This window comes from Acidiphilium sp. 34-64-41 (assembly GCF_002282635.1).
Lineage (GTDB): Bacteria > Pseudomonadota > Alphaproteobacteria > Acetobacterales > Acetobacteraceae > Acidiphilium > Acidiphilium rubrum.
The window spans coordinates 1-54,769 of the sequence record NZ_NCJX01000021.1; the positions used below are offsets into that span (position 1 = coordinate 1).

Consider the following 54,769-nt stretch of genomic DNA (forward strand, 5'->3'; position numbering starts at 1 on the left):
CGGGCATGAAGGGCGCGTTCGAGATCATGGGGGGAGATAAACATAGAGGGTGGGGGGTGAGAAAGGGGTTTGTTAGGGGTGCGTTAGAATTTTTGGTTTGGGGGTGCGGCGGGGCTGGATTGCCGCGCTGCGCTCGCAATGACGTGGTGGGGTTGGGGGCTGGGGTGATGGGTATCGGGGGATGCGAATCCTGCACGCGCTGCGCTTGCGGGGGCGGGGTGGTTGGATTGGGGATATGAGATTGGATGTTTGGGTGTTGAGACGTTGTAATTTCCGGGACAGGACTGTGTGGTTGTAATAGAGCGGCGGCCGTCCGAATTTTGTATTCCTGACAGTTGCCTGTGAGTGCAACGGTTTTTTGGAAAACGCAGTTTTTATACGGAGAGTAGAATGAACAGGATTGTCAAAACCGGAATTCTGGCCGGTGCCTTAGTTTTGGGTAGTTATGGCGCTGCGATGGCTGACAGCGGAACTGCCAACAACAAGCTTGGTGGCATGCTGACGATGACGCACGGGATGTTGCGGACATCGGGGCTCGATGGCGCCACGATTTACAACGACAAAGGCAAGGATCTTGCGACGTTGAAGAACATTCTGGTCAGCGACAGCGGTGGACCGACGACGGTGGTGGCTTCGGCGGATGGGCGGATGGTTTCGTTTCCGCTGAGCAAGCTGAAATTCCAGAAGAGTGACCCGAGCTCGACCGCCAAACAGCCGGATTACAGCGTGGTTTATCCGGGTGCATCGGAATCGACGTTCAAGACGATGCCGAAGTTCCATTACGATAGCGGCAACCAGGGCTGAGTTTGGCCTCGGCCGGTGGGTATGCCACCGGCCGATGGTTTGTTGTGCTGAGATAATTTGTTCGATTGTGCTTTGCTTTTGCGGTCGCTGGTTTATTCGAGGGTATCGATTGAACGGGAGCGGGCAGGGCGATGGACGAGGCGATGGGCGGTGCGGATGAGGCCGGGCATTCAATTGGGGATGCGCGGCGGTTGTTGTTTGGTGCGGTCGATGGGTTGATCCTGGCGCAGATGGTTGGGGCGGCTTGTGAGGTCGGGCTGGCGGATGCGCTGGGGGCTGATGAACTGGCGCCGGTCGGGGCGCTCGCGCCGCGGCTTGGGTGTGACGAGTGGGTTTTGTTCCGGCTGGTGCGCGCGCTGGCGGCGCAGGGTATTTTCACGATCGATGCGGGGCGGATGGTGGGGCATTCCGAGGCGTCGCGCTTGTTGCGGCGGGATGATGCGCGCTCGCTCGCCTGGTTCATGCGGTATTGGACGATGCCTTCGATCTGGGGGGCGTGGGGTGGGTTGAGCCATTGCGTGCGGACGGGGGCGGCGAGTTTTCCGGTGGCGAACGGGCGCGGGTTTTTTGAGCATATGGATGCGCATGCTGAGGATCATCGGGTGTTTTCGTCGCTGATGAGCGTCGGGTTCGCGGGGCGGCATGCGGCGCTGGCGGCGGGGCTTTCGTTTGCGGATGGGGAGGTCGTTGTCGATGTCGGCGGTGGCGCGGGGTCGCTGCTGCGGGAGATTTTGCTGCGGAACCCGGGCGTGCGCGGCGTGTTGTATGATCTGCCGAGTGTGGTGGCGGGGGCGGGGCAGTATATCGATACGGAGGATTTGCGGGCGCGGTGCGTGATCGAGGGGGGCAGTTTTCTTGAGCGCGTGCCGCAGGGCGGGACGAGTTATGTTTTGTCGTGGATTTTGCACGATTGGCCGGATGCGGGAGCGATTGCGATTTTAAAGGCGGTGCGGGCGGCGATGGCGCCGGGGGCGCGGTTGATCGTGATCGAGGAGGTGCTGGCGGCCGAGATCGGCGCGGGGGATGCCGGCACCTATGTCAATGATTTGAATATGCTTGTGCTGTTCGGGGGGAGCGAGCGGACGATGGCGGGGTTCAATGCGCTGATGGCGGCGGCGGGGTTTGGGGATGTGACGCGGATTGGGAATGCGGGGGGGATGGCGGTGCTTGAGGCGCGGGGCGGTGATCGGGTTGGGTGATGGCGTTGGGGGCGATGGGCGGGGGAAGAGAAGAATGATGACATGGTTGCGGTGCCGCCCTTCGCTTGTTAATCTTTTAAGATTACATTCAACAAGGCGACATCGATATGCGCACAGTCGTCAAGGCCTCTGCGGTTGAGTTGCTGCGCAAGGTTGCGCAACAGGCTTATTTGCACAATCCGGGTAATTGCTCGGGCGCCGTGCATGACGTTATTCGAAAGTTGGTAAATCCGGCGGCACCATATCGGCTTGCCAACGCGCTGATGGGATATCTTGCCAATCCGGCCAATGGATGGAGCAAAGTCCGGGATTACGCTGAGGCCTCGGCTCTGGCTGATCGTGGCGTGGTGGTGGTAGGCGGTTTGGCGGAACCCGGCGGGCATGGCCATGTTATTGTTGTTTTGCCGGGGCGTTGGAGGCCGAGCGGTGGATATAAAGTGGATGGCAGGATGATGCCGTCGCACGGGATGTTTCCGCCGGCGATGTCGACATCGCTCGGGCCATGGCCTGGGGCGGTTAGCGATGGCGACAAGACGGTGTTTGACCCTTGGGATAATGTGCAGGTGTTTAAGCATGTTACCTTCTGGGCGTGGCAGAAAAAATCATGATTTCGCGGATCGTTTTGTTCGGTGTTGCATGGCTTGGTTTGAGCGGTTGGGCGGTGGCGTCTCCGCCGGTTAAGTTAGCGCTGGCCGATTGCGGTGCGGTTTCTGGGGGGGTGAGCGCGAAAGCGGAGGTTTGGTTTGGTGCTCATGCGGGGGCGTATAGGCCTTATTTGACCGAGTGCCGGGTGCGTGATGGGCGGGGGCGGGTTGTTTTGAAAATTGTGGCGTTGCGCCAGGATGCGGCGGCGCGGCATCACCGTCTCTATTTTTATCACGGCAAGCCTTGGGATGGGCGGGATAGCATGGCGCTGATGAACGCGGACCCGGTTCCGTTGCCGGTTATTCTGACGCCGGGTGATCGGGCTGTTGGGCATCTTCAGGAAGGATTGTTTGGCGAGGGGCCTGGGACCAAGGCGGTCTTGTTCGAGGATTGGCGGGATGACTGGCCGCGGCGGATTGTGATGCGGGTGGCGGGTGCGGCGGTGCTGGGCACGTATTGTACGCCGCCGTTGATTTGGAACGCTGGTCAGGATGAATTCGTGAAGTCGAAGGGGCCGGCTTACGCGGGATGTAAGTGATGATGGGACGGGTGCCAGGATGAGGCGAAACTGAGTGGCCTCTTTTGGTCGGGTGCGTGGGGCAGAATTGTTGGAGGGATGGCATGGTTTCTTTGACGGACGGTGATTTGAACATTCGGGTGCGCAGCGTTGCGGTGACGGATGATGAATTGGGATGGACGGGCGCAGGATTGCGGTGCCGTTGGCGTGGTATCCGCGATTGCTCGGAGCGATGCCGGATCAACGGGCGCGGTGGGAAATTGCCGGGGCCGGGTATGGGATTCATTGGCCCGATCTGGATGAGGATTTGAGTACCGAGGGGTTGTTGCGTGGGGCGCGGGCGCCGGGTGGGTCGGGACGGTGGGTTGGTGCGCGATCCGTGGGGTGATCGCCGCGCGGATGGCCGATGTGCGGTTTGTGGCATCTGGGCGGTATTTCGGGGTTGTGGCTCAGGAGGCTATGCGCTGGGCAGCTGTGCTGATGGTCGATGCCGGCGGTGGCGCGGGATCGGGCGGGGTGGGTCCGTTGGCGTCGCGTTGATGTGATCATCGCGGGGGGCGGCGGTTGGGGTACGGAAAGATGGCGGATGGCGCTTTGTTTATCCGCCCTTCGCTTGGTGATACGACGACGAGCACGAACATGCTTTGGCCAGCGGGCCAACGCACCTTTGTTCACACGAAGTTGATGGGCTTCGCAAAGGCTCTGCCCATTCTACGCCTGCTAAACTGTTTCCACGATTTAAATAAAAATGAGAGGTTTAAATGTCGCAAGTACAGGAAATAAGTATACAGCTCGACGGAATAAGCAATATTTTGAAAACACGAAGGTTCAGCGTTCCAGCGTATCAAAGGTCATATGCGTGGGAAATCGAACACGTTGAATCGCTTCTTAATGACATCAACGACGCTATTAACGGAAAAGAAAAAGAATATTTTCTTGGTTCGATAGTAGTAACGGGACCTATTGATCGCAGATACGAAGTTGTAGACGGGCAACAGCGGCTAACGACTGTTAGTTTATTAATATCAGCTATCCGTGACAAATTTAGAGATCAGCGAGACGTTGAAGCTGAGACATCGATTCGAAATGATTTTCTTGCGAATGTCGATCGAAAAACCAAAGAACGTGAGCCAAAACTTGTATTAAACGAGGTTGACAATGAATTTTATCAAGAAATTATCGAAAATAAAACAAATATAGATGTTGGTCGATTTCAGAGGCAGTCGCATAAAAGACTAATTGAAGCATCTAATCGCATACGGAAATACATTGATGATATAACTGCTGTCGCTTCCGATGCGGATGAAAAGCTTCATAGTTGGCTTGATTATCTGGAGTCAAATCTGAAGGTGATATTAGTGACTGCTCCAGATGCCAGTAATGCGTTTGTTATATTTGAAACACTGAACGACCGTGGATTGGAGTTAGCGATCTCGGACCTACTAAAGAACTATCTTTTTCATAAATCGGGTGACAAAATGGAGGAGGTAAAAATAGATGGCTAACAATGGTTGCCACTTTGGAAAGTGCAACAGATGATCCGCTAATAGTAACTTATCTTCGACATTTTTCTATGTCGAGATATGGTCTTGTTCGAGAGAAAGAGTTATTCGGAGTGATAAAGAGAAAAATAACGAATAAAAAATTAGCAGTTCAGTTTTCGACTGACTTGAGTAATACATCAAAAATATACGCGTCATTAATAAATGCAGATCACGAATTGTGGTCTAAGTACGACACGACTACGCGAAATTCCGTAGTTGCCCTGAATCTACTCGGCATGGTTCAGGTTCGCCCTCTTTTAATTGCAATTTTAGATAGGCTAGACCCTCGATCAGTCTCAGCAGCGTTCCGCAAGCTTGTTGCGGCAGCAGTAAGATTTCAGATTGTTGGTGGCGCTGGCGGTGGCACCCTTGAGCGAATATACAGCGAGGCTGCGCGAGGGGTGACGGACGGCACCCTAAAAACGATAGCTGATATACTTAAGGTTTTTACCACCCTCCCGACTGATTCTGCGTTCATTGCTGCTTTTTCGGTTGCATCGATCTCGAAGCAAGCACTTGCGAGATACTACTTGCGTACTCTGGAGTCGGAGTCGCCCGAGACAACCGGTGAACTGGTGCCTAATGCAGACCCGAAAAGCGTCAACCTTGAGCATATTTTACCGATAACACCCTCTCCTTACTGGACACAGCTTTGGTCAACGGATGATACGAGGGCATTCCAGAGACGTTTGGGGAATATGGCGATCCTCTCTGCGAAGGTAAACAGTACTGTGGGAAACGATACCTTCGAAACCAAGAGACGTCTATTTGAGGCTTCACCATTCAAATTCACGGCGATGATTGCAGATTTCCCCGTTTGGAATAAGGCGTCGATCGATCAGCGACAGATCGAAATGGCCAAAGTAGCTGCAAAGATTTGGTCGGTCCGCCCATAACTCAGTGACGACTGGCAGCGCCAGACTCGAAAAAGTTTTTTGGTTCTTTTTTCCAAAAAAGAACGGCTTGCTTACCTTCGGCTCCCCGACTCGACAATTCGGTCCGGGGGCGATATAGGCGGCGCACACAGAACGCGGGAGGCTGGGGCGTGGTGCTCTGGCCGGTTGGACCGCGGTCTATTGGCGTTTTGCGTCAGCGGATGGGAGTGCGCCTTATGGCGAAGAAGATTGTTGGCTATATTAAGTTACAGATACCGGCGGGCAAGGCTAATCCGTCGCCGCCGGTTGGGCCTGCTTTGGGGCAGCGCGGGTTGAATATCATGCAGTTTTGCAAGGATTTCAATGCGGCGACGCAGGGTATGGAAGTGGGCATGCCGGTGCCGGTGGTGATTACCGCGTTTGGCGATCGGACCTTTACCTTTATCACCAAGACGCCGCCGAACACGTATTTTCTGAAGAAGGCGGCGGGGATTACCAAGGGGTCCACGACGACCGGCAAGGGTGCGACCGTGGGCAAGGTTACCATGGCGCAGTTGCGGGAAATTGCGGCGACGAAGATGGTTCATATGAACGCCAATGATGTCGATGGTGCGGTGCGCATGTTGATCGGGTCGGCGCGGTCGATGGGTCTTTCGGTGGTGGAGGGCTGATCATGGCGAAGAACAAGCGTTTGGTTAAGGCGACCGCGGCGGTCGAGGCGAACAAGGCCTATGCGTTGGATGAGGCGATGGCGTTGGTGAAGACCAATGCGACGGCGAAGTTCGATGAGACTGTGGAGTTGTCGTTGAATCTCGGCATCGATCCGCGTCATGCCGATCAGATGGTGCGCGGGCTGATTTCGTTGCCGAACGGCACGGGCAAGACGCTGCGGGTAGGCGTGTTTGCGCGCGGGCCGAAGGCGGATGAGGCGCGGGCGGCGGGTGCGGATGTGGTGGGTGCCGATGATCTGGCCGAGCAGGTGCAGGCGGGCAACATTGCGTTCGATCGTTGCATCGCGACGCCGGACATGATGGCGCTGGTTGGGCGGCTGGGTAAGATTCTCGGGCCGCGCGGGCTGATGCCTAATCCGAAGCTGGGGACCGTTACCATGGACGTTAAGGGTGCGGTTACGGCGGCGAAGTCGGGCCAGGTGGAGTTTCGGGCGGAGAAGGCCGGGATTATTCATGCGGGGATCGGCAAGGCGAGTTTTGATGCCGGGTTGTTGATCGAGAACGCGAAGGCGTTGGTCGATGCGATTCAGAAGGCGAAGCCGGCCGGGGCGAAGGGGACTTATTTGCAGAAGGCGGCGTTGTCTTCGACGATGGGACCTGGGGTTCGGGTTGATGTGAGTACGCTTTCGGCTTGAGGGCGTTAGGGTAGGGAAGGCTTCTTTTTTGTAAAAAAGAAGCAAAAAACTTTTTTGAATTTGGTGCACGGGCGTTTCGACGGTACGGGCTAGAGTCATAAAGTTTTTTTGCTTCTTTTTGTTCACAAAAAGAAGGCTTCGCTTACTTCGCCTTACTTTGGATGCGGGTTTGGGACGGGGCTGGATTGCTTCGCAAGGGCTCGCAATGACGGGGTGGGGTTGTATTGAGAATGTGCCGGGCTTTGGCTCGGCCATGACGGGATTGCCGGCTATGCTGGTGGTTCCGGACCTGTCCAAGACGGTTTGTAGTCCTTTCGGACTTTAATGGGTGTGAGCCCGCAGGCCGTAGATGGGGTGTCGGAGGTGTTGAGGCACCGATGGTTCCAATCACGGACAGGCGAACATGCGGCTGGGATGGTCCTTGCCGCTTTGGGCAAACCGGTGTTGCGCGGTCCAAACGCGTGATGCCTGACGAGTGGAGACCGAATTGGATCGCGCACAGAAGCGTGAGTTCGTGGACTCGCTTGCGACCGTGTTCGCTGAGACGTCGATGATCGTGGTGACCCGCAATGACGGGTTGACGGTTGCCGATGTGACGGCGTTGCGCGTGCGGATGCGGGCGGCGGGCGCACAATATAAAGTGGCGAAGAACCGTTTGGCCCATATCGCCTTGGAAGGCACCAAGTTCGACGGGCTGGTGCCGCTGATGAAGGGTCCGACCGCGCTGGCGTGGTCGCATGATCCGGTAGCGGTGGCAAAGGCTGCGGTCGAGTTCGCCAAGACCAACGAGAAGTTCGTGCTGGTCGGTGGCGCGTTGGGGACTCAGATGCTCGATGCATCGGGTGTTCGCGCGCTGGCCGAGCTGCCGTCGCTCGATCAACTGCGTGGCAAGCTGCTGGGTCTGATCCAGGCGCCGGCGACGCGGATTGCGGGTGTGCTGCAGGCGCCGGCGGGGCAACTTGCGCGGGTCTTTGGGGCGTATGCCAAGGCAAATGGGGCTGAGGAGACCGCTGAGGCGGCGTGAGGGGAGGAAGAAGGCTTCTTTTTTGTAAAAAAGAAGCAAAAAACTTTCTGACTCTGGTCCGCGCTGGTTTCACCGGTAAGGGCTAGATTAACAAAGTTTTTTTGCTTCTTTTTGTTCAGAAAAAGAAGACTTCTGATACCCCTTCAGCGTCGCCGTGAGCGAGCCCGAACGGTTCGGGCTTGCATGGAACCATCACAACGAGTATTATAGGAACTGACGAAATGGCTGATCTCGCAAATTTAGTTGACCAACTCTCTTCCCTCACTGTCCTCGAAGCAGCGGAGCTTTCTAAGCTGCTCGAAGAGAAGTGGGGTGTTTCGGCTGCGGCACCGGTTGCGGTTGCTGCTGCGGCGGCGCCAGGCGCTGCTGCGGCTCCGGTTGAGGAGCAGACCGAATTCACCGTCGTGCTGAAGGCCGCCGGGGACAAGAAGATCAACGTGATTAAGGAAATCCGGACGATCACCGGTCTTGGGCTGAAGGAAGCCAAGGACCTCGTTGAAGGCGCGCCGAAGACCGTGAAGGAAGGCGTGAACAAGGACGAGGCCGAGAAGATCAAGAAGGTTCTGGAAGAGCAGGGCGCATCTGTCGGCATCGAATGATTTACCGCGACGCCGCGTGAGGCAACTCACCGCGGCGTTTTCGACCTGACTTCGGCGGAGTGCCCTCGGGCACTCCGCCCGTTTGCTGTTGCGCCTGATGGGCGAGATTTGGACTGATACGATACGGCATCGCTGTCGGGCGATGGTTCGTTACTGAATTATTGATTGGGGTATGGGCATGAATGCGATTTCGGGTGGCATGAACAAGATTTCCTTTACCAATCGCAAGCGCATCCGCAAGAGCTTCGGGAGAATTCCCGAAACCACGCCGATGCCCAACCTGATCGATGTGCAGCGCGCGAGCTATGACGCGTTTCTACAGATGAACGTGTCGCCGGATTCGCGTTCGGTGTCGGGTTTGCAGGAAGTGTTCAAATCGGTGTTCCCGATCGATGATTTCGCCGGGCGGGGCCGGTTGGAGTTCGTTTATTACGAGCTCGAAGACCCGAAATATGATGTGGAAGAGTGCATTCAGCGCGGGATGACCTATGCGGCGCCGCTGAAGGTGGTGCTGCGGTTGATCGTGTGGGATCTGGATGAGGATACCGGGGCGCGTTCGATCCGCGACATCAAGGAGCAGCCCGTTTATATGGGCGATATGCCGCTGATGACGGATAACGGCACGTTCGTGGTCAATGGGACCGAGCGGGTCATTGTCAGTCAGATGCATCGCAGCCCGGGCGTGTTTTTCGATCACGACAAGGGCAAGACCCATGCTTCGGGTAAGTTTTTGTTCGCGGCGCGGGTGATTCCGTATCGCGGATCGTGGCTGGATTTCGAGTTCGATGCCAAGGATCTGGCGTATGTGCGGATCGATCGGAAGCGCAAGCTGCCGATCACGACGTTGCTGTATGCGCTGGAGAGCAAGGCGACCGAGGCGCTGCGGGCAGCGCGGACGGCCAAGGGCGAGACGCTGGAAATCGGTGAAATCAAGGGCATGGATGCCGAGGAGATCCTCAGCACGTTCTATGGCCAGGTGCCGTTTACCCGGACCAAGGATGGGAACGGCGAGAGCGCGTGGGCGCGGCCGTTCGAGCCGGAATTGTTCCGTGGCGCGAAGCTGGTTGAAGATCTGGTCGATGCCGAGACGGGCCAGGTGGTGGCCAAGGCCGAGGAGAAGCTGACGGCGCGGGCGGCCCGCAAGATTGGCGAGACGACCAAGCATGTGCTGGTCAGCCGGGCCGATCTGGTCGGGCGGTATGTTGCCGAGGATTTGTATGATCCGAACACCGGTGAGATTTTCGCCGATGCCGGCGAGGAGATCGCCGAGGCGAAGCTTGCGGTGTTCGAGGCGGCCGGGCTGGATGTGATTCCGACGCTGGCGGTGGATCAGACCAAGGGGCCGTGGATTCGCAATACGCTGGCGGTGGACAAGAATTCGAACCGCGAGGATGCGCTGGTCGATATCTATCGGGTGATCCGGCCGGGCGAGCCGCCGACCAGCGAGACCGCCGAGGCGTTGTTCCGCGGGTTGTTCTTTGATTCCGAGCGCTATGATCTGTCCGCCGTGGGGCGGGTGAAGATGAACATGCGCCTGGGGATCGAGTGCGACGACCAGATGCGGGTGCTGCGGAAAGAGGATATTCTGCGCACGATTCAGATCATGTGCGATCTGAAGGATGGGCGCGGGCAGATCGACGATATCGATAATCTCGGCAATCGGCGGGTGCGGTCGGTTGGTGAGCTGATGGAGAATCAGTATCGGGTCGGGCTGCTGCGGATGGAGCGTGCCATTCGCGAGAGGATGGGCTCGGTCGATATCGACGGGGTGATGCCGCATGATCTGATCAATGCGAAGCCGGCGGCGGCGGCGGTGCGGGAGTTTTTCGGCAGCTCGCAGCTGAGCCAGTTCATGGATCAGACCAATCCGCTGTCGGAAGTGACGCATAAGCGGCGCCTGTCCGCGTTGGGACCGGGCGGGTTGACGCGCGAGCGGGCCGGGTTCGAGGTGCGCGACGTGCATCCGACGCATTATGGCCGCATCTGCCCGATCGAGACGCCGGAAGGGCCGAACATCGGGTTGATCAACTCGCTGGCGACGTTTGCCAAGGTGAATAAGTACGGATTTATCGAGACGCCGTACCGGATGGTAACCAACGGTAAAGTTTCCGATGACTATAAGTATTTGTCGGCGATGGAAGAGGAGCGGTTGACGGTGGCTCAGGCGGATGCGCCGAAGCTGGAAGACGGCACGCTGACCGAGGATTTGGTTTCGGTGCGGCGGAACGGCGATTTCCGGCTGGTGCGGCCGGAGGAAGTGACGGCGATCGACGTGTCGCCACGCCAGCTGGTTTCTGTTGCTGCGGCGTTGATTCCGTTTTTGGAGAACGATGACGCCAACCGCGCGCTGATGGGCTCGAACATGCAGCGTCAGGCGGTGCCGTTGATCCGTTCGGACGCGCCGCTGGTCGGCACCGGGATGGAAGCGGCGGTGGCGCAGGATTCGGGTGCGACCATCGTGGCGCGGCGGGCCGGCATCATCGACCAGATCGATGGCGCGCGGATTGTGGTGCGGGCGACCAACGATGATGGCACGACGATGGGTGTCGATATCTATCGGTTGCGCAAGTTCATGCGCTCGAACCAGTCGACCTGCATCAACCAGCGGCCGCTGGTGCGGGTGGGCGACCGGGTTGGGGCGGGCGATATCATTGCCGATGGACCGTCGACCGAGTTGGGCGAATTGGCGCTGGGGCGGAACATTCTGTGCGCGTTCATGCCCTGGAACGGGTATAATTTCGAGGATTCGATCCTGATTTCGGAGCGGATTGCGCGCGAGGACATGTTCACTTCGATCCATATCGAGGAATTCGAGGTGATGGCGCGCGACACCAAGCTGGGGCAGGAGGAAATCACGCGTGATATTCCGAATGTCGGCGAGGAGGCGTTGCGCAATCTGGATGAGGCTGGGATTGTGATATTCTGGTGGGCAAGGTGACGCCGAAGGGCGAAAGCCCGATGACGCCGGAAGAGAAGCTGTTGCGTGCGATTTTCGGTGAGAAGGCATCCGACGTGCGGGATACCTCGCTCAAGCTGCCGCCTGGGGTTTCGGGCACGATTGTCGATGTGCGGGTGTTCAACCGGCGTGGTGTGGATAAGGACGAGCGCGCTCTGGCGATCGAGCGGTCGGAGATCGAGCGGCTTGCCAAGGATCGGGATGACGAGCGGGCGATTCAGGAGCGCGCGTTCCTGAACCGGTTGCGCGAGAAGCTGCTCGGGCAGCTTGCCGGGTCGGGCTACAAGGGCGTGCGCTCGGGCAGCGAGATCAATGCCGAACTGCTCGCCGAAGTGCCGCGCAATGCCTGGCGGAATCTGACCGTGCAGGACGATCATGTGATGGCCGAGATCGAGACGCTGAAGCGCGAATTCGATGCGGCGGTGCATAAATTGCAGGCGCGGTTCGAGAGCAAGGTCGAGAAATTGCAGCGCGGCGACGAGATGCCGCCGGGCGTGATGAAGATGGTTAAGGTCTTCATCGCGGTGAAGCGCAAGCTGCAGCCGGGCGACAAGATGGCCGGACGCCATGGCAACAAGGGTGTGGTCTCGAAGGTCGTGCCGATCGAGGACATGCCGTTCCTGGAGGACGGCACCGCGGTCGATATCGTGCTCAACCCGTTGGGTGTGCCCTCGCGCATGAATGTCGGGCAGATTCTCGAGACGCATCTGGGATGGGCATGCGCCAATCTCGGGCGGCAGATCGGTGAGCTGGTCGATAACTACCGGCGCACCGGGCAGGAGCGCGAGCGGCTGCATGCCATGCTCAAGGATGTGTATGGTGAGGAGATCTACACCAAGCAGATCGAGATCATGGACGATGCCGATGTTGCCGAATTGTGCGGCAATATCCGCAAGGGCGTGCCGATCGCGACGCCGGTGTTCGATGGCGCGCGCATCACCGATATCGAGGATATGCTGGCGAAGGCCGGGGTCGATATTTCGGGTCAGATGACCCTTGCGGATGGGCGGACCGGCGAGCAGTTCGAGCGCAAGGTGACCGTGGGCTATATGTATATGCTCAAGCTCGGGCACATGGTGGATGACAAGATCCATGCGCGCTCGATCGGGCCGTATTCGCTGGTGACCCAGCAGCCGCTGGGGGGCAAGGCGCAGTTCGGTGGGCAGCGGTTCGGCGAAATGGAAGTGTGGGCGCTCGAGGCTTATGGTGCCGCCTATACCTTGCAGGAAATGCTGACCGTGAAATCGGACGACGTTTCGGGCCGCACCAAGGTTTATGAGGCGATCGTGCGCGAGCAGGATAATTTCGAGGCGGGTGTGCCGGAGAGCTTCAACGTGCTGACCAAGGAATTGAAATCGCTTGGTCTCAACGTCGATCTGACGCTTTCGGCTGAGTGAGTTTTGGCGGTTTGATCATGGCGCGGGGTGGGGTTGCCACGCCGCGTCGATGAAAGGGATTGTTGCATGAACGACTTGATGAAGATTCTGGGCCAGACCGGCCAGGCCGCGACTTTCGACCAGATCCGCATTCAGATCGCCTCGCCCGAGCAGATCCGCTCGTGGTCGTTCGGTGAGATCAAGAAGCCCGAAACCATCAACTACCGTACCTTCAAGCCGGAGCGGGACGGGTTGTTCTGTGCCCGTATTTTCGGGCCAATCAAGGATTACGAGTGCCTGTGCGGCAAGTACAAGCGGATGAAGTTCCGTGGCATCATCTGCGAGAAATGCGGCGTCGAGGTGACCTTGGCCAAGGTGCGGCGCGAGCGGATGGGGCATATCGAGCTCGCCTCGCCGGTTGCGCATATCTGGTTTTTGAAGTCGCTGCCGAGCCGGATTGCCACCATGGTCGAGATGACCCTGAAGGATCTGGAGAAGGTTCTGTATTTCGAGAGCTATATCGTGCTCGATCCGTACACCACGGATCTGAAGCGCTATCAGCTGCTGTCGGAAGATGATCTGTACGCCAAGCAGGACGAATTCGGCGATGACGGGTTCAAGGCCGGCATCGGTGCGGAGGCGATCAAGTCGATTCTGGCACAGGTCGATCTGGAGACCGAGCAGGTCACCATGCGGGCTGATTTGAAGGAAGCGACGTCCGAGGCGAAGCGCAAGAAGCTGGTCAAGCGGTTGAAGCTGGTCGAGGCGTTCATTGAATCCGGCACGCGGCCGGAGTGGATGATTTTGGACGTGGTGCCGGTGATTCCGCCGGAACTGCGGCCGCTGGTGCCGTTGGACGGCGGGCGTTTTGCGACGTCTGATTTGAACGATCTGTATCGCCGCGTGATCAACCGCAATAATCGTTTGAAGCGGCTGATCGAGCTGCGCGCGCCGGATATTATTGTCCGCAACGAGAAGCGCATGTTGCAGGAGAGCGTGGATGCGCTGTTCGACAACGGGCGGCGCGGCCGGGCGATTACCGGGACCAACAAGCGGCCGTTGAAGTCGCTGTCGGACATGCTGAAGGGCAAGCAGGGGCGGTTCCGCCAGAACCTGCTGGGCAAGCGCGTCGATTACTCGGGCCGTTCGGTCATCGTGGTCGGGCCGGAGCTCAAGCTGCACCAGTGCGGCCTGCCGAAGAAGATGGCGCTCGAATTGTTCAAGCCGTTCATCTACGCCAAGCTCGAGAAATACGGTCTTGCCACCACCATCAAGGCGGCGAAGCGCATGGTCGAGAAGGAGCGTCCCGAAGTGTGGGACATTCTCGAAGAGGTGATCCGCGAGCATCCGGTGATGCTGAACCGCGCGCCGACCTTGCATCGCCTGGGTATTCAGGCGTTCGAGCCGATTTTGATCGAAGGCAAGGCGATTCAGCTGCATCCGCTGGTCTGCACCGCGTTCAACGCCGATTTCGACGGCGATCAGATGGCGGTGCACGTGCCGCTGTCGATCGAGGCGCAGTTGGAAGCGCGCGTGCTGATGATGAGCACGAACAACATTCTGAACCCGGCCAACGGCAAGCCGATTATTGTGCCGAGCCAGGACATTGTGCTCGGGCTGTATTATCTGTCGCTGGAGACGCCGGAGTTTTCGGGCGTTGCCGACAAGGATGCGCCGGCGTTCGGCAATGCCGGCGAGATCGAGCACGCGCTGAGCGCCAAGCGGATCAAGCTGCACGACCGCATCCGCGCGCGCGTGGCGGTGACCGCGGCGGATGGCACGGTTTCGTATCAGGTGGTGGCGACCACGGCGGGGCGCACGATGATCGGCAATTTGCTGCCGAAGCATCATGAAGTGCCGTATGCGCTGGTGAACCGCCAGTTGACCAAGAAGACCGTGTCGGACGTGATCGATGCGGTGTATCGCCATACCGGCCAGAAAGAGGCGGTGATTTTCTGTGACCGGCTGATGGCGCTCGGGTTCACCCATGCGGCCAAGGCGGGCATTTCGTTCGGCAAGGACGACATGGTGATCCCGGCCGAGAAGCAGGATCTGCTCGAGAAGACGCAGGCCGAGGTCAAGGAATTCGAGGCGCAGTACCACGATGGTCTGATCACGGCGGGCGAGCGCTACAACAAGGTGATCGATGCGTGGTCGCGTTGTAACGACACGGTTGCGGCCGCGATGATGCGCGAGATTTCCAAGCAGGAGCCGGGCAAGCAGACCAATTCGGTGTGGATGATGAGCCATTCCGGCGCGCGTGGGTCGCCGACCCAGATGCGTCAGCTGGCGGGTATGCGCGGGTTGATGGCCAAGCCTTCGGGCGAGATCATCGAGCAGCCGATTTTGTCCAACTTTAAGGAAGGCTTAACTGTTGCCGAGTATTTTAACTCGACACATGGAGCGCGTAAGGGGTTGGCGGATACTGCGTTGAAGACGGCGAACTCGGGCTATCTGACCCGGCGACTGGTCGATGTGGCGCAGGATTGCATCATCATCGCGCATGATTGCGGCACCGAGCGCGGCTTGACCGTGCGGGCCGTGATGGATGGCGGTGAGGTGATTTCCGGCCTCGCCGAGCGGACCCTGGGGCGGACCACGGCCGAGGACGTGTTCGATCCGACTGACGGTTCGCTGATCATTGCGGCGAATACGCTGATCGAGGAGATCGAGGCGGACCGGATCGACAAGACCGGCGTCGAGCAGGTGAAAATCCGCTCGGTGCTGACCTGCGAGTCGAAAGTGGGCGTCTGCGCGATGTGCTACGGGCGTGATCTGGCACGCGGCACGCCGGTGAATGCCGGCGAGGCGGTGGGTGTGATCGCGGCGCAGTCGATCGGTGAGCCGGGCACGCAGCTGACGATGCGCACCTTCCATATCGGTGGTGCGGCGCAGCGTGGGGCCGAGCAATCGAACGTCGAGGCGAGCCATGACGGTACGGTGACGGTGAAGAACCGCAACGTGGTGGCGAATTCGGCCGGCGTGCCGGTGGTGATGAGCCGCAACTGCGAACTTGCGATTACCGATGCGGCCGGGCGTGAACGCGCGAAGTTCCGGGTGCCGTACGGTGCGCGGTTGCTGACCGAGGAAGGCCAGAGCGTGACGCGCGGCGAGAAACTGGCCGAGTGGGATCCCTATACCCTGCCGATCATCACCGAGCGGGGCGGCGTGGTCGAATTCGCCGATCTGCTCGAAGGTGTGACCTTGGTCGAACGGGTCGATGACGTGACCGGGCTGACCTCGAAAGTGGTGGTCGATTACAAGCAATCGGCCAAGGGCGCGGATTTGCGGCCACGCCTGCTGCTGAAGGACGAGAAGGGCGAGATCGTGCGCCTGGCCAACGGCGCCGAAGCGCGTTCGTTCCTGCCGCCGGATTCGATCCTGTCGGTTGAGAACGGTGCGACGGTGCAGGCGGGTGACGTGCTGGCACGGATGCCGCGCGAAGGTTCGAAAACCCGTGACATCACCGGCGGTCTGCCGCGTGTGGCGGAATTGTTCGAGGCGCGGCGGCCGAAGGATCACGCGATCATCGCGGAAATCGATGGTCGGGTGGAAATTGGCAAGGATTACAAGGCGAAGCGCCGCATTCTGGTCAAGAACGACGAGACCGGCGAGGAGACCGAGTATTTGTTGCCGAAGGGCAAGCACATGTCGGTGCAGGAAGGCGATTACGTCCATCGGGGTGACCCGCTGGTCGATGGTCCGCGCGTGCCGCATGATATTCTGCGGGTGCTCGGCGTCGAGGCGTTGTCGGATTATTTGGTCAATGAAATCCAGGATGTCTATCGACTGCAGGGCGTGAAGATCAACGACAAGCATATCGAAGTCGTGGTGCGCCAGATGCTGCAGAAGATCGAAATCACCGAGCCGGGGGATACCACGTATCTGATCGGCGAGCTGGTCGACCGGATCGAGTTCGAGACGGAGAACGAGCGGCGGGTGAAGCTGGACGAACGGGCGGCGAGCGGGCTGCCGGTGCTGCAGGGTATTACCAAGGCGAGCCTGCAGACGCTGAGCTTTATCTCGGCGGCCTCGTTCCAGGAAACCACGCGGGTGCTGACCGAAGCGGCGACCGCGGGCAAGACCGATCATCTGCTCGGGTTGAAGGAGAACGTCATCGTCGGGCGGTTGATCCCGGCGGGCACCGGCAGCGTGATGAGCCGGTTGCGCGCGATTGCCGCGGGGCGGGACAAGACGACGCTGGCGCAGACGCGCACGGCGCTGCCGTCACGCCGCGAGGTTGCGGCGGAGTAACGGCGGCGTTTGGTGGAACGAAGAAGCCGGCATCCTTCGGGGTGCCGGTTTTTTTTTGGGTTCAGGGAGGCAGGCTTCTTTTTCGTAAAAAAGAAGCAAAAAACTTTTGGGAGTCTCAGATTGGTGCGGCTGCTGCGCTATCGTCTGCGGCCCGGCTCCAAGGTTTGCGGTAGGTGATGAATCGGTCGAACGTATCCGCGAAACCGCTCGATCGATGGAGTTTTATGGAGGGGTCGTTGATCAGATCGACCATGGCTTTGAATTGCAGTCCTGGGACGTCGTGATCGGCGAGACAGCGTTCAATCAGCGCCGTGCCGACACGTTTGCCCCTATGGGATTTGGTCACACCCACGTAGGCGATCCATCCTGACCGTGTTTCACGATCAATCTGGGGGATGAGGAGCCCGATGGGCTTGTCGCCCTCGGTTGCGACCAGCCAGATGGTACGATCGGCGCTGGGCTCGGCAGGATCGAGAAATTCCGCCATATCAGCTCGCACGTCGATCAGGGGGTCGTTATCGGCTCGGTCCATCGTATCGGTTTGGCATGCGAGGTAAAGATCAAGCAGATCGGTTTCTGTGAAATGACCCCCGCCAGTGATGCTGCGGGCGATTGAACTCTTTCGCGTCGTTGCTGAGCGTCGATGGGTCAGGATAGCGGCTGCCGCAGTGAATTCAAAGCGGTCAGCGACCACGGCACCCCGCCAGACTGACGCAGCAGGGTGACTCTCGAGAAAGCGAGTCTCACTATATTTGATTTCAATTTCGGAAAATAGTTCCAGTGTTCGGTTCAGTATCAAACCGGCGAGATTTTTTTTGTGGCACATCGATAACGTATCAGCGAAGACAGGCGGCCAAACCTGCAACCGACCCCGGGAATCGATTTCGGTTGCAATTCTCGCGTATGTCTCAAATCCCTGATGTGCGACGAGGCGGACTACGTTGTGAGGTGTGTTTGAGGAGATGTTAGCCAACACTCGGTCCCGTGCTGCTTGAGCTTTTGCAGGCTTCGGGCCGATTTGGAACCATAAGTCGATATTTCGACGGTCGATCACGCTGATTTCGAGCGATGGTGGAAATGCGTGGGTCACCGGCCATACTCTTCCATGCCCCCCGGCATCGGCGCAACAAAATCATTCTCTTTCTAGTTGGGTCTGGGGCCTAAGGCCCCAGCGGGTCCAGGGCAGAGCCCTGGCCTTTTTCGAGGGAATCGACTTGACTCTGGGGAGCCTGGCTCTTAAGGGTGGCGCCTCAGCGAGACGCGGGGAATTCCCGGTCGCGCCGTTCATTACTCTCACGCTTGCGGCGCCGTCGTCCCTTGGGGTTGACTTAGGTTGCGGGTCTGGGTTGCCGCAGGTGGAGTGTTCTCCGCCCTGCGGTGTTTGTATGAGCGCGTGACGGGTGATCCCGGCTAGACGGATTTAGGCCAGAAGGACGACGAGTGCATGCCGACTATCAATCAGTTGATCGCCAAGGGGCGTGAAGTTCGGGCCAAGCGCAACAAGGTGCCGGCGCTGCAGAACTGCCCGCAGAAGCGTGGTGTTTGCACCCGCGTTTATACCACGACCCCGAAGAAGCCGAACTCGGCGTTGCGTAAGGTTGCCAAGGTGCGCCTGACCAACGGCTACGAGGTGGTGAGCTACATTCCGGGTGAGGGGCATAATTTGCAGGAGCACTCGGTGGTGTTGATCCGTGGTGGCCGCGTGAAGGATTTGCCGGGCGTGCGGTATCATATTCTGCGTGGCGTGCTCGACACGCAGGGCATTGCCAAGCGTCGTCAGCGTCGTTCGCTGTATGGCGCGAAGCGGCCGAAGTAAGGAGATCAGATTGTGAGCAGACGTCATTCCGCGACCAAGCGCGAAGTTTTGCCCGATCCGAAATTCGGTGATGTGGTGATCAGCCGTTTCATGAACGTGCTGATGTACGACGGAAAGAAATCGGCCGCTGAGACCATTGTTTATGGTGCGCTGGACAGTTTGAAGAAACGGGGCGGCAACAATGCCGATCCGGTTCGGATGTTTCATGAGGCGCTTGATAATGTGAAGCCGGCGATTGAGGTGCGGTCGCGCCGGGTTGGTGGTGCGACGTATCAGGTTCCGGTCGAAGTGCGGACCGAGCGGCGCCAGGCTTTGGCGATTCGCTGGATCATCGAGAGTGCGCGCAAGCGGGGCGAGCACACGATGGAGGACCGGTTGTCGAACGAGCTGTTGGACGCGGTGAACAACCGTGGTGCGGCAGTGAAGAAGCGTGAAGACACGCATCGCATGGCCGAAGCCAACAAGGCGTTCAGCCATTATCGCTGGTAGACGGAAACTCATCTGACGCCGGTTTTGAGTGCGGCGCTGAACCAAATACGAGACGGAGATACCTATGGCCAAGGCTAAATTCGAGCGGAACAAACCGCACTGCAACATTGGCACGATCGGCCACGTCGATCATGGCAAGACGTCGCTGACCGCGGCCATCACCAAGGTGCTGGCAAAGTCGGGCGGTGCGACGTTCCGCGCCTATGACAGCATCGATGCGGCGCCGGAAGAACGCGCTCGTGGCATCACGATCGCGACCGCGCATGTCGAGTACGAGACGGCGAACCGGCATTACGCCCATGTCGATTGCCCCGGCCATGCTGACTATGTGAAGAACATGATCACCGGTGCGGCGCAGATGGACGGTGCCATTCTAGTGGTTTCGGCCGCTGATGGCCCGATGCCGCAGACCCGCGAGCATATCTTGCTCGCCCGTCAGGTTGGCGTGCCGGCACTCGTCGTGTTCCTGAACAAGATGGACATGGCCGATCCCGACCTGGTTGAGCTGGTCGAGATGGAAGTGCGCGATCTGCTGAACAAATATGAATATCCCGGCGATGATATCCCCATCATCAAGGGTTCGGCGCTGTGCGCGCTGGAAGACAAGCAGCAGGAAATCGGCGAGCAGGCCGTGATCGAGCTAATGGCGGCGGTCGATGCGTATATTCCGCAGCCGGAACGCCCGATCGACAAGCCGTTCCTGATGCCGGTTGAAGACGTGTTCTCGATCTCGGGTCGTGGCACCGTGGTGACCGGCCGCGTCGAGCGCGGCATTGTCAAGGTTGGCGACGAAGTCGAGATCGTGGGTTTGAAGGCCACGGTGAAGACGATCGTCACCGGCGTTGAAATGTTCCGCAAGCTGCTCGATCAGGGCCAGGCAGGCGATAACATTGGTGCGCTGCTGCGCGGCACGAAGCGTGAAGATGTCGAGCGTGGCCAGGTTCTGGCGGCGCCGGGTTCGATCACGCCGCACACCAATTTCTCGGGTTCGGTGTATATTCTGAATAAGGAAGAGGGTGGCCGTCATACGCCGTTCTTTACCAACTACCGCCCGCAGTTTTACTTCCGCACCACCGATGTGACCGGTGTGGTGACCTTGCCGGATGGCGTCGAGATGGTGATGCCGGGCGACAACGTGACCGTGGATGTCGAGCTGATCGCGCCGATCGCGATGGATGAGGGCTTGCGTTTCGCCATTCGTGAAGGCGGCCGGACCGTTGGTTCGGGCGTTGTTGCGAAAGTCACGAAGTAGGCTTTGGTTTGAGATGACTCCGCCTTCCGGTTTCGGCCGGTGGGCGGGGTGGTTTTTTGGTTAGGCTACCCCCGCTCTTTGTAACGACTATAGGTTTTGACGATGGACAATCAGAATATCCGTATTCGCCTCAAGGCGTATGATCACCGGGTGCTCGACAACAGCACCAAGGAGATCGTGAACACCGCACGGCGGACGGGCGCGCAGGTCCGGGGACCGATTCCTCTGCCGACGCATATCGAGCGTTTCACCGTCAACCGTTCGCCGCATGTCGATAAGAAGAGCCGTGAGCAATTCGAAATCCGCACTCATCTGCGGCTGCTCGACATTGTCGATCCGACCCCGCAGACGGTTGACGCGCTGATGAAGCTCGACCTTGCGGCCGGCGTCGATGTCGAAATCAAGATCTGATATCTGGAAGTAGTGTGATGCGCACCGGTATTATTGCAAAGAAGCTGGGGATGACCCGGTTGTTCAGGGATGACGGCACCCATGTGCCGGTCACCGTTCTGCACATGGACGACGTGCGGGTGGTGATGGCGAAGACTGTGGAATCCGACGGCTATGCGGCGGTTCAGCTGGGGTTTGGCCATGCCAAGACCAAGAACGTGTCCAAGCCGATGAAGGGTCATTATGCGAACGCGAAGGTCGAGCCGGCGATGAAGCTGGTTGAGTTCCGCGTGGCGGATGATGCCGTGTTGGAAACCGGTGCGGTGCTGTCGCCCACGCATTTCGCGGCGGGCCAGAAGGTGGATGTCGCGGGCATCAGCAAGGGCAAGGGGTTCGCCGGCGGCATGAAGCGCTGGAACTTTGCTGGTCTTGAAGCCTCGCATGGCGTTTCGATCAGCCATCGTTCGCTGGGCTCGACCGGTAATCGTCAGGATCCGGGCAAGACCTTCAAGAACAAGAAGATGGCGGGTCATCTGGGTGACAAGCGGATCACCACGATGAATCTCGAGATCGCGGCGGTCGATGAGGCGCGCGGCCTGATCATGATCAAGGGCGGCATTCCCGGTGCGAAGAACGGCTATGTGTTTGTGCGTGACGCGGTGAAGAAAGCCCGTCCGGCCGATGCGGCCTATCCTGCCGCGTTGAAAGGCTGAGACGATGGAATACGATATTTATAATCTGCAAGCCGAGACCGCCGGCAAGATCGAACTGCCGGAAGAGTATTTCGGCATGGCGCCGCGGCCGGATATCATGGCGCGTGTGGTGCATTGGCAGTTGGCGAAGCGCCGCGCCGGCACGCACAAGACCAAGGGCATGGGCGAGGTGCAGGGCACCACGAAGAAGCCGTTTCGCCAGAAGGGTACGGGTAATGCGCGCCAGGGTTCGTTGCGCGCGCCGCAGTTCCGTACCGGTGGTGTGGTGCATGGTCCGGTCGTGCGGGATCATGGGTATTCGCTGAACAAGAAGGTACGCCGGCTTGGGTTGATTTTTGCGCTGTCGCAGAAGGCGCTCGAGGGCAAGCTGGTCGTGTTGGATACGGTTGCGGGTGTTGCCAAGACGTCCGAGCTGAGCCTCAAGATCAAGAAGCTTGGCTGGGGCCGGACTTTGATCGTTGATTCTGTGGTTGACGATGGGTTTGCGCGGGCGAGCCGTAATCTGATCGGGATCGATGTGCTGCCGGTGGTGGGGGCGAATGTGTATGACATTTTGCACCATGATATTCTGGCGATCACGACGGCCGGTCTTGAGGGTTTGAAGCTGCGCCTGGCGGGGAAAGTTCCGCACAGCGAAGCGTCGCATGAGGAGATCGCGGCATGAGCACCAGTGTGAGCAAGGCACCGGCGGCAAAGAAGCCCGTGTTGTCGCGCGAGGCGATGTTCGATGTGATCCGCGGACCGCTGATCACCGAGAAGGCGACCGCGCTGTCCGAGCGGAATCAGGTCGGGTTCAAGGTTGCGATCGATGCGACCAAGCCGATGATCAAGGCCTCGGTCGAGGGGTTGTTCGGCGTGAAGGTGACTGGCGTGAACACGCTGATCCAGAAGGGCAAGGCGAAGCGCTTCAAGGGTCGGCCGGGCAAGCGGTCTGATCTGAAAAAAGCGTTCGTGACGTTGGCCGAAGGCCAGTCGATCGATTTCACGACGCGTCTGGCGTAAGGCGAAACCGATGGCATTGAAACATTTCAAACCGGTCACGGCGAGCCTGCGCGGCACCGTCCTGATCGATCGCTCGGAATTGTGGAAGGGCAAGCCGGTCAAGGGTTTGACCGAAGGCAAGCACTCTACCGGCGGGCGCAACAATCATGGTCGCACCACCAGCTATTTCCGGGGTGGTGGACATAAGCGGACTTACCGGTTGGTCGATTTCAAGCGTCGCAAATTCGATGTGGCGGCGATTGTCGAGCGGTTGGAATATGATCCGAATCGGTCGGCGTTCCTGGCGCTGGTGAAATATGCCGATGGCGAGCTTTCGTACATTCTGGCACCGCAGCGGCTCAAGGTTGGCGATCAGGTGGTTTCTGGCCTGAAGGTCGACATCAAGCCGGGTAATGCGATGCCGCTGTCTGCCATTCCGGTCGGCACGATCATTTGCAACATCGAGCTGAAGGCGGGCGCCGGCGGCAAGATGGCGCGGTCGGCGGGGACGTTTGCGCAGCTGGTCGGCAAGGATCAGGGCTATGCCCAGGTCAAGCTGATGTCGGGTGAGCTGCGGTTGATCCGTGGCGAGTGCATGGCGACGATCGGTGCGGTGTCGAACCCGGATCATTCGAACCAGGAACTCGGCAAGGCCGGGCGTAATCGCTGGCTGGGCCGGCGGCCGCATAACCGTGGCGTGTCGATGAACCCGGTCGATCACCCGTTGGGTGGTGGTGAAGGCCGGACCTCTGGCGGCCGTCATCCGGTGACGCCGTGGGGCAAGCCGACCAAGGGTTACAAGACACGTTCGAACAAGCGGACGGATGATCTGATCATCCGGCGCCGTAAGGTCGGGAAGGGCTGATCGATGACACGCTCCGTATGGAAAGGCCCGTTCGTTGACGGGTATATGCTGGCCAAGGCCGAGACCTCGCGCGCTTCGGGCCGCAACGAGATCATCAAGATCTGGTCGCGCCGCTCGACCATTCTGCCGCAGTTCGTCGGTTTGACGTTCGGCGTTTACAATGGCCGGAAGTTTCTGCCGGTTCAGGTCAACGAGAACATGGTCGGCCACAAGTTCGGCGAATTCTCGCCGACCCGCAGTTTCACCGGCCATTCGGCCGACAAGAAGGCGAAACGAGGCTGATATGAGCAAGCCCAATCATCCCCGCATGCTGGCGGAAACCGAAGCCGAGGCGGTGTTGCGCAATATTCGCGTCAGCCCGCGCAAGCTCAACATCGTTGCGACCTCGATTCGCAACCTGCCGGCCGGCCGCGCGATTGCCGAACTCACGTTCAGCAAGAAGCGGATCGCCCAGGACGTGAAGAAGCTGTTGCAGTCGGCGGTGGCGAATGCCGAGAATAATCATCAGCTCGATGTCGATCGTTTGGTCGTCACCACGGCGGAAGTCGGCCGCGGCATCGTGATGCGCCGGTTTCAGGCGCGTGGTCGTGGCAAGGCGGCGCGGGTCGAGAAATGGTTCAGCCATTTGCGCATCGTGGTCGCTGAACGCGATATTATCACGAAGGCGGAAAAGCGTGCGAGCAGCGCGCGGGGCGTGAGTGCGGCGGGTCGTAACCGGCCGGTCGGCGCAGAAGGTCCGGTCATTGAAGGGGCGCAGGCGTAATGGGTCACAAGGTCAATCCGATCGGGCTGCGGCTCGGCATCAACCGCACCTGGGACAGCCGGTGGTTTGCGGGCACCGATTATGCCAAGCTGCTGCATGATGATTTGAAGCTGCGCGAGCATTTGATGACGCGGCTGTCGGGCGCCGGCATTTCCAAGGTGCTGATCGAGCGCCCGGCGAAGAAGCCGCGCGTGACGATTTATGCGGCGCGCCCTGGCGTGGTGATCGGCAAGAAGGGCCAGGATATCGACGTTCTGAAGAAGGAATTGTCGGTGATGGCGAAGGCCGAGGTGTCGCTGAACATCGTCGAAATCCGCAAGCCGGAAATCGATGCTGTGCTGGTCGCACAGAACATCGCCCAGCAGCTCGAGCGCCGCGTGGCGTTCCGCCGGGCGATGAAGCGGGCGGTGCAGTCCGCGATGCGGCTGGGTGCGCAGGGCATTCGGATCAATTGCGGTGGCCGCCTAGGCGGTGCCGAGATTGCGCGGATGGAATGGTATCGTGAGGGCCGGGTGCCGTTGCACACGTTGCGCGCCGATATCGATTTCGGCACTGCGACGGCCAAGACGACTTATGGCACCTGCGGCGTGAAGGTGTGGATCTTCAAGGGCGAGATCATGGGTCATGATCCGCTTGCGCAGGACCGCCGGGCCGCCGAACAAGCGCCGCAGCGTTAAGCGAGGATTGAGACTATGCTGTCACCAAAGCGAACCAAGTTCCGCAAGGCGCACAAGGGCCGTATCCACGGCCTGGCCAAGGGGAATACTCAGTTGAACTTCGGCACGTTCGGGCTGAAGGCGATGGAGCCGGAGCGGATTACCGCGCGGCAGATCGAGTCGGCGCGTCGTGCGATCACCCGTCAGATGAAGCGTGCGGGCCGCGTGTGGATCCGGATTTTTCCGGATCTGCCGGTTTCGACAAAGCCGGCCGAAGTGCGTATGGGCTCGGGCAAGGGTAGCCCGGAGTTCTGGGTGGCGCGGGTGCATCCGGGTCGCATCATGTTCGAGATCGACGGCGTGGCCGAAGGTATCGCGCGTGAGGCGTTGACGCTGGGTGCGGCGAAACTGCCGATCAAGACGAAGATTGTTACCCGCATCGGGGAGGCGTGAGATGACCAAGGCAGCTGATATCCGGGTCAAGACGCCGGATGAGACGAATGATTTTCTGCTCGATCTGAAGCGTGAACAGCTCAATCTGCGGTTCCAGCGGGCCACCGGCCAGCAGGAGAATACCAGCCAGATGCGCAAGACGCGCCGTGACGTGGCACGGGTGAAGACGATTATGGCTGAGCGCCTTCGCGCTTCGGCCAAGGTTTGAGGGGTTACGAGTTATGCCGAAGCGCGTCCTGACCGGGCGGGTCGTGAGTGACAAGATGGACAAGACCGTGACGGTTCTTGTCGAGCGTCGCATCATGCATCCGCTGTACAAGAAATTCATCCGCCGTTCGAAGAAATACGCGGCGCATGACGAGGCAAACATCTGCGCCACCGGTGATCTGGTGCGTATCGAGGAATGCCCGCCGATCAGCAAGCGCAAGGCGTGGCTGGTGACAGCACGAAATGGCGAGTCCCTGACCCCGGCCTCAGCCGAAGCACAGGTGGCCTGATATGATTATTGTTGAATCCAATCTGGATGTTGCTGACAATTCCGGCGCACGCCGGGTGCAGTGCATCAAGGTGCTGGGCGGTTCCAAGCGCCGGATCGCCTCGGTCGGCGATGTCATTGTCGTGTCGATCAAGGACGCGATCCCGCGCGGCAAGGTCAAGAAGGGCGATGTGCATCAGGCCGTGGTGGTGCGAACCGCTTATCCGGTGCGCCGGGCCGATGGCAGCGTGATCCGGTTCGATCGCAATGCTGCCGTGCTGATCAACAAGCAGATGGAGCCGATCGGCACGCGTATTTTTGGGCCGGTGACCCGTGAGCTGCGCGCGCGCAAGTTCATGAAGATCATTTCTCTGGCTCCGGAGGTGCTGTAATATGGCTGCACGTATCCGCAAGGGCGACCAGGTGGTCGTGATTTCCGGCGCCAGCAAGGGCCGCCAGGGTGAAGTGCTGCGCGTGTTGCCGACCGTGAACAAGGCTGTGGTTCAGGGTGTGGCGGTTGCGAAGAAGCATACCAAGGCGCGCGGCATGGGCGAGCCGGGCGGCATTATCAGCAAGGAAATGCCGATCCATTTGTCGAATATCGCATTGATCGATCCTGAGACGAAGAAGGCCACGCGTATCGGCTTTCGCACGCTCGAGGACGGTCGCAAGGTCCGGGTCGCGCGCAAGAGCGATTCCGTGATCGACGGTTGAGGGTAGTATCATGAGCGAGGCCAGTGCCAAGACGAGGCTGCACCAGCATTACCACGATGTGGTGCGCGAGGCGTTGCAGAAGGAATTCGGCTACACGAATGTGATGCAGGTTCCGAAATTGGAAAAGATCGTCATCAACATGGGTGTTGGCGAGGCGGCTGCCGATCAGAAGAAGCTCGACCAGGCGGTGGCGGAGTTGACGCTGATTGCCGGGCAGAAGCCGGTCAAGACCGTGGCGAAAAAGGCGATCGCCGGGTTCAAGATCCGCAAGGGTCTGCCGATCGGGTGCAAGGTGACGCTGCGCCGGGCGCGGATGTATGAGTTTCTGGATCGTCTGGTCACGATCGCTCTGCCGCGCGTGCGCGATTTCCGCGGGATTTCCGGTAAGGGTTTCGATGGCCGTGGCAATTTCGCCATGGGCATGAAGGAACAGATCGTGTTTCCGGAAATCGAATACGACAAGGTCGATACCGTGCGCGGTATGGACATTGTGTTTGTCACCACGGCGAAGAACGACGCCGAGGCGAAGGCACTGCTCAAGGGGTTCAGCATTCCCTTCGTTTGAGCGGATCGCCCGGGTTGGTGCCCGGGGGAGATGTTTCGGCGAGGTGGGTTGGACGCGTACACAGTTTTTAGGGAAAACCGTCGGCAGGTGCTGACAGGTTCCGGAGGATAGAAGACGATGGCGAAGACCTCTCAGGTCAATCGGAATAAGCGGCGGGAAAAGATGGCGGCGCGCGACAAGGGCAAGCGCGCGGTGCTGAAGGCGATCGTGATGGATCGCACCCTGCCGGTTGAGGACCGTTTCGATGCGACGATGAAACTGGCGCAGCTGCCGCGCAATGGTGCGGCGGTGCGGGTTCGTCTGCGTTGCGAGCTGACCGGCCGTTCGCGCGGCAACTATCGTAAATTCAAGCTTTGCCGCATCGCGTTGCGCGACTTGGCCAGTGCCGGGCAGATCCCCGGCATGGTCAAGGCCAGCTGGTAAGGAGGGCAAGCCATGTCGATGTCTGATCCGTTGGGTGACATGCTCACCCGTATCCGTAATGCGCAGCGCGCGCGCCACACGATGTGTGTCGCCCCGGCCTCGCATCTGCGGGCCAATGTGCTCGAAGTGTTGAAGCGCGAGGGGTTCATTCGCGGATTCTCGAAAGAGGATCTGCGCCCTGGTGTGGCGCAGCTGCGCATCGAGCTGAAGTATAACGAGGGTGAACCGGTGATCAAGGAGATTACCAGGATCTCCCGCCCGGGCCGCCGGGTGTATTCGAAGATCAAGGAACTGCCGCGGGTTTATGCCGGGTTGGGGATCTCCATCCTGTCGACGCCGCGCGGCGTGATGAGCGATGTCGAAGCGCGCACTGCCAATGTTGGTGGTGAAGTGCTCTGCCGCGTATTCTGAGGAGGCAGCATCATGTCACGTGTAGGTAAATATCCGGTTCCGCTGCCGCAGGGCGTTTCGATCACCGTGGTCGATGGCATTCTGACCGCCAAGGGCAAGCTGGGCGAGTTGACCATGCCGGTGTCCGAGCGGGTCGAGGCGAAGATCGAGGACGGCAAGCTGGCGGTGATTCCGCGCAACAAGGAAGCCGCATCACGCATGATGTGGGGCACCACGCGCGCGAATGTGGCCAACATGGTCGAGGGCGTTTCGAAGGGTTATGCGAAGGTTCTGGAAATCACCGGGACGGGTTTCCGCGCTTCGGTGCAGGGCTCGAATTTGGTGATGAATCTGGGGTTTTCGCATGATGTGGTGTTTGCGGTGCCCCCCGGCATCAAGATATCCTGCGAGAAGCCGACCTTGATCAAGGTCGAGGGGATCGACAAGCGGCTGGTGGGTCAGGTTTGTGCCGAGATCCGCGCCTTCCGTCCGCCGGAGCCCTACAAGGGCAAGGGCGTGAAGTTCGAGGGCGAGGCGATCCGGCGTAAGGAAGGCAAGAAGAAGTAATGACCGCGACATATGACAATGAAGTGCGGCGCCGGCAGCGCCTGCGCTACCAGCTGAAGCAGAAATCGGGCGGGAGGCTGCGGCTTTCGGTGTTCCGGTCGGGCAAGCATATTTATGCCCAGGTGATCGATGATGCGGCCGGGCGTACGCTCGCCGCGGCATCGTCGCTCGATGCCGGGTTGAAGGCCGATCTGAAGACCGGTGCTGACCGGGCTGCTGCGGCGGCGGTGGGTAAGCTGGTTGCCGAGCGCGCCAAAGAGGCCGGGATCACCAAGGTCGCGTTCGATCGTGGTGCATATAAATATCATGGCCGGGTGAAAGCCTTGGCCGATGCCGCTCGCGAGAGCGGTTTGGACTTCTGAGGAGCATAGCGCATGGCACGTGAAGCACGAGACGGCGGTCGTGGCCGCGAGCGCGAGCGGGACCGGGACGGCGATGAGCTGATCGACAAGCTCGTCACCATCAACCGTGTCGCCAAGGTGGTGAAGGGTGGACGCCGGTTTGCGTTCGCTGCCCTGGTGGTGGTTGGTGACCAGAAGGGTCGCGTTGGTTTCGGCGCCGGCAAGGCGAAGGAAGTGCCCGAGGCGATCCGGAAGGCGACCGAGCGTGCCAAGCGCGGCATGATCCGGGTGCCGATGAAGGAAGGCCGCACGCTGCATCATGACATCGAGGGCCATTACGGCGCGGGTCATGTGGTGTTGCGTTCGGCGCCGGCGGGTACCGGGATTATTGCCGGTGGGCCAATGCGCGCGGTGTTCGAGACGCTGGGGATTGGCGACGTGGTTGCCAAATCGCTCGGCAGCCGGAACCCGCACAACATGGTGAAGGCCACGGTCGCGGCGCTGGCGAATTGCGCGAGCCCGCGCACGGTTGCGGCGCGGCGCGGCAAGAAGGTGGCGGATCTGTTCGGCACCAAGCGTGAGAAAGAGGTGGCGGCCGATGTCTGATCCGATCAAACGCGTTCGCATCACCCAGACCGGGTCGGCGATCGGGCGCAAGCCGGGCCAGAAGGAAACTCTGGTCGGGCTCGGGCTGCGCCACATGCATTCCACGCGCGAACTGGCGACGACGCCCGAGAACATGGGGCGGATCAAGAAGGTCGCGCATCTTTTGAAGGTCGAGGAATTGACCCCAGGGACTGAGCCATGAATCTGAATGAACTGCGCGACAACCAGGGTGCGCGCCTGAAATCGAAGCGGCTCGGCCGTGGCATCGGCTCGGGCAAGGGCAAGACCTCCGGCAAGGGTGTCAAGGGTCAGAAGGCGCGTGAAGGCGTCTCGCTGAACGGGTTCGAGGGTGGTCAGCTGCCGATCTATCGGCGTATGCCGAAGCGCGGCTTCACCAATGTGAACCGCAAGGATTATGCGCCGTTGAACGTGGGCACGCTGGCGATGTTGATCGCGGCCGGCAAGCTCGACGCTTCGGCGCCGATCACCGAGGAAAACCTGCGGGCGGCGGGCGTGTATGCCGGTTCGAAGCTGTCGGGCGTGCGGCTGCTCGGGCGCGGCGAGATTTCGACCAAGGTCGAGATCGAAGTGTCCGGTGCATCGGCCACGGCGATCGCGGCGATCGAGCAGGCTGGCGGCACGGTAAAAACGCTGGTGGCGAAAGCCGAAGCGGTAGCTGCCTAAATTATCGAGAGTTTTTTGGTTCTTTTTTACAAAAAAGAACGGCTCTTTCTCGCAAAGGGCAGCGAAAGGCGGCGAGCGCATTTGGTTCTTGCCGTCTCTAGTGCAACGCATATAAGCAACGGCGTCTCATCCGCATGAGGCGCCGTTGTTATTTGGGGATCATTCATGGCTTCCGCTGCTGAACAGCTTGCATCGAGTTTCAATCTCGAAACCCTGTCGAAGGCGACCGATCTCAAACGGCGGATCTGGTTTACGCTGGGTGCGCTGATCGTGTTCCGGCTGGGGACTTATATTCCGATCCCCGGCGTCGATCCGACGGTGATGGAGCACATGCTCGCGCAGAACGGGGGCGGCGTGCTGGGCATGTTCAACATGTTCACCGGCGGCGCGCTGGGGCGGATGACGGTGTTCGCGCTGAACATCATGCCGTATATTTCGGCCTCGATCATCATGCAGTTGTTGCAGGCGGCGGTGCCGACGCTGGAGACGCTGAAAAAAGAGGGCGCTTCGGGGCAGCAGAAGCTCAATCAATATACGCGGTATCTGACGGTGTTCATCGCACTCGCGCAATCCTATGGCATTGCGCTCGGGCTTGAGCATATCACCAGCGCGGTCGGGCCGGCGGTGATCGAGCCGGGCGGGTTCTTTTTGGTGACGACGATCATCACGCTGACCGGCGGCACGGTGTTTTTGATGTGGATCGGTGAGCAGATCACCTCGCGCGGGATCGGCAACGGGTCGAGCCTGATCATTTTTTCGGGGATTGTCTCGGCGTTTCCGGGCGCGATTGCCAGCGTGTTGCAGTTGGGTGCGACGGGCGGGCTTTCGACCGGGTTCGTGATCGGGTTTTTCATCATGGCGCTGGTTGTCGTGGCGTTCGTGGTGTTCATGGAGCGCGCGCAGCGGCGGGTGCTGATCCAGTATCCGAAACGCCAGGTGGGCAACCGGATGTTTGGTGGCGATGCCTCGCATCTGCCGATGAAGGTGAACACCTCGGGCGTGATTCCGCCGATTTTTGCCAGCTCGCTGTTGTTGATTCCGGCGACGATCGTGGGGTTCAGCCATGGCACCGGGCCGGCGTGGTTGCAGTTTCTGGCGCGGCAGCTGTCGAACGGGCAGCCGGGTTATATGATTCTGTACGCCGGGCTGATCATCTTTTTCTCGTATTTCTACACCGCCGTGGTGTTCAACCCTGAGGAGACCGCGGATAATCTGAAGAAATACGGCGGGTTCGTGCCGGGGATCAGGCCGGGGGCGAATACCGCGAAGTATTTCGATACCGTGCTGACCCGGCTGACCACGATCGGGGCGGGGTATCTGGTGATCGTGTGTCTGATTCCACAATTTTTGATCGGGCAGTTCGATCTGGCCGCGGGCTATTATTTTGGTGGCACATCGCTGCTGATTGTGGTTTCAGTGACGATGGATACGGTCGCACAGATCCAGTCACATTTGCTTGCACATCAATATGAAGGCCTGATCAGAAAAGGCCGCGGAAGGACACGAACCAGATGAACATCATTCTCCTCGGCCCGCCTGGCGCCGGCAAAGGGACCCAGGCGAAGATTTTGCAGGAGCGCTATCACGTCGGGCAGATTGCCACGGGTGACATGCTGCGCGGCGAGGTCAAGGCCGGGACCGAACTGGGCAAGATCGCGAAGTCGGTGATGGAGGCTGGCGAGCTTGTTTCGGATGATCTGATCATCAACATGCTGCGCAACCGGTTGGCGCTGGCTGATTGCCGGCATGGTTTTATCCTCGATGGGTTTCCGCGCACGGTGCCGCAGGCCGAGGCGCTCGACGCGATGCTCGCGGCGGAGAAGCAGGATCTGCGGGCTGTGATTCTGCTCAAGGTCGATGAGGACGTGCTGGTTGAGCGGATTGCCGGGCGGTTTACGTGTGCGCAATGCGGCACCGGGTATCACGACTCGATGCACCCGACCGCGAAGGCCGGCGTATGCGACAAATGTGGCTCGACCGAGTTCATCAGGCGGCCGGATGACAACCCGGTGACGGTGAAGCAGCGGTTCACCGCGTATAACCGCCAGACAGCGCCGATCGTGCCGTATTACCAGGGTCGTCACATCTATTATGAGGTGGATGGCATGGCGGATATGGATGATGTGACGGCTGCGATCGAGGCGGCATTGCGCGCGGCGGGGATTCCGGCGCCGGTTGCGATGTCTGCGGACTGATCGGAACAGCTATCGCGGGGACATCACGAAAAATTGATGTCATTTGATTGACTCCCATCGCCCTCGGCGATAGAGACAGCCATCTGCGGCGCTCCCTGGCGGAGTGCCGCACTTTGTTCAGATGATGATTTTCGGAATTGGGTTCTGCCCATCGGGTGGGCCGGGTTTCGTGATTGTCATTATCCATTCGACGATTTCAATCCGCATCTGCGGAGACCAAGGAGCAGCTTCGTGGCGCGTATTGCCGGCGTAAACATCCCATCGAACAAGCGCGTGCTGATCAGCTTGCGTTACATCTACGGTATCGGGCCGACCAAGGCTCGTGACATTTGCACGACGCTGAATATCGGCGACGACAAGCGGGTCAACCAGCTGTCGGACGACGAGATCGGCAAGATCCGTGAATTGATCGACAAGGATTTCCGCGTCGAGGGTGATCTGCGCCGTGAAGTGGCGATGAACATCAAGCGGCTGGTCGATCTGGGTTGCTACCGCGGCCTGCGCCACCGCAAGGGTCTGCCGGTGCGTGGCCAGCGGACGCATACCAACGCGCGTACCCGCAAGGGCAAGGCCGTGGCGATCGCCGGTAAAAAGAAGGTCACGAAGTAACCCTTCGGTTCTTCGCATCGATGCAGTGATCCGCGCTGGGCTTTGCCTGGCGGCGGGTCGAGAGAAAGACAGGATTTTCCATGGCCAAACCAGCCGCCGCGCGTCCCCGCCGCAAGGAACGCAAAAATATCAGTTCAGGCGTCGCGCATGTGCTCGCCAGCTTCAACAACACGATGGTCACGATCACCGACGCACAGGGCAATGCGATTTCGTGGTCTTCCGCCGGGAGCCAGGGTTTCAAGGGCAGCCGCAAGTCCACCCCGTACGCCGCGCAGGTTGCCGCCGAGGACGCCGGCCGCAAGGCGCGCGAGCACGGCATGGAGACGCTGGAGATCGAAGTGAGCGGTCCGGGTTCGGGCCGTGAGAGTGCGCTGCGTGCGTTGCAGACCGTCGGGTTCTCGATCACGGCGATTCGCGATCTGACGCCGATTCCGCACAACGGTTGCCGCGCCCGCAAGCGCCGCCGGGTGTAATCTGCCGGGTGTTACGGGCTTGCTTCGCGTGCCTGGCGGACGATGCGTTTTTGGAAGGTGAGGGCGGATTTTTCGCCTGACCGGAGGATTTGATGCTGAAAGATACCAATTTGGCGATGCAGCGGAACTGGCAGTCGCTTCGCAAGCCGGAGAAGCTCGATATCGAGCCTGGCGCCGATGACATGCGGATGGCGACGATCATTGCCGAGCCGCTGGAGCGTGGCTTTGGCGTGACGTTGGGCAATGCGCTGCGGCGGATTTTGTTGTCCTCGCTGCATGGCGCGGCGGTGACCGCGGTGCGGATCGATGGCGTGTTGCATGAGTTTTCCTCGATCGCCGGTGTGCGCGAGGACGTGACCGACATCGTGCTGAACATCAAGCAGATCGCGGTGCGGATGCATGGTGACGGCCCGAAGCGGATGACGCTGAGCGCCAAGGGTCCGTGCGAAGTGACCGCCGCGATGATCCAGTCCGGCCATGATATCGAGGTGATGAACCCCGAGCTGGTGCTGTGCACGCTGGATGACGGCGCGACGCTGGGCATGGAATTCACCGTCGATTCCGGCCGTGGCTACGTGGCGGCTTCGGCCAACCGGCCGGAAGACGCGCCGATCGGGTTGATCCCGGTCGATTCGATCTATTCGCCGGTGCGCAAGGTTTCGTATCGCGTCGAGCCGACCCGCGTTGGGCAGGTGACCGATTACGATCGGTTGATCATCGCGATCGAGACCAACGGTGCGGTGACGCCCGAGGATGCGGTGGCTTTGGCCGCGCGCATTCTGCAAGACCAGCTGGGCATGTTCGTCAATTTCGAGGAGCCGCAGCGGTTGCGCTCGGAAGAGCCGCGCCCGGAACTGCCGTTCAACCCGAATCTGCTGCGCAAGGTGGACGAGTTGGAATTGTCGGTCCGTTCGGCGAACTGCCTGAAGAACGACAATATCGTCTATATCGGCGATCTGGTGCAGAAATCCGAACAGGAAATGCTGCGCACGCCGAACTTCGGCCGCAAATCGCTCAACGAAATCAAGGAAGTGCTAACCGCCATGGGTCTCGGCCTGGGTATGTTGGTGCCGGACTGGCCGCCTGAGAATATCGAAGATCTGGTCAAGCGTTCCGACCAGCCGTTCTAGAGCATGATGGTTTAAAGTTGATCATGCTCTAGCATTTGTTTTACGAGCAAGTTCATCGCTTTCGGCTGACGCAAGCGCGTCAACCTCAAGCGATCTTGCTCTCGTTCGTCATTTTTTTCTGATCTGGAGTAACCCCTATGCGTCACGGAATTGCTGGACGTAAACTCGGCGTCACCACGTCCCACCGTGCGGCCATGTTCCGCAACATGGCGGTGGCCCTGCTCAAGCATGAGCAGATCACCACGACGTTGCCGAAGGCCAAGGAACTGGCACCGGTGGCTGACCGGTTGATCACGCTGGGCAAGCGCGGCGGGCTGCATGCACGGCGCCAGGCTCATGCGGTGCTGCGCGATGAGGTGATCGTGTCCAAGCTGTTCGCGGCGCTGGCCGACCGGTACAAGGAGCGCCAGGGTGGTTACACCCGCGTGCTGAAGGCCGGCATGCGCTATGGCGATGCGGCGGATATGGCGGTGATCGAACTGGTCGATCGTGATCTGGCGGCAAAGGGGCTCGATAGCGGTCCGAAGCCCGAGGTCAAGGATGATGAGGACGATACGGCTGAGGCGGCTTGAGGTCGCGTTAGATAAGAGATGCCCTTCTTTTTTGTAAAAAAGAAGCAAAAAACTTTTTGAATCTGGGCTCTGGGCGATTCTCCTTGCTTAGGTAAGTTTGCTCACTTTTGCTTGAGACGAATGTAAGGCGCTGCTTCGGCAGCGCCTTTTTTGTTGCAATTCACGGAATCGGCGTTATCGTCGGGGGTATGAATCGTAGCATCCTGTTAGCGTTTCCGATCGTATTTCTGGCATCCTGTTCGGGGGGTATGGGGTCCGGCCCGCTGACGCCTGCTCAGGCGAAGGCCGACAATTCATCGTTCCTGGCGAGCCTGTCGAAAGCGTCGCAGAAGATGGTGCTGTTCTGCCAGGGGCAGTTTCAGAGTCAGTTGGGCGGGACGGTCTATATCGTAGCCGCACCGTCGCTGCAGAGCGGCGACATCCAGGCCAATTCGACCAGCACCATGATCAATTCGCATGTCGATATGGTGTATGACAGGGTCGATGGCGCGGCAGTGACGTCCGCAGCGCGCTCGTGCAGCCTGCATTCGCAAAATCTGGTGGTCCACCCGTCCCACGCCGAATGAGTGAGGCACCAGCCTCAACCCAAGTCCGATCCCAGACGAATAAAAGTTTTTTGCTTCTTTTTTACAAAAAAGAAGCCTTCCCTTCCTTGGCGTGCTGCCCCCATCCCGAGACGCAAGCAATTTATGCTGGACATAGCCGACCGGCTCCGGTAACCATGGGTCTAGGTCAACACTCTTGAAGGGGGCTACGATGTATTTTGATGCAGTTGCCTCCTTTGGCGGATTCCCGTTCGGGCCAACGCGCGCCGCGAACTAGGTTTTCCGCCCGGCACTTTCTGGTGCCTGTTCGATCGTTTTCACTATTGATATATCAGAGGTGATCTCGCGTCAGCGGGGTCGGTCAATTCATGTCCTCCTTGGATCTTAAGATCGCATCGCCGTTTCGCGCGGTGTTTGGTTTTGTTTTTCGGCGGTGGCGGGCTCATCCGGGGCTGTTTGCTGGGACGGTGATTGCCATGCTGCTGGCAACGCTGACCGATGTGTTCATGCCGCTCTATGCCGGTGATCTGATCAATGCGGTCGCGACGCGCAGCGGCACTTCGCTGCACGCGGCGTTGATGGCGCTGGCGATGATTGCCGCGCTCGGCGCGGCCCAGACGATGCTGCGCTATATCGGGTTTCGCTCGATTGTGGGTCTGACCCTGGTGATCATGGGGGAGATGGCCAGCGATTCCTTTTATCGGGTGCAGCGGTTTGCCTCGGACTGGCATGCCAATAATTTTGCCGGGGCGATCGTTCGGAAGATTACCCGTGGCATCTGGGCGCTGGATTTGCTGAACGATACCGTGCTGATCGCGATGCTGCCGGCGCTTGCCGTGCTGATCGGCACATCGATCATGCTGGGGCTGCAATCGCCGTCGATCGGGGCGCTGATCGCCGTGGGTGCGACGGTGTATGTCGGGGCGACGGTGTGGCTGCAGACGCGTTACGTGTCGCCGGCGTCGCAACTGTCGAACCGCTGCGATACCGCAATGGGCGGGGCCTTGGCCGATGCCGTTTCGTGCAATGCGGTGGTGAAGGGGTTTGCCGCCGAGGCGCGCGAGGATGCGATTCTGGCCCGGGTGATCGACAAATGGCAGCGCCGGACCCGGCGCTCGTGGTTCCGGGGCAACTGGGTCGGCACCGGGCAGGGCGGCGCGCTGATGGTGCTGCGGGTCGCGATCATTGGCCTTGCGCTGTATTTGTGGTGGATCAGGCGCGCGACACCCGGTGAAGTGGCGACCGTGATCACCGCCTATCTGATCGTGCTCGGCTACCTGCGCGACGTGGGTTATCACATCGCGATGCTGCAACGCGCGGTGAACGAGATGGAGGACATGGTGCGGATGGAGGCGCAGCCCTTCGCGATCGCTGATCGGCCCGGGGCGATGCCGGCGCAGATACTGCGCGGCGAGATCGTGTTCGATCACGTCGATTTTGCCTATGGCAAGCATGTCGAGCCGCTGTTCCGGGATTTGTCGGTGACGATCGCCTCGGGTGAGCGGGTCGGGCTGGTCGGGCATTCGGGCTCGGGCAAGACCAGCTTCATCAAGCTGATCCAGCGGTTGCATGACGTGACGGGCGGCGACATTCGGATCGATGGGCAGAGCATCGGGCAGGTGACGCAGGAATCGCTGCGGGGTTCGATCGCGATCGTGGCGCAGGAGCCGATCTTGTTTCATCGCTCGCTGGCCGAGAACATCGCCTATGGCAGGCCCGATGCGACGATGGCGGAGATCGAGAACGCGGCGATGCAGGCGAATGCGCATGATTTCATCATGAACCTGCCGAACGGGTATCGCACGCTGGTCGGTGAGCGGGGGGTGAAGCTCTCGGGTGGCGAGCGGCAGCGGGTGGCGATCGCGCGGGCGTTTCTGGCCGATGCGCCGATCCTCATTCTCGATGAGGCGACGGCGAGCCTCGATTCGGAATCCGAGGCGCTGATCCAGCAGGCGGTCGAGCGGTTGATGACCGGACGTACCGTGATCGTGGTTGCTCACCGACTCTCGACCGTGCGGGCGCTGGACCGCATCCTGGTTTTCGATCAGGGTTCGATCGTGGAGCAAGGCACGCATGAGGCGCTGACTTCGTGGCAGGGTGGCATTTATCGCCGGCTGTTCGAGCGGCAGGCGCTTGGATTGATGACGCAACAATAAAGAGGGATCTGGCAATGAAGTTCGATGATATCGAAGCGGTGACGCCGACGCGCGACAGCCTGGCGGCGGCGTATGCCTCGCTCAACGGATTGCTCGACCGCGATGCGGTGCGCGAGGCGCTGGCCGAGTGGGAAGGGCTGCGCCGCGCGACCGGGACCTGGTCGGCGCTGGTGCATCTGCGGTTTTCGCAGGATACGGCGAACGAGGATTATAAGACGGCGCGGGAGTATGCCGATGCGTTGGGCCCGGTGATCGCCGATCATGAGACCAGTTTCAAGAACCGGTTGCTCGCACTCGATCCCGCGCTGATCGAGGCGCAGTACGGCAAACACGCGGTGGATATCTGGCGCAACGACGTGACGACGTTCTCCCCGGTGATCGCCGATGATTTGGAGGAGGAGTCGAAGCTGGAGGCGCGCCATACCGCGCTGCTGGCCTCGGCGACATTCGAGTTCGACGGCGAGACGGTCAATCTGGCGGGGCTGACGCCGTATACCGAAAGCCTGGATCGGGACACGCGGCATCGGGCCGCCGCGGCGCGCTGGGGGTTTTTCGCGGAGCATGGCACCGAGCTCGATGAGATTTACGACAAATTGGTCAAGCTGCGGCACAAGATGGCGCGGGCGTTGGGCGATGAGAGCTTCACGGCGCTGGGATATCGGCGGATGGGGCGGCTGGATTACGGGCCGGCGCAGGTCGCGACCTATCGGGCCGAGGTGCTCAAGCATGTGACGCCGCTGGTGGCAAAACTGATCGAGCAGCGGCGGATCGCGAACGGGTTGGACACGCTCTATGCGTGGGATGAGCCGTTGACCGACCCCAAGGGCAATCCGAAGCCGCAGGGCGATCATGATGAGTTGGTCGCCAAGGCCAACGCGATGTTCGAGGCGATGGACCCGCGGCTGGCCGGGTTCTACCGGCAGATGAACGAAGGCGGCTTCATGGATTTGAAGAACCGGCCGACCAAGGCGGGCGGCGGGTTCTGCACCTCGTTTCCGGCGGTCGGGATGCCGTATATTTTCGCCAATTTCAACGGCACGCATCACGACGTCGATGTGTTCACCCATGAGATGGGCCATGCGTTTCAGAACTATCAGAGCCGCAATCAGCCTTCGGTCGATTATCTGTGGCCGACGTCGGAATCGGCGGAAATCCATTCGATGAGCCTGGAGTTTCTGGCCTATCCGCATATTGCGCCGATGTTTGGTGACCAGGCGGCGCGGTATCAGCGGATGCATCTGATCGGCGCGCTGGAGTTTCTGCCGTATGGGGTGTGCGTCGATCATTTCCAGCATGAGGTCTATGCGAGGCCCGAGGCGACGCCGGCCGAGCGGCATGAGATGTGGCGGCGGCTGGAGGCGATGTATTTGCCGTGGCGCAACTGGGGCGATCTGGCGTATCCGGCCATGGGCGGGCGGTGGCAGGCGCAGCTGCATATTTATCGCGCGCCGTTCTATTACATCGATTACACGCTGGCGCAGTGCTGAGGCGAGTTTCGACACCTATGTCGATCTCTGCGGCATGGGCGGCTCGGCGCCGTTCGGCAAGCTGGTGGAAGCCGCCGAGCTGAAATCGCCGTTCGAGGCGGGTGCGTTGCAGGCGGTGGTGGAGACCGCCGAGGCGATGCTGGCGCTGTGAGGTGAGGCGTTTTTTGCAGGTGTCCGGTGGTACGGGCTGCCGATGATTTTCCCGCACATCACGGCGATCTATGCTGCGATCCTGCGGGGTGGGTGAGGGTAGGAAGGCTTCTTTTTTGGAAAAAAGAAGCAAAAAACTTTCTGACTCTGGGGCACGGGCCGTTTCACCAGCACGGGCCTAGATTAACAAAGTTTTTTTTGCTTCTTTTTTGTTCACAAAAAAGAAGACTCTTCCTGCCGCGCCTTGTACTCGCGTAACGGGATTGACCTTCCCATCATGGGAATCACCATATCCACGGTGATGGCAAGGATTTTCCCATGAATATGCTCACGCAGATGCCCAACCGGGCCGCAGCCGACGAAATCAGTGTGGATCTGGCGATCGAGGGGATGACTTGCGCCTCGTGCTCCGGGCGGGTCGAGCGGGCGTTGCGAAAGCTGGACGGTGTTGGGCTTGCCGAGGTCAATCTGGCCAGTGAAACCGCGCGCGTGGTTGCGCGAGGGGTGGATGCGGCGGCGATGATCGCGGCGGTGGAGCGGGCGGGGTATGGCGCGCGTGTGATCGATCCGGCGGGCGATGCCGATGAGGCGGCGCTGCGCGATCGGGCGGCGCGGCGGGATTATGCGGTGCTGGCGGTCTCGGCAGTGCTGACGGCGCCGCTGGTAATTGGGATGATCGCGGATCTGGCCGGGGCGCGGTTCATGCTGCCGGGATGGCTCGCGCTGGCGTTGGCGACGCCGGTGCAGTTCTGGATCGGCGCGCGGTTCTATCGGGCCGGGTACAAGGCGCTGCGTGCGGGCAGCGCGAATATGGATGTGCTGGTCGCTCTCGGCACCTCTGCCGCTTATGGCATGAGCCTGTATTTGCTGGTGCGGTCCTGGATGATCGGCGGGCAGCCGGTGCTGTATTTCGATTCATCGACCGTGGTGATCACGCTGATCCTGTTCGGCAAATTGCTGGAGCAGCGCGGCAAGCGCCAGACCGGGGCGGCGCTGCAGGCACTGACCGCGCTGCGGCCGGAGCGGGCGACGCTGCGGGCGGCGGATGGCACGGAACGGCAGGTGGCGGTAAGCGCGATCCGGCTGGGTGATCTCGTTGTGGTCAAGCCGGGTGAGCGGATCGCGGTGGATGGCACGATCCGCGCGGGGGACAGCGCAATCGATCTGTCGATGCTGACCGGCGAGAGCGTGCCCGTGAGCAAAAGCGTCGGCGATCCGGTGACGGGCGGGGCGATCAACGGCGATGGGGTGCTGGTGGTCGAGACCACGGCGGTCGGCGGCGAGACGACGCTGGCGCGGATCATTCGGCTGGTGGAAAGCGCACAGGCCGGCAAGGCGCCGATTCAGGCGCTGGTCGATCGGGTGGCGGCGGTGTTTGTGCCTGCGGTGCTGGTGGTGGCGCTGATCACGTTGGTCGGTTGGCTGATTGTGGGCGGGACGGTGGAGCACGCGGTGCTGACCGCCGTCGCGGTGCTGGTGATCGCCTGCCCGTGCTCGCTCGGCCTTGCGACACCGACGGCGGTGATGGCGGGAACCGGTGTGGCGGCGACGCATGGTATTCTGATCAAGGATGCGGAAACCCTGGAGCGCGCAAGGTCGATCGATACCGTCGCGTTCGACAAGACCGGCACGTTGACCGAAGGCCAACCGGCCGTCGTGGCGCTGGAAGCGGCGCCGGGGGCTGATCCGGTTGCGCTGTTGCGAATCGCCGCTGCATTGCAGCAGGGTAGCGAACACCCGCTGGCGCGTGCCGTGCTGGCGCGCGCGACGGCGGATGGTGTTCAGGCGCCGCATGCGCAGGCCGTGAAGGCGTTGCCCGGCCGGGGGATCGAGGGGCAGGTCGAGGGCCGGCGCGTCGTGCTCGGCAGCAGTCGGTTGCTCACTGAAGGCGATCTCGATGCCGGGGCGCTGGCCGATCGCGCCGCCGCTTTGGAAGCCGAAGGCCGCACGATCGCGTGGTTGATCGATCGTGGCGGGGTCGATGTGGCCGATGCTGCCAAAATTATCGGCCTCATCGCGTTCGGCGATGCGGTAAAACCGACAGCGCGGGCGGCCGTCGCGGCGTTGCGGGCCCAGAATATTCGAGTCGTGCTGCTGACCGGCGACAATCAGGGGGCCGCTGCAGTTGCGGCGGCGGCGCTCGGAATCGATGAAGTCATGGCCAATATCCTGCCGGAGCAGAAGGCGGCCCACATCAAGCGTCTGCGCGGCGACGGGCGGCTGGTCGCGATGGTCGGCGATGGTGTGAACGATGCGCCGGCACTGGCCGCGGCCGATCTTGGTATCGCAATGGCGACCGGGTCCGACATCGCGATGCACACCGCCGGCATCACGTTGATGCGCGGCGATCCTGCTTTGGTCGCCGCAGCACTGGATGTGGCGCGCAAGACCTTCGCCAAGATCCGCCAGGGGCTGGTCTGGGCGTTTGCGTTCAACGTCATCGGCATCCCGCTGGCCGCGTTCGGCCTGCTCAACCCGATGATCGCGGGGGCGGCGATGGCGGCTTCGAGCGTGATCGTGGTGACCAACTCGTTGCTGCTGCGGCGATGGCGACCGGCGGCGGTGCGATCATGATCGCGCCGTGGTTGACCTGGCTTTCCATAGTGTCGCTGGTGGTCGCCGCCGTTACGGCCGTCGTCATCGCGCTCGATCTGCGCCGGCATCCCCAATCGATGGCGGTGATGAACCCGGTGTGGCCGATCACGGCGCTGTATTTCGGGCCGTTGGCGCTATGGGCGTATTGGACGATGGGGCGGCAGGCCAGCCCTGCCATGTCAGGTCATGACCACGCGCATCATCATGAGCGTGAAGACGCCAAGCCGTTCTGGATGCAGACCTTCGTGGGATCCACCCATTGCGGCGCCGGCTGCACGCTGGGTGATATTTTCGCGGAATTTCTGGTGTTTTTCGCGGGCATCACCATCGCCGGCTCGACGTTCGGGGCGCAACTGGTGCTCGATTACGCGTTTGCGTTCCTCCTTGGCGTCGGGTTTCAATACGCCTCGATCGTACCGATGCGCGGGCTGAAACCGGTGGCCGGCGTGATCGCGGCATTCAAGGCCGACGCGCTCTCGCTGACCGCATTCGAGATCGGGTTGTTCGGTTGGATGGCGCTGATGCAGTTCGGGTTTTTCACGACGCCGCCGAAACCAGACACGCCGGTGTTCTGGTTCATGATGCAGATCGGCATGATCATCGGGTTTGCCACGGCGTATCCGATGAACTGGGTGCTGGTTAAAACCGGTATCAAGGACGCGATGTAGCCGCTCCCACGGTTCAGACCCGCAGCAATCCGGCCATGGGGGCCGCGTCGCTGCTGTTGGGAAACACGCGGGCGAGTGCGGCCGGGGTGAGGTGGAACTGGGCCTGGATCACGCCTTTGGCGAGGCTGCGGATATCGGCGGTGGGGGCGAGGTCGCGGTTTTGGAAGAGTTGGGTGGGGTTGAGGCCGGGCCAGGTGGTGCGGATTTTGCCGCCGGCGACGCAGCCGCCGGCGAGAAAGGCGACGGTTGCGGTGCCGTGATCGGTGCCGTGGGTGCCGTTGATGCGGGCGGTGCGGCCGAATTCGGTGATGACCAGGATTGTGGTGTTGGCCCAGGCCGGGCCCATGGCGGTGCGCAGGGTTGCGATACCGGCATCGAGATCGGCGAGCGGGGCGTGGAGCAGGTTGATCTGGTTGCCGTGGGTGTCCCAGCCTTCGAGTTGGAAGGCGGCGATGCGGGGGCCGCCGGGGGCTGCGAGCAGGGTGCCGGCGGCGCGGGCGAGGGCGGGGAAACCGTAGGCCTGGGGTGGTGCTGCCATGGTGTGGTCGGCGGCGTCGTCCATCGAGGGGGCATCGAGAGTCGCGCGGTCGAAGCGGGCGGCGCGCAGGCCTTCGGCGATGGCGGGGCCGAACACGGGGTCGGCCCGGTTGAGGGCGGCGATGTTGGCGTAGAGTGCGGGTGAGGGTTTGGCGAACCCGGCCGGGGCGTAGGAGGCGACGGGGGTGGGGCCGCGCAGCAACAGCGGCATGCCCATGCCGACCGCGAGGCCCTGGCCGGTGACGCCGCCGGACGGGAGTTCCGCGATCAGGCGATTGAGCCAGCCGGAGGTGATGCCGACTTGATCGATCCCGGTTTGCAGGAAATCCTGCGCTTCGAAATGGCTGCGGGTGCGATAGGGGCCGGCGATGGCGTGGACCGGCAGGACCTCGTTTTGCTGATAGAGCGCGTGCAGGTTTTTCAGCGCGGGGTGGAAGGCGAAGAAGCCGCCGAGGTCGAGCAGGGTGGATTGCGGCGGTACCAGGGCGGCGCGCAGGGATTGCAGGTTGGGATCGCCGTAGGGCACGACGGCGGCCATGCCATCGAGCGCGCCGCGCAGGAGGACGACGACGAGGCGTTGCGCGGTGGGGGCGCTGGCGAGGGCGAGTTTGGCGCGGCCGGCGACGGCGATGGTGGCGAGGCCGAGCAGGCTGGCGCGGCGGGTGAGGGCGATGTTCATGGAATCCTGGGCGATCTTCATCGCGGCCTATCTCCTTTGGAATTCGGGGGCGGCGAACAGCATGGCGAGGGCTTCGCGCGGCGAACCGGCGGTGGCGATGGCGGTTGCGGTCGCCGGGTGCAGCAGGGGGCCGAGCGATGAGCGGGCGACATCCATCGGCGTGGTGCTTTGCGCGCGGGCGGCGGCGGTGAAGCCGAAATCGACCCTTGCGAGCACCGCGTCCGATCCGGTCCAGTCCGCACCGTGATCGGACCAGCCGTTCGGCAGCGGGGCGGCCCAGAGCGGTTGGCCGAGTTTGCGGAGCGTGCCGAGGTGAAAGCCGACCGGGGCGTTGGTGATGCCGGCGGCGCGGGCGAGCGAGATCGTGTAGTCGAACGGGGTTTTGATTTTGGTCAGCGGTTGCCAGGCGGCGGGCAGGTCGATCAAGGCGGCGGCAGCGGCACCGAGGTTGCCTTTGGTGTCGGTGAGGATGGCGGTGAGGTGGTCGACCGCGGCTTGGGGTGGATGATCGCCGCAGAAATGCCAGGCGAGTTTGCTGGCGAGGGATTGGTAGGTGGTGGGGTGGGTGGCGAGGAAGCGCAGGGCGGCGATGCCGCCGGCCTCGCCGGGCGGGAATTGACGACCGAGCACGGTTTGCGGGCCGGGTTCGTGCGCGAAGGGGCGAAACATGAAGCCGGTGGGTTGGTTTTGCGGATTGACCGACCAGCCGGTGAGCAGCTTGGCCATGTTGGTCACATCGGTCTGGGTGTAGCCGGCGCGCAGGCTGACGGTGTGGAGTTCCATGCATTCGCGGCCGAGGTTTTCGTTCAAGCCACGATGAAAGCGCCGGCCGGCGGGGCTGTTCGGGCCGACCGAGAAAGCGTTGGCGAGGTAGAGCAGCATGGCGGGGTGGCGTTCGGCGGCGAGCACCATATCGGTGAAATTGCCGGTCACGTGCGGGCGGATCGCTTCACGCATGAAGGGGCCAACCAGGGCTTCGATGCCGCCCTGGCGGATCGAGGTGGTGAAGTGATTGGCCCAGAACCAGACCAGGCGCTCGCGGAACGGGGAAGGGGTGTTGATCGTCCAGTCGAGCTGGGCTTTGGCGTCGCCGAGGAACATCGCGCGGCTGAGCGGTTTGAAATTGCCCTTGAGGGGCTGGCCGGCGGCGAGGATGCGTTTGCGTTGCATCGCGTCCGTGCGGTGCGCTTGCAGCGCATCCGCCCCGCTGGGCAGGTTGGCGAAGGAGGGATCGGCGAGGGTCGGGTCTGGTCCCTTGAGCTGGGCGTGCAGCCAGTCGCGCGCATTGGTGGCGGCCGGTGCGGTGCCGCCGGCACCGAAACCGAAGCGGATCATGGCGTGGGTGATGTCGCTGTCCATGAACTGGGTATTAACAGGGTGGCGCGTAGCGAAGTGTTGCAAACTGCGACCGGGCGGTATCGGCCTTGTCGGCTGATTGGACGCAGGGGAATTTTTTGGTCCTGTTTTTGAAAAAAGAAGGCCTTTCTTAACCTTTTCGTGTCTTTATCAGGGAGCAGCAGCAATGATACGAGCTTGCGCATGACGATTGCCCTGGTTTTCCTGCTTCTGACCGCCACACTCGGTGGTTATCTGTCGATTGGCTATCTGCGCGGCACACCGCCGCCGGCCGCGGGGTGGATGTTGGGGCTGGTGCATGGCGTGGTGGGCGCGGCCGGGCTGCTGGAGCTGGTGATCGGGCTCGAACGGCATCCGCCGCCGGCGTCCGCCGGGGTGGCGGGGTTTGGCGTCGGGGCGGAAGCGTTGCTCGGGCTTGCGATTTTGCTGGGGCTGCTGGTGATCATGGCGGCGTGGCGGGGCAAGCGTTTGTCGGGCGTGGTGATCGGCGCGCACGCAAGCGTGGCGATCACGGCGATCGCGCTGGTGTCAGCGATCGTGGCGCTGGGATGAGGTTTACCAGGCGGATTTGCGGTTGGCGCCTGGCGGCTTAGCCGCGCAACGCCCGGACGGTGTGGGCGATGCCGGACCACTGCTGGGCCAGATAGGTGCCGGTGGCCATGGCTTCGGGGGCGGTGGGATCGCCGGTCGGGGTTGGGGTTCGGGCGAAGTCGGCGGTTTGGAAGATGATATCCCAGAGCGGGAAGACGGCGCCGTAGTTGCAGGATTTCTGGCCGGCGGCGAGGATGCCGTGGTGGGTGCGGTGGAAGCGCGGCGAGACGAGCAGGCGGTCGCCGATTTTACCGAAAGAGAGTGTGGTGTTGGCGTGGCTGAGGCTTTCGACGAAGCGCAGCATCAGGATCAGGATGGGAAATTGCAGGGGTGGGATGCCGATGAGCAGACCGATCAGCATGAACCAGAGGAAGCTCAGTCATCTGGCGCTGGGCGTGATGGACGGCGTGGAGCGCGTACCAGATCGAAAACCGGTGCGACAGGCGGTGGCGCCAGTAATCGGTGAAGTCGAGGATGAGGGCGTAGATGGCAAAGGTGATGATCGGGTGGCCGAACAGGGCGGGGATGATGGTTTCGAGCATCGGCGGGACGTAGCCGCGGTCGGCGAGGAAGCCATCGAGTTGAACCTGGGCGGCGTAGAACAGCACGAAGGTCATGATCGGCAGCACGCCGACGCGCGCGAGGAAGGTGTAGAACACGTCGACCAGGATGGGTTTGCTTGTGGTCCAGCGTTCGAGCGGGCGGAGGCGTTCAAGCGGGACGCAGACGGCGTAGGCGAGGATCATCTGCGTGATGCCGTAGACCGCAACGAGGGTCCAACCGAAGGACAGCTCGCTCCATTGCATGAGGCCGGCGCGGTAAAGGATGGGCAGGACGGCGATCTGCTCGATCCACCCGGCGATGTCGTTGAACGGGTGGGTGGGTATGTGCGAGAGCACATGTACCATGATTTGCATCAGGCGAGGCGCATGGCGGCGAGGGCTGGCCGGTCGGTCAGCAGGGTGGAGATGAAGATGCCGTGGGGCGAGCGGCCGACGGTGATGTGGTCGGTGGCGCCGGTGACGGGGTCGTGGATGGCGACGCGCGAGGCGAAGCGCAGCGCGATCCAGAGTTTGCCGTCGGGCGCGAAGCAGAGATCATCCGGGCCGCCGGGCATGGCGATGCGTTTGACGAAGCCGAGGGTTTTGGCATCGAGCACGGTGAGGGAGCCGGCGACGCGGTTGGTGACGTAGAGCTGGGTGCGATCGGGGGTGAGGAAGATGTTGTGGGCACCCTTGTCGGTCAGGATGGTGCGGGTGATGCGGCCGGTTGCGGGGTCGAGCACGGCGACATGGTCGCTGCCCATGATGGCGGTGAGGACGACGCCGTCGTGCCACATGACGCCGGCGGGGGTTTTGCCGACTTTGGTGGTCCAGCGCGGGGTCATGCTCGCGAGGTCGATCGCGACCAGGGTGCCGCTGTCCTGCATCGAGACGAAGACGGTTTTGGAATCGGGCGTGTAGCTGAGGTGCGAGGGCATCGAGCCGAGTTTGAAGCGGTGCGCCAGGGTGAGGCTGGCGGCGTGGTAGACATCGACGTGGTTGAGGCGGAGGCAGGTGATGGTGAGGTAGGTGCCATCCGGGCTGAACCAGAGCTGGTAGGGGTCGGGGATGAGTTTATGGCCGAGTTCGGTGCCGGTTGCGGGGTCGAGGAAGAAGATGGCGTTGCCGGCGGAATCGGCGATCAGGAGTTTTTTGGCGTCCGGCGTGAGGGCCCAGTGGCTCGGTTCGCGGAAAGTGGGTTCGTCGCGCAGGATTTTGCGGGTGGCCATGTCGATGATCGAGACGGTCGCACCGCCGGAATTCAGGACGATCGCGATGGGCGGCTTTGCCGCGGGCGCGGTGGACGGTTTGGCGGCGGAGCGCGCGAGCGCGGGCAGGGCGAGCAGGGACGGTGCGGCGAGCAGGGTGCGGCGGGGGAGCGAGGCTGAACCGGTCATGCGGGTGGTGGGCTTTCATCGGGGTTCACGAAGACCGCGCGCGCCCAGGTGAAGAACACGAGGCTAGTCGTTGCGATCAAAGTATTGTCGGTGCAGGATTGCACGGCAAAGGCGAGGAAGACAAGCCGGATGATGCGGCGCTGGGCGGTGGGCAGCGCAGCGCTGCCCCGCCATAGCCACAGGGTGAGCATGGCGAACAAGAGGAGCGCGCCGATCACGCCGCCTTCGACGGTGATGCGCAGATATTCGTTATGGGCGGCGTTGGTGCCGAGCAGGCGGCCGATGTGGGATTTCATCGAGACGACGGCCTTGCCGGCGCCGACGCCCCAGCCGAGCCAGGGGGATTGGCGGGCGGCGGCTTCGAAGAAGGGCCAGATGAGCTGGCGGTTGGACAGGCTGCCGGCGTCGCCGAGGTTGATCAGATCGACCACGCGGATGACCCTCAGGGCGGAGGCGGCCATCAGCACGATGCCGAGGCTGGCGCTGCCGAGGGCGAGAATTGCGAAGCGGCGGGCGGGGGTGAGGAAGGGCGATGGTGTGATCATTAGGGTGGCGAGGGTGATGAAGCCGGCCATGGCGAGCGGGGAGCGCGCGCCGGTGGCGATGAGGATGATATAGTTCAGGCCGATCCAGGCCAGGTTGCGCGGCCGGCCGGTGCGCAGATATTCGAGCAGGCCGGCGAAGATGGCGATCATCGCGAAGCCGCCGAGAAAGGCCGGGGCGCTGGATGCGGCGAGGCGGATGGCGCCGAGTTGGGTACTGTAGAGTGGGCGGATGCCGGGGGCTGCGAGGGCGATGCCGAAGCCGACCGTGATGGCGGGGCCGATGATGGTGCAGCGGATGATGGTGGCGCGCATCGCCGGACTGAGGCGGAGGTAGCCGGCGGCGAAGGGGGCGGCCGAGCCGATCAGCGAGCGGAGCGAGGCCATCGGGGTCAGGCCGGGCCAGAGGCCGTGGATCGCGCCATCGATGAACATGACGATGAAGGCGTAGGAGGGGTTGAAACGGTCGGCGCGCGGGGCGGTGCGCAGGGCGGCGAGGGCGATGATCAGCAGGCCGGCGGATTTGAGCAGGGCGATGATGAGTTCGTGCGCGCCGATCAGGTCCGACAGCCACATTTCCGGCGTGGTTTCGACTAGGATGAGCCAGAGCGCCATGGCGGCGACTGGGCGGGCGTAGGCGATGGTGGCGGCGACGGCGAGGGCGAGGGCGAACAGGAGCGGGATGATCAGCGGCGGCATCAGCCAGGCGATGGCGCCGACGCCGAGCAGGGCGGTGATGGCGGCCGTGGCGATCGGGTCGCGCCGGGCGATGGCGATCATGGTGGGGCGATCATGTGGGGCGATCATGGGATGGCGGTGATGGTGTAATGCTCGTCGGGCGCCGCAGTCTGGGCGTGGATGGTGAAGCCGGCGGCGGCGAGCAACGCGGTGACGGTGGCGGGGGCGGTGCGGCGGCTCAGTTTCGCACCCATGGCACCGGCGCCGGCGGGATCGTATTCCGCGATGAACAGGATGGCGTGGGGCGGCATGATGGCGTGCAGGCGGCGCAGGGCGGTGGTCGGGTCGTTCATGTGGTGCAGCGCGTCGGTCAGCATGACGCGATCGGGCGGTGCGGGGAGGGGCGGCAGGGCTTCGGCGGTGCCGGTGATGGCGTGCAGTGGCAGCGCGCGGTTGGTGGCTTGTTCGTTGATGTGGGCGATGCATTCGGCATCGGGGTCGATCGCGATGATCCGGCCGCCGGGGGCGACCAGGGCAGCGTATTCGAACGAGAGCGCGCCGGAGCCGGCGCCGATGTCGAGCACGATCATGCCCGGGGCGATGCCGGCAGCTGCGGCCCAGAGGGCGGCGAGGTGACGCTTCTGAGCCTGGCGGGTGATCAGGCGGGCGAGGCGGGTGTCGTCGGCTTGCATTGCGGGGTTCATGGGGTGACTCTAGCTTGGTGGGGATTAGATTCAAGAGAATTCAACTTTAAGGCGAGGTTAAGGATGAGGAAGGATCGGGGTAGACTTCTTTTTTTGAAAAAAAAGAAGCAAAAAAACTTTATTCATCGGGGCCCCTGCCGGTGAAACCGCCCATGCCCCCGAGTCAAAAAGTTTTTTGCTTCTTTTTTCCAAAAAAGAAGTCTTTCGCTTGCCTTTCTTGCCGCTGGACGCGCGGCTGATGCGCCTCCAGGCAACCATCACCGGCACCGGCCCGGATGTGGTGTTGTTGCACGGGCTGTTCGGTTCGGGCCGCAATCTGGGTGTGATCGCGCGCGGTTTGGCGGGGCGGTTCCGGGTGATTGCGCTCGATGCGCGCAATCATGGTGCGAGCGGTCATGCCGCGGACATGCGGTATGCCACGATGGCGGCGGATGTGGCGGAGACGATGGCGGCGCTGGGGGTGGGGCGGGCGCGGGTGGTCGGGCATTCGATGGGCGGCAAGATCGCGATGATGCTGGCCTTGGTGGATCCGGCGCTGGTCGAGCGGTTGGCGGTGCTGGATATTGCGCCGGTCGCGTATGGACATGAGCATGATTTGTTTGTCGCTTCGATGCGGGGCTTGGCGTTATCGCCGGATTTGACCCGGCAGCAGGCCGATGCGGCGTTGGCGGGGGCGATCCCTGATCCGGCGTTGCGGGGGTTTCTGCTGCATAATCTGGTGTTGGGTGCCGCGCCGCGCTGGCGGTTGGGGCTGGATGAGATTGCCGGGGCCATGGGCGATCTGGTTTCGTGGCCTGAGGGGTTGTCGGGGTCGTATCCGGGGGGTGTGCTGTTCTTGCGGGGGGCGCTGTCGTCTTATGTGCCGGAGTCGGCGTATGGCGCGATTCGGCGATATTTTCCGGCGGCGGTGATCGAGACGATCGAGGAGACCGGGCATTGGCTGCATGCCGAGAAGCCGCAGGCGGTGGTGGCGGCGTTGGAGGGGTTTTTGGGGTAGGTGCGCGCGATTCCAGCCAAGGCATGGTATCGTGCGCACCGCCTGGGCAGCTTGCGTGTTGTTCCTGCCTGTTGATGGCAAGGCTGCCACGGCGCCGGCGCCAAATGCGGTTGAGTGGGTAGTGCGGCTTGCGAGTGGTGGATGCGACGAGGCGGCGTTCGCCGGCTGGCTGGGTCAGGCGCGGTAGCCGCCCAGTGTGCAGATATGCGCCCAGTGTTCGGGGCTGATCGGGCAGACCGACAGGCGGGACAGGCGGATCAGGGCGATGCCGGCGAGGGCGGGGTCGGATTTGATGGTGGCCAGGGTGACCGGGTGGGGCAGCGGGGCGCGGGCCTGCATATCGACGGCGACCCAATCCTGGGGTTTGGCGGTGGGCTCCATGCTGGGGTCGGGGTAGGCTTCGCGCACGATTTTGACCACGCCGACGATCTCGCGGCCGATGTTGGAGTGGTAGAAGAACGCGAGATCGCCCAACCGCATGGATTTGAGGTTGTTTTTCGCCATGTGGTTGCGCACGCCGGTCCAGGGCTCGATGCGGTTGGCGACCTGCTGGTCCCACGAGAAGGCGTCGGGCTCTGATTTGACCAGCCAGTAGTTGGGCATCGGGCGGCTCAGGGTGTGATGGCGCCGTCGCGCACGACGGTGCGGAACGCGCGGATTTCGACGCGATCGAACAGGCCGGCGCGGGAATAGGGGTCGTTGGCGACCAGGGTTTCGGCCATCGCGCGGTCGGGCACTTCGTAGATGATGGTCGAGCCACAGGGATTGCCGCCGTCATCGAGCAGAGGACCGCCGAAGACGATGTTGCCGGCGATTTCGGTGAGGTAGGCGATGTGGTCCGGCCTGGTCTGTTTGCGGATGGGCAGACCATCGGCGCGGTCGTGGGCGATCAGGATGAATTGCATGGCGATCTCCTTTTATTTTCGGTCGCGCCGTGTTTGCCACGATTGTATGATATATAACAACGCCAAGATGTGATCGGCGTGGCCGGCGCAAACGCGGCAAAGGGGATGGCAAAGCGTCGATTTCGTATTAGACCTTGTGCATGGGACGGACAGGAATGCCGGATTACACCGGGGATATCGATGCCAGAGCGATCGGTGCACCGCAGTCGAAAGCGGGGGCGTGGCTGCATCGCTTTGCCAATCCCGGGCGGTTCCAGCGCCTGGTGCAACCGATTTTGCCGTGGCTGACAATGGTGGCGTTCGTGACCACCGTGGTCGGGCTGGTGTGGGGGTTTTTCTACGCGCCGGCGGACTGGCAGCAGGGCATCGCTTCACGGATTATGTATGTGCACATCCCGGCCGCCTGGGTGGCGATGAACGGGTATGCGGCGCTGGCGATCTGTTCGCTGCTGTCGATCGTGTGGCGGCATCCGTTGGCGGATATCGCGGCCAAGGAGATCGGGCCGGTGGGTGCGGGATTTACCGCGCTCTGCCTGATTTCCGGCTCGCTGTGGGGGCGGCCTGAATGGGGCACGTACTGGGTTTGGGATGCGCGGCTGACCTCGGTTCTGATTTTATTGTTTTTGTATCTTGGGCATATGGCGCTGATCCGCGCGTTCGATAATCCGCAGCATGGCTATCGGGCGGCGGCGATTCTCGGGCTGGTGGGTGCGGTCAATCTGCCGATCATCGTGTTCAGTGTTTACTGGTGGAACACGCTGCATCAGGGCAATTCGATTTCGGTAACCGGGCCATCGAAGATTTATGTGACCATGCTGTATCCGCTGATCATCTGCACGGTCGGGTTTTATCTGGCGTTTGCGGCGATGTGTCTGGGGCGGATTTCGAGCGGGATCATGGAGAACCGGGCGCGCGCGCTGCTGCTGGCGCGGGCCGAGCGGGGTGGGGCGTGATAAAACATGTTATGCCCTATGTGCTGGGCAGCTATGGGGCCACGATCGTGATTCTGGGGGTTTTGTCGCTGACGTCGCTGCTGCGTTATCGCGCGGCGCGGCGGCGGTTGGCTGCGGTGGAGCCACGCGGGCGGCGGGGGCGGGATGCGATGCAGGGTGAACAATCATGATGAGTCGCAAGACGCGCCGGTTGTGGCTGGTGGTGGCGTGCGGCGCGGGGGTTTCGTGCGCGACGGCGCTGATGCTGGTCGCGTTTCGGTCCAGCCTGTCGTTTTTTCTCTCACCGCAGGAGGTGATCGCCAAGCATCCCGCGCCGGGCATGGTATTCCGGCTGGGCGGGGTGGTGCAGGCCAATACCGTGGTGATGGGCACGCGCGATAGCCGTCCGTACACGACGTTCCGGATTACCGATGGCCAGGCCTCGATCCCGGTGGTGTTTACCGGCGTGCTGCCCGGGCTGTTCCGCCAGGGGCAGGGGGTGGTGACGGTGGGGACGATGGCCAAGGGCGATCGGGAGTTCATGGCCGATACCGTGCTGGCGAAGCATGGCGCGAGCTATATGCCGGCACCGGTCGAGCAGGCGTTGCGCAAGGCGGGCAAGTGGAACCCGAAATTCGGGCCGGCGCCCAATGCGGCGACGTGGGATGATAAATCACCGCGCACCATCGAGGCTGATAACAATGGATGATCGATCGATCGTAGTGACCCGCAGGTTGGCCGTATGATCCCCGCGCTGGGTCATTTTGTCCTCGCGCTCGCGCTGGCGATTGCCGCGGCGCAGGCGGTGATCGGGTTGTTCGGGCCGATGCTGCGGGACCGGCTGGTGCTGCGGGCGGCACCGGCGCTGGCGATCAGCCAGTTCATCATGCTGGGCTTGGCGTTTGCGGCGCTGGTGTGGTCGGGCGTGGTGTCGGATTTCACGGTGCGCAATGTCGCCGAATTTTCATCGAGCACGACGCCGCTGTTTTACCGGATCACCGGCACCTGGGGCAATCATGACGGCTCGATGCTGCTGTGGTGCCTGATATTGTCGCTGTGCGGCGCGACGGTGGGGGTGTTCGGCAACAATATTCCGACCAGCCTGCGCGCCCGCGTGCTGGGCGTGCTCGGGCTGGTTTCGGGCGGGTTTTTGCTGTTCACGCTCGCCGTGTCCGACCCGTTCCGCCGGATCTGGCCGCCACCGCTGCATGGCGCGGGGGTGAACCCGATTTTGCAGGACCCGGGGCTCGCGGTGCATCCGCCTATTCTCTACACCGGTTATGTCGGCTTTTCGATCGCGTTCGCCTTTGCGGTGGCGGCGTTGATCGAGGGGCGGGTCGATGCCGCCTGGGGGCGCTGGGTGCGGCCGTGGACGCTGGTGTCGTGGATTTTCCTGACCTGCGGGATTTGTTTCGGGTCGCTCTGGTCGTACTACACGCTGGGCTGGGGCGGGTTCTGGTTCTGGGACCCGGTCGAGAACGTCGCCCTGCTGCCGTGGCTGACCGGCACCGCGCTGCTGCATTCCGCGATCGTGGTCGAGAAGCGCGAGGCGCTGAAGACCTGGAGCGTGCTGCTCGCGATCGCGACGTTTTCGCTCAGCCTGTGCGGCACCTTCCTGGTGCGGTCGGGGCTGCTGAATTCGGTGCATGCCTTTGCGGCTTCGCCTAATCAGGGTCTGTTCATTCTGGTGCTGCTGGCGCTGACCATCGGCGGGTCGTTGCTGTTGTTTGCGATCCGCGCGCCGGTGCTGGCGGCGACGGGGATGTTCGCGCCGGTTTCGCGCGAGGGCGCGCTGATTTTGAACAATGTGTTCCTGTGCATCATCGCGGCGGTTGTGTTCACCGGCACGATGTATCCGCCGTTCGTCGATCTGGCGTTCGGGATGCAGATTTCGGTGGGCGCGCCGTTCTATGACCAGGCGGTGTTGCCGATGGTCGCACCGCTGATCCTGGCGATGGCGGTGGGGCCGATGCTGCCGTGGAAGCGCGGCGCGATCGGGCCGGCGCTGGTCAAGGTGTGGTACGCCG

General features: G+C 61.5%; 62 protein-coding genes and 2 pseudogenes (1 of these 64 cut by a window edge). 54 read left to right on the forward strand and 10 right to left on the reverse strand.

Annotation, left to right across the window (positions count from 1 at the left end):
- Positions 1–390 precede the first annotated feature (390 nt).
- The 13 genes and pseudogenes from B7X49_RS06330 (at position 391) to rpoC (ending at position 17,159) form a co-directional block, all read left to right on the forward strand.
- Complete coding sequence (locus B7X49_RS06330) at positions 391–804, forward strand: hypothetical protein (RefSeq protein ID WP_286702434.1); 414 nt, start codon at positions 391–393, stop codon at positions 802–804.
- 131 nt (positions 805–935) lie between these two features.
- A complete protein-coding gene (locus B7X49_RS06335; protein ID WP_286702435.1) occupies positions 936–2,003 on the forward strand; it encodes a methyltransferase in 1,068 nt (355 codons plus the stop codon).
- A gap of 107 nt (positions 2,004–2,110) precedes the next feature.
- Positions 2,111–2,611: a hypothetical protein gene (locus B7X49_RS06340; RefSeq protein ID WP_286702436.1), complete on the forward strand. Its 501-nt coding sequence runs from the start codon at positions 2,111–2,113 to the stop codon at positions 2,609–2,611.
- A gap of 167 nt (positions 2,612–2,778) precedes the next feature.
- A complete protein-coding gene (locus tag B7X49_RS06345; RefSeq protein ID WP_286838649.1) occupies positions 2,779–3,186 on the forward strand; it encodes a hypothetical protein in 408 nt (135 codons plus the stop codon).
- A gap of 154 nt (positions 3,187–3,340) precedes the next feature.
- Complete coding sequence (locus B7X49_RS06350; RefSeq protein WP_286702438.1) at positions 3,341–3,553, forward strand: DUF2442 domain-containing protein; 213 nt, start codon at positions 3,341–3,343, stop codon at positions 3,551–3,553.
- A 373-nt stretch (positions 3,554–3,926) separates the two neighbouring features.
- Complete coding sequence (locus B7X49_RS06355) at positions 3,927–4,670, forward strand: DUF262 domain-containing protein (protein WP_286702439.1); 744 nt, start codon at positions 3,927–3,929, stop codon at positions 4,668–4,670.
- A gap of 2 nt (positions 4,671–4,672) precedes the next feature.
- Positions 4,673–5,605, forward strand: a complete 933-nt coding sequence (locus B7X49_RS06360; RefSeq protein WP_286838651.1) for an HNH endonuclease family protein — start codon at positions 4,673–4,675, stop codon at positions 5,603–5,605.
- Positions 5,606–5,820: 215 nt separating this feature from the next.
- On the forward strand, positions 5,821–6,255 hold the full coding sequence (gene rplK / locus B7X49_RS06365; RefSeq protein ID WP_029312041.1) for a 50S ribosomal protein L11: 435 nt from the start codon (positions 5,821–5,823) through the stop codon (positions 6,253–6,255).
- 2 nt (positions 6,256–6,257) lie between these two features.
- Positions 6,258–6,950: a 50S ribosomal protein L1 gene (gene rplA / locus B7X49_RS06370; RefSeq protein ID WP_286702441.1), complete on the forward strand. Its 693-nt coding sequence runs from the start codon at positions 6,258–6,260 to the stop codon at positions 6,948–6,950.
- 487 nt (positions 6,951–7,437) lie between these two features.
- Positions 7,438–7,974, forward strand: coding sequence for a 50S ribosomal protein L10 (gene rplJ / locus B7X49_RS06375; protein WP_286702442.1), 537 nt, complete (start codon positions 7,438–7,440; stop codon positions 7,972–7,974).
- 221 nt (positions 7,975–8,195) lie between these two features.
- On the forward strand, positions 8,196–8,573 hold the full coding sequence (gene rplL, locus B7X49_RS06380) for a 50S ribosomal protein L7/L12 (protein ID WP_029312044.1): 378 nt from the start codon (positions 8,196–8,198) through the stop codon (positions 8,571–8,573).
- Between the two features lie 199 nt (positions 8,574–8,772).
- Positions 8,773–12,926, forward strand: a pseudogene (rpoB, locus tag B7X49_RS06385) (DNA-directed RNA polymerase subunit beta).
- 66 nt (positions 12,927–12,992) lie between these two features.
- Positions 12,993–17,159 carry a DNA-directed RNA polymerase subunit beta' gene (gene rpoC / locus B7X49_RS06390; protein ID WP_029312046.1) on the forward strand — a complete coding sequence of 1,389 codons (4,167 nt, stop codon included), beginning with the start codon at positions 12,993–12,995 and terminating at the stop codon, positions 17,157–17,159.
- A 115-nt stretch (positions 17,160–17,274) separates the two neighbouring features.
- On the opposite strand, the gene B7X49_RS06395 is transcribed toward rpoC, so the two are convergent.
- The gene (locus B7X49_RS06395; protein ID WP_286702443.1) at positions 17,275–18,249 is read right to left on the reverse strand and encodes a GNAT family N-acetyltransferase; all 975 of its coding nucleotides are present in this window, start codon (positions 18,247–18,249) and stop codon (positions 17,275–17,277) included.
- 354 nt (positions 18,250–18,603) lie between these two features.
- Here B7X49_RS06395 and rpsL point away from each other — a divergent pair, with 354 nt between their 5' ends.
- The 35 genes and pseudogenes from rpsL to B7X49_RS06570 all read left to right on the forward strand — a co-directional run bounded on the left by rpsL (position 18,604) and on the right by B7X49_RS06570 (position 42,882).
- The gene (rpsL, locus tag B7X49_RS06400; RefSeq protein WP_029312048.1) at positions 18,604–18,975 is read left to right on the forward strand and encodes a 30S ribosomal protein S12; all 372 of its coding nucleotides are present in this window, start codon (positions 18,604–18,606) and stop codon (positions 18,973–18,975) included.
- 12 nt (positions 18,976–18,987) lie between these two features.
- Positions 18,988–19,464 (forward strand): 30S ribosomal protein S7, encoded by a 477-nt coding sequence (gene rpsG / locus B7X49_RS06405; protein ID WP_029312049.1) that lies wholly within the window; start codon positions 18,988–18,990, stop codon positions 19,462–19,464.
- A gap of 64 nt (positions 19,465–19,528) precedes the next feature.
- Entirely contained in the window at positions 19,529–20,716 is a 1,188-nt protein-coding gene (tuf, locus tag B7X49_RS06410) for an elongation factor Tu (RefSeq protein WP_029312050.1), read from the forward strand.
- 102 nt (positions 20,717–20,818) lie between these two features.
- The gene (gene rpsJ / locus B7X49_RS06415) at positions 20,819–21,127 is read left to right on the forward strand and encodes a 30S ribosomal protein S10 (protein WP_029312051.1); all 309 of its coding nucleotides are present in this window, start codon (positions 20,819–20,821) and stop codon (positions 21,125–21,127) included.
- Between the two features lie 17 nt (positions 21,128–21,144).
- Complete coding sequence (gene rplC / locus B7X49_RS06420) at positions 21,145–21,819, forward strand: 50S ribosomal protein L3 (protein ID WP_286702444.1); 675 nt, start codon at positions 21,145–21,147, stop codon at positions 21,817–21,819.
- A 4-nt stretch (positions 21,820–21,823) separates the two neighbouring features.
- Positions 21,824–22,483, forward strand: a complete 660-nt coding sequence (gene rplD / locus B7X49_RS06425; RefSeq protein ID WP_286702445.1) for a 50S ribosomal protein L4 — start codon at positions 21,824–21,826, stop codon at positions 22,481–22,483.
- Positions 22,484–22,524: 41 nt separating this feature from the next.
- Positions 22,525–22,821 carry a 50S ribosomal protein L23 gene (locus B7X49_RS06430; protein WP_286702512.1) on the forward strand — a complete coding sequence of 99 codons (297 nt, stop codon included), beginning with the start codon at positions 22,525–22,527 and terminating at the stop codon, positions 22,819–22,821.
- A gap of 10 nt (positions 22,822–22,831) precedes the next feature.
- The gene (gene rplB, locus B7X49_RS06435; RefSeq protein WP_286702446.1) at positions 22,832–23,665 is read left to right on the forward strand and encodes a 50S ribosomal protein L2; all 834 of its coding nucleotides are present in this window, start codon (positions 22,832–22,834) and stop codon (positions 23,663–23,665) included.
- 3 nt (positions 23,666–23,668) lie between these two features.
- Positions 23,669–23,947 (forward strand): 30S ribosomal protein S19, encoded by a 279-nt coding sequence (gene rpsS / locus B7X49_RS06440; RefSeq protein ID WP_029312056.1) that lies wholly within the window; start codon positions 23,669–23,671, stop codon positions 23,945–23,947.
- 1 nt (position 23,948) lies between these two features.
- Positions 23,949–24,428 (forward strand): 50S ribosomal protein L22, encoded by a 480-nt coding sequence (gene rplV, locus B7X49_RS06445; RefSeq protein ID WP_051657367.1) that lies wholly within the window; start codon positions 23,949–23,951, stop codon positions 24,426–24,428.
- Positions 24,428–25,105: a 30S ribosomal protein S3 gene (gene rpsC, locus B7X49_RS06450; RefSeq protein WP_029312058.1), complete on the forward strand. Its 678-nt coding sequence runs from the start codon at positions 24,428–24,430 to the stop codon at positions 25,103–25,105. The genes rplV and rpsC overlap by 1 nt, the downstream gene beginning before the upstream one ends.
- Before the next feature lie 15 nt (positions 25,106–25,120).
- Complete coding sequence (gene rplP / locus B7X49_RS06455) at positions 25,121–25,537, forward strand: 50S ribosomal protein L16 (RefSeq protein WP_029312059.1); 417 nt, start codon at positions 25,121–25,123, stop codon at positions 25,535–25,537.
- A gap of 1 nt (position 25,538) precedes the next feature.
- Positions 25,539–25,745, forward strand: coding sequence for a 50S ribosomal protein L29 (gene rpmC, locus B7X49_RS06460; protein WP_029312060.1), 207 nt, complete (start codon positions 25,539–25,541; stop codon positions 25,743–25,745).
- Positions 25,746–25,758: 13 nt separating this feature from the next.
- Complete coding sequence (rpsQ, locus tag B7X49_RS06465) at positions 25,759–26,034, forward strand: 30S ribosomal protein S17 (protein ID WP_029312061.1); 276 nt, start codon at positions 25,759–25,761, stop codon at positions 26,032–26,034.
- A gap of 1 nt (position 26,035) precedes the next feature.
- Entirely contained in the window at positions 26,036–26,404 is a 369-nt protein-coding gene (gene rplN, locus B7X49_RS06470) for a 50S ribosomal protein L14 (protein WP_029312062.1), read from the forward strand.
- A 1-nt stretch (position 26,405) separates the two neighbouring features.
- A complete protein-coding gene (gene rplX / locus B7X49_RS06475; protein WP_029312063.1) occupies positions 26,406–26,726 on the forward strand; it encodes a 50S ribosomal protein L24 in 321 nt (106 codons plus the stop codon).
- Positions 26,727–26,736: 10 nt separating this feature from the next.
- On the forward strand, positions 26,737–27,291 hold the full coding sequence (gene rplE, locus B7X49_RS06480; RefSeq protein WP_029312064.1) for a 50S ribosomal protein L5: 555 nt from the start codon (positions 26,737–26,739) through the stop codon (positions 27,289–27,291).
- A 117-nt stretch (positions 27,292–27,408) separates the two neighbouring features.
- Positions 27,409–27,714 carry a 30S ribosomal protein S14 gene (rpsN, locus tag B7X49_RS06485; RefSeq protein WP_029312065.1) on the forward strand — a complete coding sequence of 102 codons (306 nt, stop codon included), beginning with the start codon at positions 27,409–27,411 and terminating at the stop codon, positions 27,712–27,714.
- Positions 27,715–27,726: 12 nt separating this feature from the next.
- Complete coding sequence (rpsH, locus tag B7X49_RS06490; protein WP_029312066.1) at positions 27,727–28,125, forward strand: 30S ribosomal protein S8; 399 nt, start codon at positions 27,727–27,729, stop codon at positions 28,123–28,125.
- A gap of 12 nt (positions 28,126–28,137) precedes the next feature.
- The gene (rplF, locus tag B7X49_RS06495; RefSeq protein ID WP_286702447.1) at positions 28,138–28,671 is read left to right on the forward strand and encodes a 50S ribosomal protein L6; all 534 of its coding nucleotides are present in this window, start codon (positions 28,138–28,140) and stop codon (positions 28,669–28,671) included.
- The gene (gene rplR / locus B7X49_RS06500; RefSeq protein ID WP_029312068.1) at positions 28,671–29,033 is read left to right on the forward strand and encodes a 50S ribosomal protein L18; all 363 of its coding nucleotides are present in this window, start codon (positions 28,671–28,673) and stop codon (positions 29,031–29,033) included. The genes rplF and rplR overlap by 1 nt, the downstream gene beginning before the upstream one ends.
- A gap of 12 nt (positions 29,034–29,045) precedes the next feature.
- Positions 29,046–29,618, forward strand: a complete 573-nt coding sequence (gene rpsE, locus B7X49_RS06505) for a 30S ribosomal protein S5 (protein WP_035228985.1) — start codon at positions 29,046–29,048, stop codon at positions 29,616–29,618.
- Positions 29,611–29,820 carry a 50S ribosomal protein L30 gene (gene rpmD / locus B7X49_RS06510; RefSeq protein WP_029312070.1) on the forward strand — a complete coding sequence of 70 codons (210 nt, stop codon included), beginning with the start codon at positions 29,611–29,613 and terminating at the stop codon, positions 29,818–29,820. Before rpsE ends, rpmD begins: the two co-directional genes overlap by 8 nt.
- The gene (rplO, locus tag B7X49_RS06515) at positions 29,817–30,302 is read left to right on the forward strand and encodes a 50S ribosomal protein L15 (protein WP_286702448.1); all 486 of its coding nucleotides are present in this window, start codon (positions 29,817–29,819) and stop codon (positions 30,300–30,302) included. The genes rpmD and rplO overlap by 4 nt, the downstream gene beginning before the upstream one ends.
- Before the next feature lie 165 nt (positions 30,303–30,467).
- Positions 30,468–31,817, forward strand: coding sequence for a preprotein translocase subunit SecY (gene secY, locus B7X49_RS06520; RefSeq protein ID WP_029312072.1), 1,350 nt, complete (start codon positions 30,468–30,470; stop codon positions 31,815–31,817).
- Positions 31,814–32,497 (forward strand): adenylate kinase, encoded by a 684-nt coding sequence (locus B7X49_RS06525; RefSeq protein ID WP_286702449.1) that lies wholly within the window; start codon positions 31,814–31,816, stop codon positions 32,495–32,497. Before secY ends, B7X49_RS06525 begins: the two co-directional genes overlap by 4 nt.
- A 231-nt stretch (positions 32,498–32,728) precedes the next feature.
- The gene (gene rpsM / locus B7X49_RS06530) at positions 32,729–33,106 is read left to right on the forward strand and encodes a 30S ribosomal protein S13 (protein WP_286702450.1); all 378 of its coding nucleotides are present in this window, start codon (positions 32,729–32,731) and stop codon (positions 33,104–33,106) included.
- Positions 33,107–33,186: 80 nt separating this feature from the next.
- Positions 33,187–33,579 (forward strand): 30S ribosomal protein S11, encoded by a 393-nt coding sequence (gene rpsK / locus B7X49_RS06535; RefSeq protein ID WP_029312075.1) that lies wholly within the window; start codon positions 33,187–33,189, stop codon positions 33,577–33,579.
- Between the two features lie 110 nt (positions 33,580–33,689).
- A complete protein-coding gene (locus tag B7X49_RS06540) occupies positions 33,690–34,709 on the forward strand; it encodes a DNA-directed RNA polymerase subunit alpha (protein WP_029312076.1) in 1,020 nt (339 codons plus the stop codon).
- A gap of 137 nt (positions 34,710–34,846) precedes the next feature.
- A complete protein-coding gene (gene rplQ / locus B7X49_RS06545; protein ID WP_029312077.1) occupies positions 34,847–35,281 on the forward strand; it encodes a 50S ribosomal protein L17 in 435 nt (144 codons plus the stop codon).
- A 188-nt stretch (positions 35,282–35,469) separates the two neighbouring features.
- On the forward strand, positions 35,470–35,847 hold the full coding sequence (locus B7X49_RS06550; RefSeq protein WP_286702451.1) for a hypothetical protein: 378 nt from the start codon (positions 35,470–35,472) through the stop codon (positions 35,845–35,847).
- A 455-nt stretch (positions 35,848–36,302) separates the two neighbouring features.
- Complete coding sequence (locus B7X49_RS06555) at positions 36,303–37,982, forward strand: ABC transporter ATP-binding protein (protein ID WP_324503166.1); 1,680 nt, start codon at positions 36,303–36,305, stop codon at positions 37,980–37,982.
- Positions 37,983–37,996: 14 nt separating this feature from the next.
- Positions 37,997–39,620 (forward strand): annotated as a pseudogene (locus B7X49_RS06560) (M3 family oligoendopeptidase).
- A gap of 317 nt (positions 39,621–39,937) precedes the next feature.
- Positions 39,938–42,193, forward strand: a complete 2,256-nt coding sequence (locus B7X49_RS06565) for a cation-translocating P-type ATPase (RefSeq protein ID WP_286702454.1) — start codon at positions 39,938–39,940, stop codon at positions 42,191–42,193.
- Positions 42,166–42,882, forward strand: coding sequence for a DUF4396 domain-containing protein (locus B7X49_RS06570; protein WP_286702455.1), 717 nt, complete (start codon positions 42,166–42,168; stop codon positions 42,880–42,882). Before B7X49_RS06565 ends, B7X49_RS06570 begins: the two co-directional genes overlap by 28 nt.
- Before the next feature lie 13 nt (positions 42,883–42,895).
- Here B7X49_RS06570 and B7X49_RS06575 read toward each other — a convergent pair whose 3' ends face one another.
- Complete coding sequence (locus B7X49_RS06575; RefSeq protein WP_286702456.1) at positions 42,896–44,119, reverse strand: DUF1501 domain-containing protein; 1,224 nt, start codon at positions 44,117–44,119, stop codon at positions 42,896–42,898.
- Between the two features lie 6 nt (positions 44,120–44,125).
- A complete protein-coding gene (locus tag B7X49_RS06580) occupies positions 44,126–45,457 on the reverse strand; it encodes a DUF1800 family protein (RefSeq protein ID WP_286702457.1) in 1,332 nt (443 codons plus the stop codon).
- Between the two features lie 180 nt (positions 45,458–45,637).
- Here B7X49_RS06580 and B7X49_RS06585 point away from each other — a divergent pair, with 180 nt between their 5' ends.
- Complete coding sequence (locus tag B7X49_RS06585; RefSeq protein ID WP_286702458.1) at positions 45,638–46,006, forward strand: hypothetical protein; 369 nt, start codon at positions 45,638–45,640, stop codon at positions 46,004–46,006.
- A gap of 37 nt (positions 46,007–46,043) precedes the next feature.
- On the opposite strand, the gene B7X49_RS06590 is transcribed toward B7X49_RS06585, so the two are convergent.
- From B7X49_RS06590 to B7X49_RS06610, 5 genes are read right to left on the reverse strand one after another with little or no spacing between them, the layout of a single operon-like run.
- Positions 46,044–46,406: a sterol desaturase family protein gene (locus B7X49_RS06590; protein ID WP_286838687.1), complete on the reverse strand. Its 363-nt coding sequence runs from the start codon at positions 46,404–46,406 to the stop codon at positions 46,044–46,046.
- Positions 46,294–46,962, reverse strand: coding sequence for a sterol desaturase family protein (locus tag B7X49_RS06595; RefSeq protein ID WP_286838690.1), 669 nt, complete (start codon positions 46,960–46,962; stop codon positions 46,294–46,296). Before B7X49_RS06595 ends, B7X49_RS06590 begins: the two co-directional genes overlap by 113 nt.
- Complete coding sequence (locus tag B7X49_RS06600) at positions 46,962–47,984, reverse strand: YncE family protein (RefSeq protein ID WP_286702460.1); 1,023 nt, start codon at positions 47,982–47,984, stop codon at positions 46,962–46,964. Before B7X49_RS06600 ends, B7X49_RS06595 begins: the two co-directional genes overlap by 1 nt.
- Complete coding sequence (locus tag B7X49_RS06605; protein ID WP_286702461.1) at positions 47,981–49,306, reverse strand: O-antigen ligase; 1,326 nt, start codon at positions 49,304–49,306, stop codon at positions 47,981–47,983. Before B7X49_RS06605 ends, B7X49_RS06600 begins: the two co-directional genes overlap by 4 nt.
- Positions 49,307–49,329: 23 nt before the next feature.
- The gene (locus tag B7X49_RS06610) at positions 49,330–49,908 is read right to left on the reverse strand and encodes a class I SAM-dependent methyltransferase (RefSeq protein ID WP_286838694.1); all 579 of its coding nucleotides are present in this window, start codon (positions 49,906–49,908) and stop codon (positions 49,330–49,332) included.
- 217 nt (positions 49,909–50,125) lie between these two features.
- Between B7X49_RS06610 and B7X49_RS06615 the strand changes: the two genes are divergently transcribed.
- The gene (locus tag B7X49_RS06615; protein WP_324503174.1) at positions 50,126–50,905 is read left to right on the forward strand and encodes an alpha/beta fold hydrolase; all 780 of its coding nucleotides are present in this window, start codon (positions 50,126–50,128) and stop codon (positions 50,903–50,905) included.
- A gap of 174 nt (positions 50,906–51,079) precedes the next feature.
- Here the strand turns inward: B7X49_RS06615 and B7X49_RS06620 are convergent, their stop codons facing one another.
- Both B7X49_RS06620 and B7X49_RS06625 read right to left on the reverse strand, forming a co-directional pair.
- On the reverse strand, positions 51,080–51,508 hold the full coding sequence (locus B7X49_RS06620) for an EVE domain-containing protein (RefSeq protein ID WP_286702464.1): 429 nt from the start codon (positions 51,506–51,508) through the stop codon (positions 51,080–51,082).
- Between the two features lie 8 nt (positions 51,509–51,516).
- Positions 51,517–51,810, reverse strand: a complete 294-nt coding sequence (locus B7X49_RS06625; protein ID WP_286702465.1) for a YciI family protein — start codon at positions 51,808–51,810, stop codon at positions 51,517–51,519.
- Between the two features lie 140 nt (positions 51,811–51,950).
- Between B7X49_RS06625 and B7X49_RS06630 the strand changes: the two genes are divergently transcribed.
- The 4 genes in view from B7X49_RS06630 to B7X49_RS06645 are tightly spaced (at most 33 nt apart) and all read left to right on the forward strand, a layout consistent with a single transcriptional unit that may run on beyond the window.
- Positions 51,951–52,763, forward strand: coding sequence for a heme ABC transporter permease (locus B7X49_RS06630; protein ID WP_286702466.1), 813 nt, complete (start codon positions 51,951–51,953; stop codon positions 52,761–52,763).
- On the forward strand, positions 52,760–52,933 hold the full coding sequence (ccmD, locus tag B7X49_RS06635) for a heme exporter protein CcmD (protein ID WP_286702467.1): 174 nt from the start codon (positions 52,760–52,762) through the stop codon (positions 52,931–52,933). Before B7X49_RS06630 ends, ccmD begins: the two co-directional genes overlap by 4 nt.
- Positions 52,930–53,451, forward strand: coding sequence for a cytochrome c maturation protein CcmE (ccmE, locus tag B7X49_RS06640; RefSeq protein WP_051657370.1), 522 nt, complete (start codon positions 52,930–52,932; stop codon positions 53,449–53,451). Before ccmD ends, ccmE begins: the two co-directional genes overlap by 4 nt.
- A gap of 33 nt (positions 53,452–53,484) precedes the next feature.
- A protein-coding gene (locus B7X49_RS06645; protein WP_286702468.1) for a heme lyase CcmF/NrfE family subunit crosses the window boundary here: on the forward strand, positions 53,485–54,769 show its 5' portion. Its footprint extends 689 nt past the window's final position; the window shows 1,285 of its 1,974 coding nt (coding positions 1–1,285); it begins with the start codon at positions 53,485–53,487; its stop codon lies beyond the right edge, outside the window.

Bases quoted from the DNA above. Each gene is read 5' to 3' on its own strand.
- B7X49_RS06360 (WP_286838651.1), top strand. From the start codon at position 4,673: ATGGTTGCCACTTTGGAAAGTGCAACAGATGATCCGCTAATAGTAACT.
- rpsQ (WP_029312061.1), top strand. From the start codon at position 25,759: ATGCCGAAGCGCGTCCTGACCGGGCGGGTCGTGAGTGACAAGATGGAC.
- rplX (WP_029312063.1), top strand. From the start codon at position 26,406: ATGGCTGCACGTATCCGCAAGGGCGACCAGGTGGTCGTGATTTCCGGC.
- B7X49_RS06580 (WP_286702457.1), bottom strand. From the start codon at position 45,457: ATGGACAGCGACATCACCCACGCCATGATCCGCTTCGGTTTCGGTGCC.
- rplK (WP_029312041.1), top strand. From the start codon at position 5,821: ATGGCGAAGAAGATTGTTGGCTATATTAAGTTACAGATACCGGCGGGC.
- B7X49_RS06600 (WP_286702460.1), bottom strand. From the start codon at position 47,984: ATGACCGGTTCAGCCTCGCTCCCCCGCCGCACCCTGCTCGCCGCACCG.
- rplD (WP_286702445.1), top strand. From the start codon at position 21,824: ATGGAATACGATATTTATAATCTGCAAGCCGAGACCGCCGGCAAGATC.
- B7X49_RS06575 (WP_286702456.1), bottom strand. From the start codon at position 44,119: ATGAAGATCGCCCAGGATTCCATGAACATCGCCCTCACCCGCCGCGCC.
- B7X49_RS06355 (WP_286702439.1), top strand. From the start codon at position 3,927: ATGTCGCAAGTACAGGAAATAAGTATACAGCTCGACGGAATAAGCAAT.
- ccmE (WP_051657370.1), top strand. From the start codon at position 52,930: ATGATGAGTCGCAAGACGCGCCGGTTGTGGCTGGTGGTGGCGTGCGGC.
- B7X49_RS06570 (WP_286702455.1), top strand. From the start codon at position 42,166: ATGGCGACCGGCGGCGGTGCGATCATGATCGCGCCGTGGTTGACCTGG.
- rplN (WP_029312062.1), top strand. From the start codon at position 26,036: ATGATTATTGTTGAATCCAATCTGGATGTTGCTGACAATTCCGGCGCA.
- B7X49_RS06625 (WP_286702465.1), bottom strand. From the start codon at position 51,810: ATGCAATTCATCCTGATCGCCCACGACCGCGCCGATGGTCTGCCCATC.
- B7X49_RS06630 (WP_286702466.1), top strand. From the start codon at position 51,951: ATGGGACGGACAGGAATGCCGGATTACACCGGGGATATCGATGCCAGA.
- rpsL (WP_029312048.1), top strand. From the start codon at position 18,604: ATGCCGACTATCAATCAGTTGATCGCCAAGGGGCGTGAAGTTCGGGCC.
- rpmC (WP_029312060.1), top strand. From the start codon at position 25,539: ATGACCAAGGCAGCTGATATCCGGGTCAAGACGCCGGATGAGACGAAT.
- rpsK (WP_029312075.1), top strand. From the start codon at position 33,187: ATGGCCAAACCAGCCGCCGCGCGTCCCCGCCGCAAGGAACGCAAAAAT.
- rpsJ (WP_029312051.1), top strand. From the start codon at position 20,819: ATGGACAATCAGAATATCCGTATTCGCCTCAAGGCGTATGATCACCGG.
- rpsE (WP_035228985.1), top strand. From the start codon at position 29,046: ATGGCACGTGAAGCACGAGACGGCGGTCGTGGCCGCGAGCGCGAGCGG.
- B7X49_RS06525 (WP_286702449.1), top strand. From the start codon at position 31,814: ATGAACATCATTCTCCTCGGCCCGCCTGGCGCCGGCAAAGGGACCCAG.
- B7X49_RS06605 (WP_286702461.1), bottom strand. From the start codon at position 49,306: ATGATCGCCATCGCCCGGCGCGACCCGATCGCCACGGCCGCCATCACC.
- rplQ (WP_029312077.1), top strand. From the start codon at position 34,847: ATGCGTCACGGAATTGCTGGACGTAAACTCGGCGTCACCACGTCCCAC.
- B7X49_RS06555 (WP_324503166.1), top strand. From the start codon at position 36,303: ATGCTGCTGGCAACGCTGACCGATGTGTTCATGCCGCTCTATGCCGGT.
- B7X49_RS06620 (WP_286702464.1), bottom strand. From the start codon at position 51,508: ATGCCCAACTACTGGCTGGTCAAATCAGAGCCCGACGCCTTCTCGTGG.
- rplF (WP_286702447.1), top strand. From the start codon at position 28,138: ATGTCACGTGTAGGTAAATATCCGGTTCCGCTGCCGCAGGGCGTTTCG.
- rpsH (WP_029312066.1), top strand. From the start codon at position 27,727: ATGTCGATGTCTGATCCGTTGGGTGACATGCTCACCCGTATCCGTAAT.
- rplR (WP_029312068.1), top strand. From the start codon at position 28,671: ATGACCGCGACATATGACAATGAAGTGCGGCGCCGGCAGCGCCTGCGC.
- rpmD (WP_029312070.1), top strand. From the start codon at position 29,611: ATGTCTGATCCGATCAAACGCGTTCGCATCACCCAGACCGGGTCGGCG.
- B7X49_RS06610 (WP_286838694.1), bottom strand. From the start codon at position 49,908: ATGAACCCCGCAATGCAAGCCGACGACACCCGCCTCGCCCGCCTGATC.
- B7X49_RS06550 (WP_286702451.1), top strand. From the start codon at position 35,470: ATGAATCGTAGCATCCTGTTAGCGTTTCCGATCGTATTTCTGGCATCC.
- B7X49_RS06595 (WP_286838690.1), bottom strand. From the start codon at position 46,962: ATGCAAATCATGGTACATGTGCTCTCGCACATACCCACCCACCCGTTC.
- B7X49_RS06585 (WP_286702458.1), top strand. From the start codon at position 45,638: ATGACGATTGCCCTGGTTTTCCTGCTTCTGACCGCCACACTCGGTGGT.
- B7X49_RS06330 (WP_286702434.1), top strand. From the start codon at position 391: ATGAACAGGATTGTCAAAACCGGAATTCTGGCCGGTGCCTTAGTTTTG.
- rplE (WP_029312064.1), top strand. From the start codon at position 26,737: ATGAGCGAGGCCAGTGCCAAGACGAGGCTGCACCAGCATTACCACGAT.
- rpsS (WP_029312056.1), top strand. From the start codon at position 23,669: ATGACACGCTCCGTATGGAAAGGCCCGTTCGTTGACGGGTATATGCTG.
- rpsN (WP_029312065.1), top strand. From the start codon at position 27,409: ATGGCGAAGACCTCTCAGGTCAATCGGAATAAGCGGCGGGAAAAGATG.
- rplA (WP_286702441.1), top strand. From the start codon at position 6,258: ATGGCGAAGAACAAGCGTTTGGTTAAGGCGACCGCGGCGGTCGAGGCG.
- rplP (WP_029312059.1), top strand. From the start codon at position 25,121: ATGCTGTCACCAAAGCGAACCAAGTTCCGCAAGGCGCACAAGGGCCGT.
- secY (WP_029312072.1), top strand. From the start codon at position 30,468: ATGGCTTCCGCTGCTGAACAGCTTGCATCGAGTTTCAATCTCGAAACC.
- tuf (WP_029312050.1), top strand. From the start codon at position 19,529: ATGGCCAAGGCTAAATTCGAGCGGAACAAACCGCACTGCAACATTGGC.
- B7X49_RS06590 (WP_286838687.1), bottom strand. From the start codon at position 46,406: ATGCTGATCGGTCTGCTCATCGGCATCCCACCCCTGCAATTTCCCATC.
- rplO (WP_286702448.1), top strand. From the start codon at position 29,817: ATGAATCTGAATGAACTGCGCGACAACCAGGGTGCGCGCCTGAAATCG.
- B7X49_RS06340 (WP_286702436.1), top strand. From the start codon at position 2,111: ATGCGCACAGTCGTCAAGGCCTCTGCGGTTGAGTTGCTGCGCAAGGTT.
- rpsC (WP_029312058.1), top strand. From the start codon at position 24,428: ATGGGTCACAAGGTCAATCCGATCGGGCTGCGGCTCGGCATCAACCGC.
- B7X49_RS06565 (WP_286702454.1), top strand. From the start codon at position 39,938: ATGAATATGCTCACGCAGATGCCCAACCGGGCCGCAGCCGACGAAATC.
- B7X49_RS06350 (WP_286702438.1), top strand. From the start codon at position 3,341: ATGGACGGGCGCAGGATTGCGGTGCCGTTGGCGTGGTATCCGCGATTG.
- rplL (WP_029312044.1), top strand. From the start codon at position 8,196: ATGGCTGATCTCGCAAATTTAGTTGACCAACTCTCTTCCCTCACTGTC.
- B7X49_RS06335 (WP_286702435.1), top strand. From the start codon at position 936: ATGGACGAGGCGATGGGCGGTGCGGATGAGGCCGGGCATTCAATTGGG.
- rplC (WP_286702444.1), top strand. From the start codon at position 21,145: ATGCGCACCGGTATTATTGCAAAGAAGCTGGGGATGACCCGGTTGTTC.
- rplB (WP_286702446.1), top strand. From the start codon at position 22,832: ATGGCATTGAAACATTTCAAACCGGTCACGGCGAGCCTGCGCGGCACC.
- rplV (WP_051657367.1), top strand. From the start codon at position 23,949: ATGAGCAAGCCCAATCATCCCCGCATGCTGGCGGAAACCGAAGCCGAG.
- rpoC (WP_029312046.1), top strand. From the start codon at position 12,993: ATGAACGACTTGATGAAGATTCTGGGCCAGACCGGCCAGGCCGCGACT.